30 protein-coding genes and 3 pseudogenes are annotated in these 40,812 nt (G+C 64.2%); 19 read left to right on the top strand and 14 right to left on the bottom strand.

All coding sequences use genetic code 11. The features are described from left to right. Positions 1 to 32: 32 nt before the first annotated feature. The 6 genes from IE243_RS11180 to IE243_RS11155 all read right to left on the bottom strand — a co-directional run bounded on the left by IE243_RS11180 (position 33) and on the right by IE243_RS11155 (position 9,406). Positions 33 to 1,841 (bottom strand): ABC transporter ATP-binding protein/permease, encoded by a 1,809-nt coding sequence (locus IE243_RS11180; protein WP_191319473.1) that lies wholly within the window; start codon positions 1,839 to 1,841, stop codon positions 33 to 35. Next, positions 1,838 to 2,728 (bottom strand): ChaN family lipoprotein, encoded by an 891-nt coding sequence (locus tag IE243_RS11175; RefSeq protein WP_191319472.1) that lies wholly within the window; start codon positions 2,726 to 2,728, stop codon positions 1,838 to 1,840. The genes IE243_RS11180 and IE243_RS11175 overlap by 4 nt, the downstream gene beginning before the upstream one ends. Before the next feature lie 129 nt (positions 2,729 to 2,857). Continuing rightward, entirely contained in the window at positions 2,858 to 3,565 is a 708-nt protein-coding gene (locus IE243_RS11170) for a hypothetical protein (protein WP_191319471.1), read from the bottom strand. A 181-nt stretch (positions 3,566 to 3,746) separates the two neighbouring features. After that, the gene (locus IE243_RS11165; RefSeq protein WP_191319470.1) at positions 3,747 to 6,113 is read right to left on the bottom strand and encodes a TonB-dependent hemoglobin/transferrin/lactoferrin family receptor; all 2,367 of its coding nucleotides are present in this window, start codon (positions 6,111 to 6,113) and stop codon (positions 3,747 to 3,749) included. Positions 6,114 to 6,533: 420 nt separating this feature from the next. After that, positions 6,534 to 8,123, bottom strand: coding sequence for a fatty acid--CoA ligase (locus IE243_RS11160; protein ID WP_191319469.1), 1,590 nt, complete (start codon positions 8,121 to 8,123; stop codon positions 6,534 to 6,536). Between the two features lie 74 nt (positions 8,124 to 8,197). Then, positions 8,198 to 9,406 (bottom strand): ABC transporter substrate-binding protein, encoded by a 1,209-nt coding sequence (locus IE243_RS11155; RefSeq protein WP_191319468.1) that lies wholly within the window; start codon positions 9,404 to 9,406, stop codon positions 8,198 to 8,200. A 263-nt stretch (positions 9,407 to 9,669) separates the two neighbouring features. Here IE243_RS11155 and IE243_RS11150 point away from each other — a divergent pair, with 263 nt between their 5' ends. After that, entirely contained in the window at positions 9,670 to 10,425 is a 756-nt protein-coding gene (locus tag IE243_RS11150; RefSeq protein ID WP_308432037.1) for a TetR/AcrR family transcriptional regulator, read from the top strand. Between the two features lie 181 nt (positions 10,426 to 10,606). Here the strand turns inward: IE243_RS11150 and katG are convergent, their stop codons facing one another. After that, on the bottom strand, positions 10,607 to 12,781 hold the full coding sequence (gene katG, locus IE243_RS11145) for a catalase/peroxidase HPI (RefSeq protein ID WP_191319466.1): 2,175 nt from the start codon (positions 12,779 to 12,781) through the stop codon (positions 10,607 to 10,609). 147 nt (positions 12,782 to 12,928) lie between these two features. On the opposite strand from katG, the gene IE243_RS11140 reads away from it, so the two are divergent. Together IE243_RS11140 and IE243_RS11135 are read left to right on the top strand one after the other, a co-directional pair. Further along, a complete protein-coding gene (locus IE243_RS11140) occupies positions 12,929 to 13,840 on the top strand; it encodes a LysR substrate-binding domain-containing protein (protein ID WP_191319465.1) in 912 nt (303 codons plus the stop codon). Positions 13,841 to 13,914: 74 nt separating this feature from the next. Further along, positions 13,915 to 15,141, top strand: coding sequence for an MFS transporter (locus tag IE243_RS11135; protein ID WP_191319464.1), 1,227 nt, complete (start codon positions 13,915 to 13,917; stop codon positions 15,139 to 15,141). 241 nt (positions 15,142 to 15,382) lie between these two features. Here IE243_RS11135 and IE243_RS11130 read toward each other — a convergent pair whose 3' ends face one another. Next, a complete protein-coding gene (locus tag IE243_RS11130) occupies positions 15,383 to 16,273 on the bottom strand; it encodes a LysR family transcriptional regulator (RefSeq protein ID WP_191319463.1) in 891 nt (296 codons plus the stop codon). A 152-nt stretch (positions 16,274 to 16,425) separates the two neighbouring features. Between IE243_RS11130 and atzF the strand changes: the two genes are divergently transcribed. The 5 genes from atzF to IE243_RS11105 all read left to right on the top strand — a co-directional run bounded on the left by atzF (position 16,426) and on the right by IE243_RS11105 (position 21,879). Further along, complete coding sequence (gene atzF / locus IE243_RS11125; RefSeq protein WP_191319462.1) at positions 16,426 to 18,261, top strand: allophanate hydrolase; 1,836 nt, start codon at positions 16,426 to 16,428, stop codon at positions 18,259 to 18,261. Between the two features lie 50 nt (positions 18,262 to 18,311). Further along, on the top strand, positions 18,312 to 19,274 hold the full coding sequence (locus IE243_RS11120; protein ID WP_191319461.1) for an ABC transporter substrate-binding protein: 963 nt from the start codon (positions 18,312 to 18,314) through the stop codon (positions 19,272 to 19,274). Continuing rightward, a complete protein-coding gene (locus tag IE243_RS11115; protein ID WP_191319460.1) occupies positions 19,271 to 20,128 on the top strand; it encodes an ABC transporter permease in 858 nt (285 codons plus the stop codon). Before IE243_RS11120 ends, IE243_RS11115 begins: the two co-directional genes overlap by 4 nt. After that, positions 20,121 to 20,900: an ABC transporter ATP-binding protein gene (locus IE243_RS11110; protein ID WP_191319459.1), complete on the top strand. Its 780-nt coding sequence runs from the start codon at positions 20,121 to 20,123 to the stop codon at positions 20,898 to 20,900. The genes IE243_RS11115 and IE243_RS11110 overlap by 8 nt, the downstream gene beginning before the upstream one ends. A 91-nt stretch (positions 20,901 to 20,991) precedes the next feature. Beyond that, complete coding sequence (locus tag IE243_RS11105) at positions 20,992 to 21,879, top strand: alpha/beta hydrolase (RefSeq protein ID WP_191319458.1); 888 nt, start codon at positions 20,992 to 20,994, stop codon at positions 21,877 to 21,879. 254 nt (positions 21,880 to 22,133) lie between these two features. Here the strand turns inward: IE243_RS11105 and IE243_RS11100 are convergent, their stop codons facing one another. Next, the gene (locus tag IE243_RS11100) at positions 22,134 to 23,012 is read right to left on the bottom strand and encodes a LysR family transcriptional regulator (RefSeq protein WP_191319457.1); all 879 of its coding nucleotides are present in this window, start codon (positions 23,010 to 23,012) and stop codon (positions 22,134 to 22,136) included. Between the two features lie 171 nt (positions 23,013 to 23,183). Between IE243_RS11100 and IE243_RS11095 the strand changes: the two genes are divergently transcribed. Further along, the gene (locus IE243_RS11095) at positions 23,184 to 24,707 is read left to right on the top strand and encodes an MFS transporter (RefSeq protein ID WP_191319505.1); all 1,524 of its coding nucleotides are present in this window, start codon (positions 23,184 to 23,186) and stop codon (positions 24,705 to 24,707) included. Positions 24,708 to 24,744: 37 nt separating this feature from the next. Here the strand turns inward: IE243_RS11095 and IE243_RS11090 are convergent. Beyond that, a pseudogene (locus tag IE243_RS11090) lies at positions 24,745 to 24,891 on the bottom strand (hypothetical protein); the annotation flags it as partial. 295 nt (positions 24,892 to 25,186) lie between these two features. On the opposite strand from IE243_RS11090, the gene IE243_RS11085 reads away from it, so the two are divergent. The 6 genes from IE243_RS11085 (at position 25,187) to IE243_RS11060 (ending at position 32,743) form a co-directional block, all read left to right on the top strand. After that, complete coding sequence (locus IE243_RS11085) at positions 25,187 to 26,644, top strand: flavin-containing monooxygenase (protein ID WP_191319456.1); 1,458 nt, start codon at positions 25,187 to 25,189, stop codon at positions 26,642 to 26,644. Positions 26,645 to 26,726: 82 nt separating this feature from the next. Beyond that, positions 26,727 to 28,352, top strand: coding sequence for an AMP-binding protein (locus tag IE243_RS11080; RefSeq protein ID WP_210319844.1), 1,626 nt, complete (start codon positions 26,727 to 26,729; stop codon positions 28,350 to 28,352). 61 nt (positions 28,353 to 28,413) lie between these two features. Next, positions 28,414 to 29,163 carry an SDR family NAD(P)-dependent oxidoreductase gene (locus IE243_RS11075; RefSeq protein ID WP_191319455.1) on the top strand — a complete coding sequence of 250 codons (750 nt, stop codon included), beginning with the start codon at positions 28,414 to 28,416 and terminating at the stop codon, positions 29,161 to 29,163. A gap of 155 nt (positions 29,164 to 29,318) precedes the next feature. Further along, positions 29,319 to 30,146 (top strand): SDR family NAD(P)-dependent oxidoreductase, encoded by an 828-nt coding sequence (locus IE243_RS11070; protein WP_191319454.1) that lies wholly within the window; start codon positions 29,319 to 29,321, stop codon positions 30,144 to 30,146. Between the two features lie 228 nt (positions 30,147 to 30,374). After that, on the top strand, positions 30,375 to 31,997 hold the full coding sequence (locus IE243_RS11065; RefSeq protein WP_191319453.1) for a class I adenylate-forming enzyme family protein: 1,623 nt from the start codon (positions 30,375 to 30,377) through the stop codon (positions 31,995 to 31,997). A gap of 131 nt (positions 31,998 to 32,128) precedes the next feature. Further along, positions 32,129 to 32,743 (top strand): TetR/AcrR family transcriptional regulator, encoded by a 615-nt coding sequence (locus IE243_RS11060; protein ID WP_191319452.1) that lies wholly within the window; start codon positions 32,129 to 32,131, stop codon positions 32,741 to 32,743. 333 nt (positions 32,744 to 33,076) lie between these two features. Here IE243_RS11060 and IE243_RS11055 read toward each other — a convergent pair whose 3' ends face one another. After that, positions 33,077 to 34,267, bottom strand: a complete 1,191-nt coding sequence (locus IE243_RS11055) for an ABC transporter substrate-binding protein (RefSeq protein WP_191319451.1) — start codon at positions 34,265 to 34,267, stop codon at positions 33,077 to 33,079. Positions 34,268 to 34,558: 291 nt separating this feature from the next. On the opposite strand from IE243_RS11055, the pseudogene IE243_RS11050 reads away from it, so the two are divergent. Beyond that, positions 34,559 to 34,700, top strand: a pseudogene (locus IE243_RS11050) (IS3 family transposase); the annotation flags it as partial. A 344-nt stretch (positions 34,701 to 35,044) separates the two neighbouring features. Here IE243_RS11050 and IE243_RS11045 read toward each other — a convergent pair. The 3 genes and pseudogenes from IE243_RS11045 to IE243_RS11035 all read right to left on the bottom strand — a co-directional run. Beyond that, positions 35,045 to 36,592 carry a long-chain-fatty-acid--CoA ligase gene (locus IE243_RS11045; RefSeq protein WP_191319450.1) on the bottom strand — a complete coding sequence of 516 codons (1,548 nt, stop codon included), beginning with the start codon at positions 36,590 to 36,592 and terminating at the stop codon, positions 35,045 to 35,047. Between the two features lie 50 nt (positions 36,593 to 36,642). After that, positions 36,643 to 36,918, bottom strand: coding sequence for a hypothetical protein (locus tag IE243_RS11040; protein ID WP_191319449.1), 276 nt, complete (start codon positions 36,916 to 36,918; stop codon positions 36,643 to 36,645). Between the two features lie 350 nt (positions 36,919 to 37,268). Continuing rightward, a pseudogene (locus IE243_RS11035) lies at positions 37,269 to 37,946 on the bottom strand (IS5 family transposase); the annotation flags it as partial. A 582-nt stretch (positions 37,947 to 38,528) separates the two neighbouring features. Here IE243_RS11035 and IE243_RS11030 point away from each other — a divergent pair. From IE243_RS11030 to IE243_RS11020, 3 genes are all read left to right on the top strand, one after another. Then, the gene (locus tag IE243_RS11030) at positions 38,529 to 39,023 is read left to right on the top strand and encodes a hypothetical protein (protein ID WP_244643073.1); all 495 of its coding nucleotides are present in this window, start codon (positions 38,529 to 38,531) and stop codon (positions 39,021 to 39,023) included. Between the two features lie 16 nt (positions 39,024 to 39,039). After that, positions 39,040 to 39,678, top strand: a complete 639-nt coding sequence (locus tag IE243_RS11025; RefSeq protein WP_244643072.1) for a L,D-transpeptidase — start codon at positions 39,040 to 39,042, stop codon at positions 39,676 to 39,678. A 126-nt stretch (positions 39,679 to 39,804) separates the two neighbouring features. Beyond that, positions 39,805 to 40,812 (top strand): amino acid ABC transporter substrate-binding protein (locus IE243_RS11020; RefSeq protein ID WP_191319448.1); only part of this gene is annotated, 1,008 nt, incomplete at its 3' end.

Genomic DNA, 40,812 nt, shown 5'->3' with positions numbered 1-40,812 from the left:
GCGTTCCATCGCAGTGGCCGCGCGTTCGCGCCTTACGCCGTGGCGACGCGGAACACGGCGACTTGCCCCGCCTCCTCCGGCTCCGGCCAGGTCAGGTCGATGGTTCGCACGGGGCCAGGCAAGGGCGGCGGCCGATGGGTGACGATGACCAGGGTCGCGCCTGGAAGCCGCTGTCGCAGCAACTGGAACAGCTCGCGTTCGGCCTGCTGGTCAAGCGCGCTGGTCGCTTCATCAAGAAACACCCAGTCCGCCGCCGCCGCCAGCACGCGCGCCAGCATCAGCCGCTGCTGCTCCCCCCCGGAAAGTCCCTGCGGACCGGCGTGCGCGATGCAGTGACCACGGGCGCAACCGGTTTCCGCCGCAGCCGGCGCCCAGGTCGCGGCGCGGCCACCAAGGCCAACGGCCTGCAATAAAGCCTCTGCCTGAGCGACGGTGAACGCCCGTTCGCCTGGCTTAGGCAGCTCGCCTTCCGCCAGCAGGCTGGCTGGATAGACCGCTGCCTGGTGCAGGTCCCCGAGCGGCAGATAGGGATGCTGGGGCAGGAACATCGCACGGCCAGAAGGACAGACGACCTTACCCTCGCCATAGCGCCACATGCCGGCCAGCGCCTTGAACAGGGTGGACTTGCCGCGGCCAGAAGCGCCGCGCAGCCACACCGTCTCGCCGCGCGAGATCGTAAAGTCGGGGATGCGCGCGATGACGCCGCCGTGGGGCGAGGTCAGGCTCAGGCCGCGCGTCTCCAGCTGGTCGACGTCGCCGTGGGTCAAGGCGATGCCGGACGACGCCCCCGCCGCCTCGCCAACGCGAACGCGAAAGCCGTTCAGACGGCGCGCCGCCGAGACGAATTCAGCCAGGTCATGATAGGAGAAGATGAACCATGACATGGTCTGGGTGACCTGCTGGAAGGCGACATTGAGCTGCATCAGCCCGCCGAGGGCCACGTTGCCGGCGAAATAGGCTGGCGCCGCCAGAAACAGCGGCAGGCGCATCGTCGACATCATGTAGGGGCGGATGAAACAGCCGACGATGAACTCGCGCCGGATCAGATAGCGCCAGTTATCGACGATGCGGCTGAAGCGCTGGTCGAGAATCCGCCGCTCGGCCGGTTCGCCCGCCTGCAGGCTGACGGCGCTGCTGGCTTCACGCAACCGGCTGAGCGCATAGCGAAAATCGGCCTCACGATGCTGCTGCTCCATGTTGAGCTTCATCAAGCGCGCGCCCAGCACATGGGTGACAAGGCTGGACAGCAGCACATAGATGGGCGCCGCCCACACCATGTAACGCGGGATTTCGACGTCGAGACCGATGAAGCCAAGCGGCAGCGAGAAGGTCGACAACGACCACAGCACGCTGAAATAGGTGAACAGGCCGACCACCATGGTGATGACGTCGAGCGCCTCGCTCAGCAGCCTGCGCACGAAAATCTCGCAATCCTCGGCAATGCGCTGGTCGGGGTTGTCGATGTGGTTGTCCGGTTGGCCGCCGTGGGCCAGGCGCCAGTGGGCGCGCGAGTTGAGCCAGGCGTCCAGCATCGCGCTGGTCAGGGCGCCCCGCCAGTGCATGATCCCGATCTTGCGCACCCAGATGGCAAGCAGCGCCAGAGCTGAGGCCAGCGCGATCAGGATGAGAAACACGCCGATCTGGGTGAGGGCCGCCGATGCGTCCATCTTCTGCAAGGCATTGTAGAATGCGGCGTACCACGCGATCAGACGCACGTTGACGTAGACGCCGGCGAGGTTCAGCGCCAGCACGCCGCCGAAGCAGACCAGACCCGCCTTGCCCCCCGGCCCTGACATGCACAGGCGAAACAGTCCCCAGATGCAGCTGGCGAGGGCTTTCATGATGCGGCCTGCCCGCTCGCCGCAGCGGATCGGGGCTTGCGTTGCGCCGGCGGCTCTGGCGGATCGAGCCGGAACAGGGCGTCGGCCATGCCCCGGGTTTTCTCCAGCTCAATCCCGTCTGCCCCACCAGGCAGCAGCACGCCGATGCTGTCGACGCCAAGATCCCTCAGCTGGAAGGGCGTTCCGTGGCCAAACTCCAGATGGCCACGACCGATGACGCCAATGATCAGCAGACCGGGGTCGGCCACAAGGGCGTTGGCGATGTTGCAGGCGAAGGCCCGGTCCCAACACTGCTGGGCGCGCCAGAAGCGCGCGAAGGCCGGGTCGTCCGGCCCGGTGACGGCGGAGCGGCGAACGCCCAGGCCCCACAGATAACGACGATATTCCGCCGTCGCCGGCGCGGCGGGGGTCAGACCATCGCGCTCCGCCTCTGGGATCGCGTCCCACCCCTCCACGCCGACGCGCGTGACCAGCGGGCGATGGCAGTTCAGCGCCAGCATGCGCACTTTCTGCTGCCGGCAGAAATGGAATAGCGGCAGATAGATCCCGGGCGGAAAGCCCCAAACCACGTCCCATTCGCTGGCGACGAGAAAATCCGCGGTGGTCAGTCCGCCGGCGACCCACGCGTCCAGCACCGGCTGCAGCCGGCGCGGAAACATCTCAAACCCCACCGCCATATGGGGGCGCAAGGTGTGCAGGAAAGCGCACATATGCGCCTGCCAGCGATGAATTTCCGCGATGTCGTGCGTTTCGCCCAGCAGGACGACGCTTTTGCTGGCCATCGCCCGCAGCACGGCGTCCTGTGGGATCTGGGCGCCTGTGTCGGGGGAGATCCAGGTGGCGGGCGCATGGGCGACGCGGGATTGGGAAGCGGCCTGGCTGGTCATGGCGACATCCTGTGCAATGGAGCGAACTGGCGGCCACGGGGCGAACATCGACCCCGCCCGGCCGTGGTTTGGGAAAAGCGTCGGTCTGGTGCGTCCGCCTCGCGGCAATCGCCCCGGGTCATGCAGGCCTCAAAGGCCGGGGACGCCGCGCACGGTCAGGCCGGTCGGCGCGCCGTGCGCGTCAAGGGCCGTCCAGATCGCCTCGCCGTCGCCGCCTTCGCGCCGCCAGTCCGCGACGGCCCCGCCCTTCAGGTGCAGATGGAAATCGGGGCGCATGACATTGATAAAGCCCATGCCCGGCCTGACGCTTTCCGCGACGCCGCTCCATGCCTGAGCGAAGCCCGGGCCCTGCACGGCGATGGTGACTGGCGTCGCCGCCTCTACAGCCCGGACGAAAGGCAGGAGACCTGGGTCGTTCTCATCCAGGTCCTTCTTCTCCGGCATTTCCCTGGGGGCAGCGGCCGGCGCCCCGGTTTCCGAAAGGCCCGCAAGCGCGGCGTTGAAGCTCTTCAGACCGCCGTCCATGACGATAATGCTGAAGATCACGCCATCGGCCGCATCGCGAAATTCGATGCGCGGCAATTCCATATCCTTCATCTTTCCGGAGCGGTCTGCGACGATGGAAGCAATCGCGCTGGCGCGAACGCGGGCGTCATGGCAGGCGCCGCCGCAGACGATGTCGTCGCCGTCCCTGACGACGGTTTCGAGGCGACCGATGCGCTCATGGGTAGCGCCGCCGAAGCGGAAAACCTGCATCACCCGTGGAATCGCCGGCACGCGGCGCAGCACGTCAAAGGCGGTTTCGTTGAGGAAGGTGCGTTCAGAAGTGGCTGTCATGTGAGCATGTCCGCAAACTGTGCGCGGCGCGGAGCATGGCGTCCGCGCCCCTGGAGGTTTTCAGAAAACGGGGGCGCCGGCGTCGCCAGGCCGGCCCGGGGGTTGACCGGCCCGATGCGGCGACGCCGGCGGCGGGAGCGTCTGTCGGGGGGACAAGCGCCCCGCCTCAGCCTGGCGTCGGTCAGAAGTTGGCGACGGCGCTGATACGGAAGGTGCGGCCCGGCGCGGTCTGCAGTTCCAGCGGGTTGGCGATGGCGACTGAGGTGAGCGGCGTGATCGCATAGGTGTTGGGGAACGGCCCCTTGAAGTACCGGGTGTCAAAGATGTTCAGGACGGCGGCCCGCAGGGTGAAGGTCTCGTTGATCTTCCAGTTGGCGTAGGCGTCGAACACCGCGTAGCCGCCGGGCTTGTAGAGGCTCTGATCGCTGACCCGGCTCACACCCCTGGCGAAGGTGCTGCGGAATTCCGTTTCCAGTCCCCATTCCGGCTTCATCCACTTGACGCCGATCGTGCCATTGAGAGGGCTGGCTCCGTCGAAGGGCACATAGCGGTCGCCAGCTTCATATTGCTGCTTGCCGTGCTGGTATGACATGGCCGCGCTGACCGCCCAGTTCTCGTTGAACATGTACTCGGCCGACGCTTCCACGCCCCAGATTTTCACGGAGCTCAGATTGCGATAAGTGTATGTATTGGGGAATATTTGGTAGAAACTCTGGATGAAGTCGGTGTAGTCGGCCTTGAACACGCCAATCGAGAACCAGCCCTTCCCGAACTTGCCGCGCAGGCCCGCCTCGTAGGAACGCACGCTCTCCGGCTTCAGATCGGGATTGGGAATGATCAGGGTGGTGGTGGATGGCAATGATGAGTACAGTTGCTGGGCTGTTGGCATCTTGAAGCCTTCAGCGTAACGGCCGTAAATCGAGAAGACATCCGTCAGCTTGAAGATGGCTCCGACCTGCGGAATGACCTTGCTCGAGTTCAGCTCACGCGGCTCACGACCAGCAGCCACCACATAATCGCTGTCCGGACGCGGGTTGATATTGTAGTTGGCCCAACGCACGCCAGGGGTGACGATCAGCCGGTCGCCGAACATCCTGATCTCGTCCTGGATGTAGAGATCGGCGCGCCAGGTGTCGGAATTGGCGAAGTTGAAGCCACCAGCGCGCGTCACGGCCGTGGTGTTGCGCGTGCGATTGTAGACCGTGCTCTGACGGAAATAATCCGTGGTGGTGGTGTCCCCCTGGAAGCCGTAGGTCAGGTTGTGGCGCGCGCCCAGCAGGTCGAAATGGGAAGAAAGCTGGACGTCAGCCTGCAGGAAATCTTCCTGATAATCCAGAATATCATTGGTGATGACGTATTGACGCGAGGTATTGATCTGGTGACGCCAGCTGTCAAGCGCCCGCTTCTGCGGCGAATATGAGACATTCCAGCGCACATTGTCGAGAAACGGCGCGTTCACCTTCCAGTCATGGCTGAAGGCGACGCGATAGCGGGTCTGCTCCTGGTTGCGGTTGTACTCGCCGTTATATGATCGATTGGTCTGCAGACCATAGTCATACATCTGGAATACGGTGTTGTCCGACGAGAACATCTCGCCGGTCAGCTTGAACTCGTGGTCAGCCGTTGGACGGAACACCAGCTTGGACAGCATGTTCCAGGTGGTTCCGTCCAGCGGGTTGAGTTCGTTGCAGCGGATGGCCTCAGCCACGCGCGGACACCCCCAGAGCCCGCCATCAGCGCGGGCCCTGCCCAGCTTGCCCTCATTGTAGGTCTTCTGGTTGACGACGACGATTCCCTGCCATTGCGGATTGAACTGGGCCGCGAACATTGCCGTCTTGCTGAAGGAATTGTCGAAGCTGTCGAACGACGCCTCGACTCGGCCGGCCCATGGCTTGCCCTTGTTGATCAGCAGGTCGTCAGGATCGAGCGTGCGGAAGGCAACGATGCCGCCCAGCGCGTCCGCGCCCCACAGCACCGAGCCAGGCCCACGCACGATCTCCACCGCCTTCAGCGTCGGCATGTCGGTGAAGCTGCGGTTGCCGTCGGTGATGCGTTCCTGAATGCGCGAACCGTCGACCTGCATCTGCACGCGATTGCCGCCCACGCCGCGAATGGTGAAGCCGCCCAGATTGCCCCAGGGATCAGTTCCGGTTGTCTGGCGGTCAACCGTGACGCCGGGCTGGTAACGCACCAGTTCCTGATTGTTGTTGATCTGGTGCTGGTCAATGGTCTCGCGGCTGATGACGTTGACCGTGCCGGGAATGTCCAGCAACTGCGTCGGCTGGCGCGTGGCGGTGACCGAGATCATGTCGAGCTGGATCTCGCCGCCAGCGGGCGCTTCCGCTGCCGGGGGCGCCTGGTCTGAGGCCGCCGCCTGTCCCTGCCGGGGTTTTTGCGGCTGCGCGGCGGGAGCCGCGCTCGCGGCCGCGCCGCCGGCCGGCCGGCTCCCTGATTCCTGTGCGATCGCCGGCGCCATGAAAGCGGCCATCAGCGCCGCCACGCTCGCGCCCCGCGACAGGTAGCCTGCCGCCCCATAAATCTGCGTCACCTGACGTCCCCTGCCAGTTTCCGTAATACCGGCAGCCTTAAAACGGGAGTCCGCAGCAGGAACAACGCTTATCTTTTAGAATAAAATGTATGTATATCTATTCTAAATTTAGATTTTTACCAGGACGTTGAATCTTTATGCATTTTTTCTTTGCTTTAATTGGAGTTATTCCAATGAAAATGCAAATTTTTTATCTTAGCTGTGGATAAATCATCAAATTTCGCTCATTTCAAAAGACACGACGGCCCGAATTTGCCGTTTCGCAATCCGGCGCCAGATCGACACGCCAGACTGCGCTGGCCCACAGCGCCCCATGATGCGTCACGACGACGTGGTAAACCGCTCTCCGACCCCACGCAAAAAGCAAACGCCGGCGCGAAACCCGCGCCGGCGTCCGATCCGTGACCTTTGTTCAGACGTTCAGTTCACCTGGCGTGAATAGCCCGCCCAGAAGGGCTCGCGCAGGGTGCGGCGCAGGATCTTGCCCGAGGCGTTGCGCGGCAGCAGATCAATGAAGTCGACTGACTTCGGCGCCTTGAACGCGGCGATGCGGGTGCGGACGAAGCTGATCAGCTCCTCCTCGGTCGCCTCCTTCCCCGGTCGCAAGGCGACGATGGCCTTCACTTCCTCGCCCCACTTCTGCGACGGGATGCCGATCACCGCCGCCTCGGCCACCGCCGGGTGGCTGCTGATGGCGTTCTCGACCTCGGCCGGATAGATATTCTCTCCGCCCGAGATGATCATGTCCTTCATCCGGTCGTGGACATAGAGATAGCCGTCTTCGTCCATGTAGCCGGCGTCGCCGGACTTGAACCAGCCGTCCGCGGTCATGGCCGCCGCCGTGGCGTCCGGCAGGTTATAATAGCCGACCATGTTGGACGGCGACCTGATGGCGATCTCGCCGATTTCACCCGCCGGCAACGGCGCGCCGTTGTCGTCGAGAATGGCGATCTCGACGCCCGGCAGCGGCTTGCCGGCGGAGCGCATGCGCGGCGTCTCTTCCATGGTGTGATCTTCCGGCGGCAGCACGGTCACCGTGCCGGTGGTTTCCGTCAGACCGTACGCCTGGATGAACCCGCACTTGAACACCTCCATGCACTCCATCAGCAGTGCATGCGGCATCGGACTGGCGCCGTAGGAGATGCTGCGCAGGCGGGAGTAGTCGATCTCCCGGGCCCGGGGCTGGCGCACGACGAACTGCAGCGCGGCCGGCACCATGAAGAACTTGTTGACCCCGTCCTTGTCGATCAGATCCAGCACCTGCATCGGATCGAACTCGCGCGTGATGATCGCCTTCACGCCGTAATACATCACCCAGATGCCGAAGCCGGTGCCGCCGATGTGGCCGTTGGGCATGGCGACGAGGCCGATATCGTCCTCATACCAGTGCATCCACTCGTCTTCAGCCTCATCCTGCAACCGCCGCATGCCGAGGAAGTTGTTGTGAGTGAGCAGCGCGCCCTTCGGACGTCCGGTGGTGCCGGAGGTGTAGAGCTGCAGGAAGGGCTCGCCGAGGGCGCATTCGCGGCGTGGATCCGTATCCGGCCGGGCATCGCGCCATTGCGTCAGGTCAGGCCACGCCGGCTCGCCGCCTTCCATGGCGATGACGCCTTGCAGACCGGGGCATTCGGCGGCGACCTGGCGGCCGAGTTCGATGAATTCGGGGCCGATGAACAGCAGCTTCGCGCCAGAGTCCTGCACGATGTAGGACACCTCTGGCGGGGCCAGACGCCAGACGACGGGAACAATGACGACGCCCGCCTTCATGCAGGCGAAAACCAGCTCGAAGTAGAGGTCCGAGTTCTTGCCGACATGCGCGATGCGGTCGCCCGGCTTCAGGCCGGCGGCGATCAGGGCGTTGGCGATCTGGTTGATATGCCGGTTGCGCTCCGCATGGGTCGTGAGCCGCCCCTCAAATTCGGTCGCGATCGCGTCGCCGCGTTCCTGCGCATGCACCCGGGGGATGTCCGCCAGCGTCGTCAGTTCGTCGTGAAGCTTGATGTTCTGCATGGATCTTCTCAACAAATGGCCTGGAAAGGCGGCCGGGGAATGCTCCGGACAGCGATGGTGTCCGGAGCATCAGATTAACGCGCGCTGATGACTTCGCCCACCGGAACCCAGTCATCCTTCTCGAAGCGCATCAGCTGCATCTCACGGATGGGCGCGAAGTTTTCCGGGTTGTTGGCGTATTTCACGCCTGGCCGCAGCCCGGGGACTTTGACATCCTTCAGGTTGGTGGCGATTTTCATGATGTTCTCGCGAGTCAGATTATCGCCCGCCTCGCGCAGGACATGGGCCATGACATGCGACAGCATGTACATGCTGAAGCCAATCTCATTGGAGATGTCTTCATTTGGCAGATACTTCTTCATGAACGCCAGATAGGTCTTGACGTCCGGATCATTCGCCCAGTTGGGGCTGGATATCTGCTTCATGGCGCTGGCCGTGAGCAGGCCCTGGACGTTCTCCAGCCCGGCGGCGTTCAGATAGACCCGGCCGGCGGACGGGCTGCAGATGAAGTGCATCGGCTTCCAGTTGATCTCGGCAAGCTTCTTGAGCGATTGCGAGGTCGCCTTGCCAAGCGTCACGTTGAAGAACACATCCGCGCCGGTGTCGCGGGCGGCGAGGATCTGGCTGTCGATCGTCGGGTCAGCCAGTTCGTAGGTCAGCTCCTTGACGATCATCTTGTCGGCCTTGTCGCCAAGACCACGTTTGATGCCAGCCAGGTAGTCCTTGCCAAAATCATCGTTCAGATACAGCACGACGATCTTTGAATTTGGCTTTTCTTTCGCCAGGTACTTGCCATAGATGACCGCCTCATCGACGTAGCTGATGCTGCTCGGCGTGGTCCATGGGAAAGCCTTCGGCTGGTTGAACTTCGACGCGCCGGTGCTGACCATCAGCTGCGGGATTTTTTTCTGGTTCAGATAACGCTGCACCGACGTCTGCGCCGCGGTGCCGACGCTGGCGAACGTCGCCAGCACTTCGTCCTGCTCCACCAGCTTGCGGGTCTGCTCAACCGTCTTCGGCGGCGAAAAGGCGTCGTCCAGTGAAATCAGCCGCACCTTGCGACCATTGATGCCGCCCTGCTCCTCGTTCAGCATGCGGAAATAGGCCTGCTCAACGCGCCCCTGGATGCCATGGGCGGAGAGCGGCCCGCTGTAGGGCACAGTGTTGCCGAGCCTGATCTCGGTGTCGCTGGCGCCCGTATCGTACTTCTTTTCAGCCTGCGCGGCGCTGGCCGCAAACATGAGTATGGCCGCCGCAGCCGTGGCGGTGCGCAGAAAGTTCATTGCCGGTCCTCCCAATCCCTGATTTTTCATTTTTCCGGTCTGTCGCCAGAGGTCGCATCACCGATGGAAGCAGCGCCAGAGCGCCACTGGCTTAAACCAATTCCAGAACGCGTTCCACTTTTCTGCCGCCTGGGGCGCCAAAAGAGCGTCACGCCGGTTCCCCTGACGAATCCAGACGCAAAAAGAAAGCGCATCAATATGCGACAACATATTGCAAATACGTCTCTTTTTTGATTGATCTTATCAATTGATATACAGACTATATGAAGAGAAGCCACCCGGCGCAAGCGCTGCCATATGGAAAGCCAATGACTGCAGATCGCCAGGCCGCCCAACGCCAGCGGCGCGGAACCGGGGCGGCGGCGCCCGCCAGACGCCCGGCCCCGAATGAAACGCGGCTCCGCATTCTGGAAGCGGCGATGAAATGTTTTGCGCAGCAGGGTTTTTCTGGCGCCACAACGCGCGAGATCGCGGCGGAAGCCAGCGTGACCCTGCCGGTGATCGCCTATCACTTCGGCAACAAGGAAGGACTTCATCACGCCTGCGCCCAGGTCATTCTCGGCCGTTACCGGGATCGCATGTTGCCGGTGGTCGTCTCCGGACGCGCCTCCGTCAGATCCGGCGCGCTCGCCGCAGCGGACGCACGGGACATTCTGAGCCAGATCATGGAAGGCCTGATCGAGGCGTTCACGCACGAGGCGGACGAGAAATACCGGAGCCATTTCGTGTTGCGGGAATTGAGCGACCGCGGCCCCGCCTATGCGTATCTGATGAAGGAGCTGTGGCGACCTGGCGTGCTGCTGGTGGCGGATCTGCTCGCCATCGCATCCGGTCGCGACGCCACGACGGACAGGGACAAGGCTGCGGCCCTCATGTTGCTGTCATCCCTCAGCGCCCTGTCGAACCAGTCGGCGATTTCGCTCTCCATTCTCGATCGGAGCCGGTTTACCGACGACGACAGGGTGCTCGCCGGCCAGCTCGCGGGCGGGATGATCGACAGTTTTCTCGAACGCAAATAGGACGCTTCACGGACGCCCCCCAGAGAACGCGCATTGCACTGCTCCGCGCATTTCCGGCAAAACCCCGTCAGGGCTGTCGGCAATGGGGGGCTGCGCCAGAACCACGGACCTGACAGGCCGTCACGCATAAAAAAAGCCCGCCGGAGATACCGGCGGGCCCATTCAGGCAACAGGCCGCGGATCAGGCGACGTCGAAACGGTCGGCGTCCATGACCTTGCCCCAGGCCGCGACGAAGTCGTCGACGAACTTCCTCGCGTTGTCGTCCTGGGCGTAGACTTCGGCGTAGGCGCGCAGCACCGAGTTCGAGCCGAAGACCAGATCGACGCGGCTCGCCGTCCACTTCACCGCGCCGCTCTTGCGGTCGCGAATGTCGTACCGGTTGGTTCCGGTCGGAACCCAGTTGTAAGCCATGTCGGTCAGATTGACGAAGAAGTCATTGGTCAGCGCGCCGACCCGATCGGTGAACACGCCCTCCTTCGCGCCGCCATGGTTGGCGCCGAGCACGCGCAGGCCGCCGATCAGCACCGTCATGTCCGCCGCCGTCAGGCCCAGAAGCTGGGCGCGGTCGAGCAGCATCTCTTCCGGCGTAACGGCGTAGTCTTCCTTCTGCCAGTTACGGAAGCCATCGGCGAGCGGCTCCAGCACGGCGAAGGACGCAACGTCAGTCTGCGCCGCCGTGGCGTCGCCGCGACCTGGCGTGAACGGAACGGCGACGTCAAAACCCGCGGCCTTCGCAGCCTGTTCGACCCCGACGTTGCCCGCCAGCACGATAACGTCCGCGATGCTGGCGCCGGTTTCGGCCGCGATCGGCTCCAGCACCGCCAGCACCCGCGCCAGACGCTCCGGCTCGTTGCCCGCCCAGTCCTTCTGCGGCGCCAGACGAATGCGCGCGCCATTGGCGCCGCCGCGCTTGTCCGATCCACGGAAGGTGCGGGCGCTGTCCCAGGCCGTGGCGACCATGTCGGCGGTCGAAAGCCCGCTGTTCATGATCCTGGCCTTGACGGCGACGACGTCATAGTCCGCCCGGCCAGCCGGCACGGGATCCTGCCAGATCAGTTCCTCGGCCGGGACGTCCGGTCCGAAATAACGCGAACGCGGCCCCAGATCACGGTGGGTGAGCTTGAACCATGCCCGGGCGAACGCATCCGTGAACGCCTCAAAGTCGTTCATGAAACGCAGCGAGATCTCGCGATAGATCGGGTCGACCTTCAGCGCCATATCCGCGTCGGTCATCATTGGCATGACGCGGATGGAGGGATCTTCAACGTCCGCCGGCTTGTCCGCGTCGGCGATGGTGATCGGCTCCCACTGGTTGGCGCCAGCCGGGCTGCGGGTCAGCGTCCACTCGTGCTTGAACAGCATCTCGAAGAAGCCGTTGTCCCACACCGTCGGATTGGTGGTCCAGGCGCCTTCGATGCCGCTGACGACCGCGTCGCGGCCAACGCCGCGGCGGCTGCGGTTCAGCCAGCCAAGGCCCTGATCTTCAATGGCGCCGCCTTCCGGCGCCGGGCTCAGAAGTCCCGCGTCGCCATTGCCGTGGCCCTTGCCGACCGTGTGGCCGCCGGCGGTCAGCGCGACGGTTTCCTCATCGTTCATCGCCATGCGGGCAAAGGTTTCCCGCATCATGTTGGCGGTCTTCTGCGGATCCGGCTGACCGTTGACGCCTTCCGGGTTCACGTAGATGAGGCCCATCTGCACGGCGGCCAGCGGATTGGCCAGCGTTTTGGCGTCGGCCAGATCGCCGTAGCGGCTGTCGCTCGGCGCCAGCCACTGCTTCTCGTCGCCCCAGTAGATGTCCTTCTCGGGGTGCCAGATATCCTCGCGGCCGAAAGCGAAGCCATAGGTCTTCAGGCCAGCGCTCTCATAGGCGATGGTGCCGGCGAGCGCGATCAGGTCAGCCCAGCTGATCCTGTTGCCGTATTTCTTCTTGATCGGCCACAGCAGACGACGCGGCTTGTCGGTGTTGGCGTTATCCGGCCAGGAGTTCAGCGGCGCGAACCGCTGGTTGCCGGTGCCGGCGCCGCCGCGACCGTCGGCGATGCGGTAGGTGCCGGCGGCATGCCACGTCATGCGCACAATGGTGCCGACATAGTTGCCCCAGTCAGCCGGCCACCAGTCCTGGCTGTCGGTCATCAGCGCGCGGATGTCGTTCTTCAGCGCCGCGACGTCAAGCTTCTTCAACTCCTCGCGGTAGTTGAAGTCCTTGCCCATCGGGTTCGTCTTGACGTCATGCTGGTGGAGAATGTCCAGGTTCAGCGCATTCGGCCACCAGCTGGTGACCGAGGCGCCGGTCACGGTCAGTCCGCCATGCATGACCGGACATTTCCCGGCCTTTTTCGCTTCAATGCCATCCATGACCATTCCTCTTCAGAACCTGCTGCGTTGCCGCTACGTCATGTCCGGTCGACCGGACCCGCTGGCGACGACTGCCTTGAATGGTTCTAGGCAAATGTGATCATAATGAGAACTTGAATTTTCAAATTGCATCGATAAATTTTTCAAATGATTTCGATCCGGCATCTCCGCTATTTCGCCGCCCTCGCCCAACATCGTCATTTCGGCCGCGCCGCCGACGCCTGCGCCATCAGCCAGCCGGCGCTCTCATTGCAGATCAAGGATCTGGAAGACCTGCTCGACGCCCCGCTGGTGGAGCGCGACCACCGCCAGATCCGCCTCACCAGCCTGGGCGAGGCCTTCGCCAGCCGCGCCCATGACATCCTGCGCGCTGTGGACGAACTGGCGGATCTCGCCCGCGCGTCCAGCCAGTCGCTGGCGGGCGACCTGCGCATTGGCATGATTCCCACGGTGGCGCCCTACCTGCTGCCGGCGGTCATCCGGCGGCTTGGCGAGCTGTTTCCGGCAGTGGACCTCCGGCCACGCGAGGCCGTGACCCAGAAGCTGATCGAGGACCTGACAAATGGCAGGCTGGACGTCGCCATCGTCGCCCTGCCGGTTCTGGAGCCGGTGCTGCAGGAATTGCCGCTGTTTGAGGAAGAGTTCGTCCTCGTCCGGCCGTCCGCCGACAGAATGAAGCCGCCGCCATGCCCGGACACGCTGCGGGAAATGCGCCTGCTGCTGCTGGAGGAAGGCCACTGCTTCCGGGATCAGGCGCTTGCATTCTGCAACATGGCCCCCGGCGCGCCGAAGGATCTGATGGAAGGCAGTTCGCTCTCCACGCTGGTGCGCATGGTAGGCGCCGGCATCGGCGTCACCCTGATTCCGGAAATGGCGGTCGCCCCGGAAACCGCCTCCGTCGATGTCAACGCTGTCCGGCTGGCGCTGCCGCGCCCGTCGCGCACCATCGGAATGGTCTGGCGCAAGACCAATCCGCTCGCTGGACGCTTCGCCCAGATCGGCGAGGTTGTCGCCCAGGAACACCGAAACCTGCTCGCATCCCGGCCAAGCGATCTTTGAAAGCAGAAAACGGATAGCGCCAGGCCCCAGGTCGGGATGAGCTGCCGCACGCACCGTTTTCGTGAGGCTTTCCCTTGATCCGTTCCAGCTCTCCGCTTCCCGCCGCGGTCCGGCGCATCGGCTGGTCAAATCTGTTCGCGCAGCTTTCCGAGCAGATCGGCCAGGCCGCCGCGCCCCTGGCCGCCGTACTGGTTCTGTCCGCCCGACCATCGGAGACGGCGTGGCTTCAGATGGCCCAGACGTTGCCGTTCCTGCTGCTGTCGATCCCCGCGGGCCTCATCGTTGATCGGGCTTCACGGCGTCTGCTGATGATTGGCGCCGAAGCGCTGCGCGCCGCTTCGCTCGCCGTGATTGCAGCGTTGCTGGCCTGCGGCGGCCTTGATCTGCCGCTGCTCGCGACCCTGGGATTTGCCGGCGCCGTCGGCACGGTCTGCTACAGCGTCGCCACGCCGGCGCTGTTGCCAGCCCTGACGCCACGCAGCCAGCTTGCCATGGCCAACCGCTGGCTTGAGTTGGCCCGCAGCGCCGCCAGCATGGCGGGCCCGGCGCTTGGCGGCCTGCTGGTGAGCTGGCTGGGCGCTTCGGCCGCGCATGTGCTGGCGACGGTGCTGTCGCTGCTGGCGATCCGCCTTCTGTCCGGACTTCCCCGGGAAAGGCGCGGTCCGGCGCCGCCGCGCAGCCTCATCCACGATCTGGCTGAGGGCGCGCAATTCATCTCCCGTCATGACCTCCTGCGGCCGATCCTGATCACCGCGGTGTTTTTCAATACCGGCTGGTTCATACTCCAGGCGATCTATGTGGCTTACGCCGTCCAGAACCTCGGCTTGAGCGCCGCCGAAGTCGGCCTGACGCTCGCAGTCCATGGCGCCGGCATGATCGCGGGGGCCCTGATCGCGCCGGCTCTATCAGACCGGATATCATTCGGAACCATGATCATTATTGGCCCGGTCAACGGCTTTTGCGCCGCCGTTCTGATGTTGCTGACGGCATGGACCCCATCGCTCTGGCTTGCATGCGTGGGTTTTTTTCTGTTTGGCGCCGGGCCAACCCTTTGGGCGATCGCCACGATGACGCTCAGGCAGGCCGTTACCCCGCAAGCGATGTTGGGGCGCGTCTCCGCCTTTATCATGACCGCAACATTCGGCGCCCGCCCCCTGGGCGCGGCGATTGGCGCCACTGTTGCGGCCAGATCCGGCGTAACAGCCTGCCTCCTGGCGGCGACCGTCTGCTTCGGCCTGCAACTGACCGTGATTGGCCTGTCGCGCGTTCCAAAACTGCAGCAATTGCCGAAACCGGTCTGATCTGGCCCCAACGCCAGGGCGCGATCAAATTCCGCGGCAACGATTGCATTGCCAGCGCACCTGCAGATGATGCCGCAAGGATGCCCGCTCGATGAATCGTGGCTCCAGATGATATCGCTCAAACCCGCTCAACGACGGGACAATCCGCCGCCGTCTGGCGTCGCCGGGACGGGCGCACTCCGATTGATGAGCCAGGGGCGGCTCCTTGCGCCGCGTTGATCGGTGACGCCCAACCGCCCCCTCAGCCAACCAGCGCCCGCACGACCTGTTCCGTAAACCGGGCTGCGGCGACCGGAAGGGTGCGTCCGCGCAACTGTCCGACGACGGTCTGCGCCGGCGCCATGTCGCGCGCGTCGATTTCCCGGGCGACCAGACGTTCGTTCTCATGGGGCACGCCGGCGCGTATCTGGAACGTCACCACATGCTCGCGAATGGCGTAACTGCGCATCACTTCGAACGAGCCAGTTTCCAGCGCTACCTGCGCCGGCAATGAAACGCGCACCCGCGCCGCATCCAGAAGATGCCGGATGGCGAGGCTGCGGTCGGGCATGATCACTGGCCAGCGCAGGCAGTCGCGCAACCGCACCGGCCCCTCCGTTGCAGCCAATGGATGGTCAGCCGCGACGATGGCGCAAACCGGCTGCTCCAGCACCAGCAGCGGCATGAATTCCGGCGCCGGCGGCGGCTGCAGCACGACAGCCAGATCGGCTTCGAACGCCGTCAGCGCCGAAACCACATGTGCGTGGTCGCGCACCATCAGATTGAACGAAACCAGCGGGTGCGCCGCGCGATAGGCCGCGATCTGCGCTGGCAGGAATTCGTGGGCGAAGGCCTGGCTGCAGGCCACCGATACGTGGCCGCGCCGCTCGCCCGACAGGTCGGCGATCTGCGAACGGATGCGTTCGAAGTCCGAAAGCTGGTCGCGAATATGACGCACCACAAGTTCGCCCGCCGGATTGAGACGCATGCCCTGGGGCAGGCGCTCGAACAGGGTCACGCCCATTTCCTGCTCGAAATCCTGGATCTTGCGGGTCAGGGCCGAAGGCGTCAGCGCCAGCCGTTCAGCGCTTTTGCGGATCGAGCCGCTCAGGGCCACGTCCAGGATGCACGCGAAGGTTCTGAGGTGTTTCATCGTCCCTGCTTCCTGTGAGGCGCCAACACGTTTCCAGCATCAGACCATATGGTGTTGCGATTTAGGAAACACATCGTTCGAAAACGAGCAATAGACTGCAACACACCAGGGGCTCAACCTGCTCCGGCGATCACATCACGCCGGAGTTTCCCATGCCCGCCGACCTGAACGACCTGTCGCTCGCCAACCTGCCGTTCGCCGATCTGTCGTCCCGGGTCGCCGCCTACCGGGCAGGTCGCGATCCAATGGCCGATCTGCGGGCGACGCACGCCGCCATCAGCGCCGCAACCGGTTCGCACGCCTGGATTTCCGTTATGCCGCTCGCGATGATCGAAGCGACGCTGGCCGCGGCGAGCCGCCGGCTGGAGGCCGGCGAGGATCTGCCGCTGTATGGCGCGCCCTTCGCGGTGAAGGACAATATCGACGTCGCGGGCCTGCCAACGACGGCCGCCTGCCCGGCGTTCGCCTTTACGCCGACGACCTCCGCGACCGCCGTTGACCGCCTTGTCGCGGCTGGGGCCATTCCCGTCGGCAAGACCAACCTCGACCAGTTCGCCACCGGGCTGAGCGGCGCCCGCTCCCCTTATGGCGTTCCGGCGTCGGCCCTCGACCCAACGCTGGTCTCCGGCGGATCCAGCTCCGGCTCGGCCATCGCCGTCGCCACCGGCCTCGCACCGTTCGCCCTCGGCACTGACACGGCCGGCTCGGGCCGGGTTCCCGCCGCCTTCAACAATGTGGTCGGGTTGAAGCCGACCAGGGGTCTGATCAGCGCCATCGGCGTGACGCCAGCTTGCCGCAGCCTCGACTGTGTCTCCGTGTTCGCGGCCACTGTCGCCGACGCCCTGCTGGTCACCCGCATCGCCGCCGGCTTCGACGCCGCCGACCCGTATTCGCGCCGCGCCCCGGCAGACGCCCTGGCGACGCCGGCCGTGGCTCCCTTCCGCTTCGGCGTGCTGGACGCGGCGACCCTGGCCTTGTGCGACGCTGTCGTCCAGGCGGCCTACCTCCGCTCCATCTCCCGGCTGGAAGCCATCGGCGGAACGGCGGTGGCCATCGACTGGACGCCCATGCGCCAGGCGGCCGCCCTGCTCTACGATGGCCCATGGATCGCCGAACGGCTGGCGGCGGTCGGTGATTTCCTGGGCGAGAACCCGGACAGGGTTCATCCTGCGGTGGGCGGCGTCATCGCCCAGGGCAAGAACTGGTCCGCCGTCGACGCCTTCCAGGGGCAGTATCGGCTGGCCGCGCTGGCCCGCCAGGCCGAAGCGATCTGGGACGCCGTCGACATCGTGTTGACGCCGACGGCGCCGGAACACCCGTCCATCGACGCCATGCTGGCCGACCCCATCGGTCGCAACGCCCGGCTGGGCCTGTTCACCAACTTCGTCAACCTGATGGATCTGGCCGCCCTGGCCGTTCCGTCAGACCTGACCTACGCCGGGCTTCCCACCGGCGTCACCCTGGTCGGACCCGCCTTCAGCGACGGCAGGCTTGCCGTCATCGGCGATCTGCTGCACCGCGCCACGCCGGCCGCCTCTCTCGGGGCGACGCGCACGGCGCTGGCGGCGACAGCGCCAGTGGCCGCATCGCCGCGCGACGGCGTCACGCTGGCGGTCGTCGGCGCCCATCTGCGCGGCGAGCCGCTCAACTGGCAATTGACCGATCGCAACGCCGAATTTCTGGGCGCCGCAAAAACAGGCGCCGGCTACAGCCTTTATGCACTTGCGGGAACCACGCCCCCCAAGCCCGGCCTGCTGCGCGACGGCGGCGACGGCGGCGTCGCCCTCGAACTCTGGCGTCTCACACCGGAAGCCTTTGGCACATTTGTTGCTGGGATACCGGCGCCGCTGGGCGTCGGCTCGGTGGAACTGGAGGACGGCTCCGTCGTGAAAGGCTTTCTCTGCGAACCCCACGCCGTCGCGGGCGCCCGCGACATCACCGTTTTTGGCGGCTGGCGCGCCTTTTTGACCGCCGCCCAGGCAGCCTGACCGGCGCCAGACCCGAAACCCGCCTGAATCCAGGCAAAGGAGCCCGCATCATGATCCAGCGCAGACAGTTCCTGATGGGCGCCGTGGCCGCTCTCGCCGCCCCCGCCGTCATCGGCGGCGCCCGCGCCCAGTCCGGCAAGCCGGTCGTCATCCGCATGGGCGCGCTCAAGCTCATCCACTCCATCGCGCCGTATTTCTACGAGCAGTTTACCCCCGCCGGTTACCGCATCGACGTCGTGCCGTTCGAAAGCCCGACGGAGGGCAAGAACGCCGTGGTCACGAAGTCCGTGGATTTCGGCATGTTCGGCATCGCCGCCGGCCTGCTTGGCGCCTCGGCCGGCGAACCGGTGGCGCTGATCGCCGGCGCCTGCAACAAGGGCGTTGGCGTCGTCGCCGGCAAGAACAGCGACATCAATTCCATCAAGGACCTGAAGGGCAGGCGCGTCGCCATCTGGCCGGGCTCCACCCAGGAGATGTTCATTCTCGAGCGCCTCTCCCAGGAAGGCATGTCGGTGAAGGACATCATACCGGTGCGTATCTCGTTCTCCGAAATGCACGCGGCGCTCGCCCGCGGCGACGTCGACGCCTATGTGGGCGCCGAACCGGGCCCCGGCGTCAGCCTCGCCACCGGCGTCGGCAAGATCGTCGAGTATCCCTATGGCACGCCGCTGGGCCCGCTGAACATGATCACCGCCGCCCACAAGGACACGCTGGCGGCGCGGCCTGACCAGGTGAAGGTGCTGCTGGAGGTGCATCGCAAGGCCTGCGAATTCGCCATGGCCAACCGCGATCGCATGGCCGCCATGGCCGTGGCGAAGCTGGGCCAGAAGCCCGAGGCCATCGCCCGCTCAGTGCCCAATGTCGATCTGGTGTGGGACTTCACGCCCGAGGATCGCAAGCGCGGCGAAACCTACGCCCAGCGCATGCTCGACCTGAAGCAGATTCGCCGGCTGCCGGATTTCGCCGCCTTCTTTCAGACCGCCGCTGTTGACCAGATTGGAGGACGCGCATGAGCATCGTCATGCAAGGGGCGCCGCCCGCAACGCGCAGTCGTGGCCGCGTCTCCGCCGCCCGGCTGCGGGAGCTGGGCGGCCGGGCCGGCCAGGTCGCCCTCGCCCTGGCCTTCCCCGCCGCCATTCTGACCGCCTGGCACTTCGCCACCGCCGGCGCGACCTACAGTCTGGTGCCGCCACCGGCGGAAGTCGCCCGCGCCTTCTGGGACCTCGCATTCGGCGGGATCAACGACGACGCCTTCAGCCAGACCCTGCTGACCCATGTGCTGGCGTCGGTGGGGCGGGTGCTCGGCGGCTTCGGCCTCGCCGTGCTCGTGGCGCTGCCGCTCGGCCTGTTGATTGGTCGCGTGCCATTCGTGCGGCAGATGCTGGACCCGACCCTGCAACTGCTGCGACCGATCCCGGTGACCGCCTGGCTGCCGCTGGCGATGATCCTGTTCGGCATCGGCCCGCGATCGGCTTTCTTCCTGGTGTTCCTCGGCGCCTTCTATCCCATCCTCATCAACACCGTGTTCGGCGTGCGCGCCGTCGAGACGCGGCTGTTCGAGGCGGCGAGCATGCTTGGCTGCAAGGGCCCGGCGCAGTTCAGCCGCGTGGTCTTGCCAGCTTCGCTGCCAGCCATCTTCACCGGCCTGCGTCTTGGCCTCGGCTTCGCCTGGGTGGTGATTGTCATCGGCGAGATGACCGGCGTCCAGACCGGGCTCGGCGCCATCATCATGGAAGCCCGCCAGCTGTCGCGCACGGAGATCGTCATCGCCGGCATGATCGCCATCGGCGCGCTCGGCTTCATCTCCGACCGTCTCGTCATGCTGCTCGGCCGTCGTCTGCTGTCCTGGAGTCCGAACCATGTCTGAGCCAACCATTCCGATCCTCGAGATGCGCAATGTCAGCAAGAATTTCGACTTCTCGGGGCAGCGCATCCAGGCGCTTGCCGGCGCCAACCTCACCGTGCGCAAGGGCGAATTCATCTGCCTCATCGGCGCCTCGGGCTGCGGCAAGTCCACCCTGCTGCGCATCGCCGCCGGCTTCGAGCAGCCAACCTCCGGCGAGGCGCTGATGTGGGGCAAGCCGATCAATGGCCCGGACCCGTCGCGCGGCATGGTGTTTCAGGATTATGGCCTGTTCCCGTGGCTGTCCGTGCGCGGCAATATTGGCTTCGGCCTCGCCGCCCGTGGCCGGCCGAAGGCCGAAATCCAGGACACGGTCAGCCGTTATGTCGACATGGTCGGCCTCGGCAAGTTCGCCGACGCCTACCCGCACCAGCTCTCCGGCGGCATGAAGCAGCGGGTCGCCATCGCCCGCGTGCTGGCCAACGACGCGGAAGTGGTGCTGATGGACGAACCGTTCGGTGCCCTTGACGCCATGACCCGCGACCGCCTGCAGGACGAACTGCTGGAGCTGTGGGCCAGCACCAGCCTGACCGTGCTGTTCGTCACCCACTCCATTGAAGAGGCGGTGTTCCTGTCCGACCGGGTTGTGGCCATGTCGCCGGGGCCAGGACGCATCGACAGCGAGCTGCTGCTGGATCTGCCGCGCCCCCGCGACGTGTCCTCGCCCACCTTCAACGCCATTCGCAGCGACCTGAACCAGCGCCTGCACAGCCACCACGCCCGCAAGGCGGCGTGATCCAGCAAACATCTCCGGAATGCCTTCATGCGGAGCGGCAGCCGCTTCGCATGATTTGAATGGCCGCATATCGGCCATCGCAGGAGCCCTCATGACCGATGCAGCGACCCTGGACGCCCCGCCGCCACAGGTAGACCCCTGGCGCAACTGGGGAAGGGCGGAGCTGGACGCCGCCTACAACAATTCGGCAGCGGTGGCGGACAGCGCCGCCTGGTTGGCGCAGTGGACGGCCCGAAGCGCGGCGCTGAGGGCGAGACAGCCGGAACTGCTCGACCTTCCCTATGGTCCCGGCGCCCGTAATCGCATCGACATTTTCCGCTCCGGCCAGACCGATGCGCCGCTGTTCGTCTTCATCCACGGCGGCTACTGGCAGCGGAACAGCAAGGAGATGTTCTCCTGCATGGCCGAGGGGCTTCTGGCTCACGGCGTCGACGTGGCCCTGCCCGGCTACACGCTGGCGCCGGAAGCCACCCTGTCGCAGATCGTCGGTGAAATCCGCGCCGCGATCCGCTGGCTGCGCAGCCAGGGACCAGCGCGTGGCGTCGCCCGCAACCGGCTGGCGATATCCGGCTGGTCAGCGGGAGGCCATCTGACGGCGTCCTGTCTGGATATGACGGAGGTGGACGCCGCGCTGGCGATTTCCGGAATTTATGACCTGGCGCCCATAGCCGCCTGCTATCTCAACGACGCGCTCCGGCTTTCGCCTGAGGACATCACCCATCTCAGTCCCCTCCGCCGCCATCCCTCCAGACGCTTTCCGCCGCTGGCGCTGGCCTGGGGGTTACATGAGCTGCCCGAACTGCAACGACAATCCCGTATGTTTGCCGAGACCCGCGCGGAGGCCGGCTACCTCCGCCAGGCCGCGCCCGTCCCAGGCGCCAATCACTTCACCATCCTTCAGGAGCTGACCCGGCCGGATGGCGCGCTGACCACGCTGGCGCGCGACCTGTTGAGCGTCCATCAAACCAGAAGCGGATGAGACGCCCGGTCGGGAGCGGCGCTGACGTTGCCCCCCTGATCCGGTTTCAAGTTCGATCTGGCCCTGCCTTGAACCTGCCCCCATTTCTAGCCCCGTTAAAACTGGAATTTTGGGGTCTACGGGCTCATGCCGGCTGGGCCGCCGATAGCGCTGTCCGGCCGCGAAGTCAGCGGCATCGTACAGGACGGATCGGTGTCGTGGCAGTTGGTGCGGCAGCGAGGTTTATCGGTCTGGAACGGCGGCGAGGCCGGAAGTTATGCCGGGACGAGGCTGATTTGCTTGTTGCTGTTTCTGCGGTGTTCGCGGAACGCCGCCGTGATGGCGCGAAGCGTGTCTCGCGTTTTGGGGTCGGTCAGGGACGAATGCAAAATAATGGACAATGAGGGAATGGCTGGCAGGTCAAGCATTTGACTCACCTCGATCATGTCGGAGGTCGCCAACCGGCAAGGGAACGCGGCAACCGCAAGACCTGCCGACAATGCCGCTGTCACGGCCGGGGTGCCTCCGACAAATACTTCACTCCACGGAATCGAAGCAGCATCGAGTAACCGTGTCGCCACTTCCCGAACCGTGCAGCACGAATGATGGCTTGCGATCCGCAACGGCTCGCCGGCGTGATGCTCGAAATCCGATGACGCGAACCAGCCGAAATGCTCCGGGCCGAGTACTTCGCCGTCACGCCGGTCGTCGTCGCTGCGCACGATCACCGCATCCAGCGTTCCGTCCTCATAGGCATCCAATAGTGCGCGCGAATTATCGACCAGCACCTCGACCGCCAAACAGGGATCAAGCGACTTGAGCTTTGCCAGCAAGGTCGGAACCTCCGGCCCCATGACGTGAGCCGCAATGCCCAGCCGGAAGCGGCGTCTTTCCACCGCGAGGGCCGCAAGCGCGCGTTCATGAGCTGCAAGGAATTCCCGGGCGGGCGGCAGAAAGGTTTCGCCCTGCGCAGAAAGACGCACCTGCCTTGGAGTGCGTTCGATCAGCTTCGTGCCGAGGCGATCTTCGAGCCGCTTCAGTCTCACGCTGACCGCACCCTGCGTAGAGCCAAGAGCCTCGGCAGCGCGGGTAAAGCTCTGAAGATCGGCGATCATCACGAAGGCCCGGACGGCATCAACCTCAAGCACGCCCATCTATCTATCCACTTTTGTCGTCACTGAAATACCCTGCGATACGATTGTTAAATGATCATGCCGGCCGCATTTCTGCAAGCGAACCGCATCGTCGCGTGCAGGGTGAGCCGAGCAACGTTATCGCCGCAGGCGATGTGGCGCCTTGTGCTGCATGCAATACAGGGCCCAGATATGAAACCTGCTTCCTCATCCAGGAATAGTTTTGCGCTTGTCGCCGTATGTCTTTCGGCGCTCATGCTCGGACTGGAAATAACCAGCATCCCCTCCATCCTGCCGACGCTCGAAAGCGTTCTCCCGGCCGATTTCCGGCAACTGCAATGGATCATGAACGCCTACACCATCGCCATGTGCGCGGTGCTGATGGCGATGGGCGCTCTGGGCGACCGCTTCGGCCGCAAGCGCATTTTCATATCCGGCGTCGTGGTCTTCGGGATCGCATCCCTTGTCTGCGGGCTGGCGACCAGCGCGCCGCTCCTGATCGCGGCGCGCTTTCTTCAGGGCCTGAGTGCAGCGGCCATGCTCGCCTGCCAGGTCGCGGTGCTGTCGCACCAGTTTCGCGACGGAGCGGAGCGCGGCAAGGCGTTCGGCTGGTGGGGCATCATCTTCGGGATCGGCCTTGGCTTCGGCCCGATCGTCGGCGGCGGCATCATCACGCTGGCAAGCTGGCAATGGGTGTTTCTGATCCACGTCGCAATCGCCGCGCTCACGATCCTCTTTGCTCACCAGGGCGTCGAGGAATCGTCCGATCCGCAAGCGACCCGGATCGACCACGCCGGCATGGTCACCCTGTCGATTGCAGTGTTCGGAAGCGTCTATCTGCTGACGCAAGGCCAGGAATTGGGCCTGACAAATCCGCTTGTGCTGGCGATCCTCACGGTCAGCATCGCGAGTTTCGTGTTGTTCGTCGCCGTCGAGAGCCGCATTGCGCGTCCGATGTTCGACTTCTCCGCCTTGCGTATTCGCAGGCTTTCGGGCGCGTTGGTCGGATCCAGCGGTATGAATTTCAGCTTCTGGCCTTTCGTGATCTATCTGCCGATCTATCTCCAGGCCGTGCTGGGCTATGACGTCATCGCGGCGGGCCTGACCGTGTTGGCCTATACCGTGCCGACGATCATGGTTCCGCCGCTTGCGGAGCGGCTGCTTCTGCGCCGCGGCCCCGGACTGGTCATCCCTCTCGGCCTATTCACCATTGGCGCAGGCTTCGTCCTTCTGCATCTTGCCATCGCGAGCGATCATGCGAACTGGATGACGCTGCTTCCCGGCTGTATCATCGCCGGGATCGGCCTTGGCTTCACCAACACGCCCGTCACCAACACCGCGACTGCTGCCGTTCCGCCGGAGCGGGCCGGCATGGCGTCGGGCATGGATATGAGCGCACGGTTCATTTCGCTGTCGGTCAATATTGCCATCATGGGTCTTGTTCTGTTGGGCGGCGTCTACGCTCACCTTGCCCAGGTGCTCCCGCACCCCCCGGCAGCAACCACGCTCCGGGCATTGGCGGACGCCATATCGGCGGGAAATCTTGCCGCCGCAGAGATCCACGGGTTTTCCATCGCCAATGCCCGCGACGCGCTGGCGAATGGCGTCAGCTGGGTCACGCTCTACGGCGCAGTCTCGGCGTTGACCCTCGCGCTGATAAGCTTCCTTGTCTTCGGAGGGATTAAGGCGATGCAGGCGGAAGCCCTGTCGCGCTGAACGCTGACAAGCGCCACAGACACGGAAGGAAACACAGCTTCAGGAGTTCGGTCAGGCGCGCGCCGCGGTTCAGCAGGCGCTGGGTGGTGGCGTCAAGGTCAGAACCAAACTGGGCGAAGGCCGTCATTTCGCGGTACTGGGCCAGCTCGCCCTTGATCTTGCCGGCGACCTTCTTCATCGCCTCCTTCAGGACGGCGATAACCTGCTCTTCCGGAACCGCCTGCGCTTCATGTCTGGTCCTCCCTACTGGGCCAGATCCAACTTCAAATCGGTTTGGAGCCGGTGGGCGATGTCAGGCCGCCGCCGGTCGTCAAGCGCGTCTTCGCTCCGAGGGCAGCAGCGGACCAGTCAGTTCCCTTCTTCATCTGGAAAACTGCATGCGAAGGGGGGGCTTGCGCTAGATATACTAATCGGTATATTTAAGTACCGATTAGTTATGTCGCCTCATTGAAATCTGTCAGGCAAGCGGGAAAACAGCCATGGGAAGCACTCCCTTCAGGGTCGCCGTCATTGGCGCAGGGGCGTCGGGCATTGCAGCGGGCGTCCGGCTCAGGCAAGCGGCCGTCGCATTCGACATCTTCGAGCGCGCCGACGATGTGGGCGGCACCTGGCGCGACAACCGTTATCCGGGCCTGGCCTGTGATGTGCCTTCGCATCTCTATCGTTATTCTTTCGCGCCCAACGCCGAATGGAGCCACGAGTACTCGCCGGCCGCCGAGATTCACGCCTATTTCCGCAAGGTCGCCGGGGATCTTGGCGTTCTCGACCATGTCCGCCTGTCGAATGAAATGGAGACGGCGGAGTATGTTGGCGACGGCCTGTGGCGCGTGGTGACCTCGCAAGGAGACCAGGGGCTGTACAACGCCGTGATCCTCGCCACTGGCATCCTGCACCAGATGGTGCTGCCGGATATTCCCGGCCGGGACAGCTTCGCCGGCGCGGCGTTCCACAGCTCGCGCTGGGACCAGGAGCTGGACATTGCCAGCAAGCGCGTCGGCGTCATCGGCACCGGCTCCACCGCGACCCAGATCGTGCCGGCCATCGTCGACCAGGTTGCCTCCGTGTCGCTGTTCCAGCGCACGCCACAGTGGATCAGCCCGGTGCCGAACAATGCTTTCTCCGAAGAGAAGAAGCAGCAGTTCCGCGACCATCCCCAAAAGATGGGCGAGCTTTACGCATTCCTCAACGACGTCTTCAACAACCGCTTCGCCTCGGCGCTGGTCGGCGCCAATGACGAAGCCCTCGCCGAAATGGCCCGCGCCTGCCGGGAAAACCTTGAGAACAACGTCCACGATCCGGATCTGCGCCGCCGTCTGACGCCGGACTACCAGACCGGCTGCAAGCGCCTGATTGTCTCGGACAAATTCTATCCGGCCATCCAGAAGGACAACGCCCATCTGGTCGATACGCCAATCGCCGGCATCGAGCCGGGCGGGGTGCGCACGAAGGATGGGGCGCTGCATGAACTGGATGTCATCGTCTACGCCACCGGCTTTGATCCCTTTGCCTTCTTTCGCCCGGCGGTAATCACCGGCCGCAATGGCGTCACGCTGAACGAGCGGTGGAAGGACAGCTGCCAGGCCTACCGCTCCGTGGCCGTGCCCGACTTTCCCAACCTGTTCTTCATTGGCGGCCCCAACAGCCCCATTGGCAACTTCTCCTATCTGCGGACCGCCGAGGTGCAGATCGGCTACGCCATGCAGCTGGTGCGGATGCTGGCGGATGGCAAAGGCCGCGAAATCGAACCGACCCGCGAGGCGACCGAGACGTTCAATGCCGAGGTGTCGGAGGCAATCAGACACACGGTCTGGGCCACCGGCGGCTGCACCAGCTGGTATTTCGACAAGCAGGGCAATGTGGTGTCGTGGCCGTGGACCTACGCCCGCTTCGAGGCGGACCTCGGCGCCCCCCGAATGGATGAGCTGAAGGTCGCCTGAACCGGCATGTCGGATTGGCGCCATGATCCGCCGGCGGGCCATGGCGCCAGGGTCAGAACCTGAACAGATAGGGATATCCGCATTGCAGACCGAGGCCGCAGATCACCCGGGCCGCGCGCCCGACCGCAACGAGGTGGTGTTGCGCTATGTGCTGGAGCGCCGCGCCGCACTGCATCCCGACCGGCCGTTTCTGCGGTTTCCGGATGGCTCGCTCATCACCTACCAGGCGTTTTGCCGCTCGGTTCAGGAATTGGCCGCCGGCCTCGCCGCGCTCGGGGTGAAGCAGGGCGACAATGTCAATGTGTGGCTGCCCAACACGATCGACATCGTCCGGGTGTGGTTCGCCATCAACTGGCTCGGCGCCGTTTACGTGCCGATCAACACCGCCTACCGGGGCGGCGTGCTCGCCCACGTGCTGGCCAATGGCGGCGCCTCGGTGCTGGTCGCCTCCGGCGAACTGCTGGGGCGGCTGCAGGACGTCGATCGCGGCGCCATCCGCACCATCGTCGCTCAGGGCGGGGCGGATACGGTCATCGACGGCGTCGAGCTGGTCCCGCTCGCCGCCGTGGCGCGCGACGCATCGGAGCTGCCGCCGCTGGCCCGGCCCATCGAGCCGTGGGACCCGCAGTCGATCATCTATACCTCTGGGACGACCGGGCGCTCGAAGGGGGTGGTCAGCTCCTACGCCCACATGTGGCGCATGGGCGGGCGGGCCTCTTATCCCATGCTCGACGAAACCGACAGCGTGCTGTGCTTCCTGCCGCTCTTCCACATCGGCGGCACGTTGCCAGTGTTGCTGATGCTTGACCGGGGCGGCACGGTCGGGCTCGGCGGCGATTTCAGCACCGAAGGGTTCTGGCCGGCGGTGCACGCCACCCAGGCGACCTACAGCATCCTGCTCGGGGTGATGTCGAGCTTCATCATGAAGCGCCCGCCATCGGAGGAAGATCGTCAGCATACCCTGCGCAAGGTCACCATGATCCCGCTTCCGGGCGATTCACAGGCGTTCGCCGAACGCTTCGGCGTCGACGTGTGGACCCTGTTCAACATGACCGAGCTGAACACGCCGATCGTCTCGGAGCGCAATCCGGCAACGCCGGGGAGCTGCGGCAAGGCGCGCCCTGGCAACGAGTTGCGCATTGTCGACGCCCATGACTGCGAGGTCGCGCCCGGAGAGATCGGCGAGCTGATCGTCCGCAGCAACGCGCCCTGGGCGCTCAACTCGGGCTATTTCGGCAATCCGGAGGCGACGGCGGCGGCCTGGCGCAATGGCTGGTTCCACACCGGCGACGCCTTCCGCGTCGACGCCGACGGCAACTACTTCTTCGTCGATCGCATGAAGGACGCCATCCGCCGGCGCGGCGAGAACATTTCCTCTTTCGAGGTGGAGGCGGAAATTCTCGCCCATCCTGCAGTGCGCGAATGCGCCGTGGTCGGCGTGCCCAGCGAACATTCCGAGGACGACGTGCTGGCCATCGTCGCCGCCGCGCCGGGCGCAACCATCGATCCGGCGGAGCTGCTGGCGTTCCTGCAGCCGCGCCTCGCCCACTTCATGGTCCCCCGTTACATCCGCGTCGTCGCCGACCTGCCGCGCACGCCGACACAGAAAATCGAGAAATACGTGCTGCGGGCAGAGGGCGTGACCGACGCCACCTGGGACCGCGAGCGCGCCGGCATCCGGGTTCGCCGCGAAAAGCTCTCCAACTGAAAAATGACAGTGGCAGGGCGCGCCAATGGGCGTCCGACGCCATGACAGGGAAGGAAACCGCATGAAGCGCATCGCACTAGTTACTGGCGCCTCGCAGGGCGTCGGCCTCGGCATCGTCCGGGTGTTTCTCAAGCACGGCTGGCGGGTGTTCGGCGTCGACCAGAAGCCGGCCGACGCCTCGCTCGCCGCCCATGAGGACTATGCCCACCAGGTCGGCGACCTGCGCGAGGCGGCGGACTGCGAGCAGGCGATCGCCGGCTGCCTCGCCAGCTTTGGCCGCCTAGACGCTCTGGTCAACAACGCCGGTCTCGGCAACGCCCGTCCGTTCCTCGAAACCACGGACGACGACTACGAGCGCTACTATGCCATCAATGTGCGGCCGGTGCTGCGGCTGTGCCGTTTCGCCCTGCCGGCGCTGAAGGAATCAAAAGGCTCCATCGTCAATATCGCCTCGGCCTTCGGTCTGGTGGGGGTTGGCGTCAGCGCCGCCTACGTGCCGACCAAATCCGCCGTCATCGGCATCACCACGATGCTGGCCACCGAGTTTGGCCGTGACGGCGTGCGCATCAACGCCGTGGCGCCTGGCCTGATCTGGAGCCCAGGCACTGACGAGCGCATCCGCAACAACAAATGGTGGCGTCGCATGATGGTCGAGGGCACGCCGCTCGGCCGCGTTGGCCAGCCGGAGGAGATTGGCGAGGCCTGCGCCTTCCTGGCGTCGGAAAACGCCGGCTTCATCCATGGCGTGGTGCTGCCAGTGGACGGCGGCTGGTCGATGGCGAAATTCCTGCCGGAACCGGCGCATTTCTGAACCAGACCTGGCCGTTACACCAGGCAATCTACCTAGTAGAATCGAACAGTACTGTTGGGTACATTCCAGCATTCCAGGCCCTGCGGTAGCTGTGTCCGTCGCTGGGCGACAACGCCTGGAGCCCGGGCCGGCATCGCAGAACCGGAGAAGGACGCATGCACGTACACGACCCCGTCGCACCCCGCCCGCGCGCATGGATGCGCCAGTCGCAGCTTGACGGGCTGGCGGCGCTTGTCGCTGGCGGCGGCAGCGGCATTGGCGAAGAGACGGCCCGCATCATCGCCGCCAATGGCGGCAAGGTGGTCGTGGCCGACATCCGCGGGGAGGCGGCGGATCGCGTCGCCGCGGCCATCGTGGCCGACGGCGGCGCAGCCATCGCCGTCGCCATGGACGTGGCGGAGCAGGCGGACATCGACGCCGCAGTCGCCGCCGGGGTGGCGGCGTGGGGCCGGCTGGACATCCTTGTCAACGCCGCCGCGCTGGTGAAGGCTGGGCGCGTGGAGGACAGCGACCTGGAGGTCTGGCGCCGCAGCTTCCGCGTCAATGTCGAGGGCGCCGTCATGCTGGCGCGCGCCTGCCTGCCGCATCTTCGTGAGAGTCCATGCGGTTCGGTGGTCAATATCGCCTCGCTGGCCGGCATTGGCGCCTATCCCAACGGCGGTCCCTATGGCGTCACCAAGGCCGCTCTGATCGCCCTGACCAAAACCATGGCGATGGAATGGGTCGACTACGGCGTGCGCGTCAATGTGGTCAGCCCTGGAACGGTAGAGACGCCGCTGATGCGCGCGGTGCTGTCGCCGGAAGACATCAGCCAGCGGGCAGCGCGCATTCCCATGGGGCGATTGGGGCGGCCGTCCGAACTGGCCGATGCAATTGTCTTCCTCGCCTCGCCGGTGGCGTCGTTCATCACTGGCCAGAACCTGAATTGCGACGGCGGACTGTCCCAGGCGCTGATGTCGCAGAAGTTCAACGCCGATCTGTAGGGGGAGCCGCATGGCGCCGGGCGTTTGCGCCCTCGCCAGAGCGAAAATTGTTGCTGCTGAACCATGCCCCCTGGTTCTCCGCCGGTGCGCCGGAAAGGCGCCCGTATGCCGTTGGCGACAATCCGGCGCGCAACGTAAACTGTCGCCATGGAACATGGGCCCGGACCGGAGACACCGGGTCAATGTGCAAAAAACTGTTATGAAGTGGTCCTGAGGGAGAAAACGTCCGTGTCAGAAACAGTCACACGCTTCGGCGACCTGTCCGGCCGCGCCGCCCGGCTCTGGCCTGATGGAACCGCGATCAGCTTCCGCGACCGACGGCTCACTTTCGGGGAACTGGACGGTCTGGTCGATCTGGCCGCCAGGGCGATGCTGGCGCATGGCGTGCGCAAGGGCGAGGTCGTCGGCGTCTGGATGACCAACCGGATCGAGTTTCCGGTTATCTTCCTCGCCGCCCAGCGCATCGGCGCCATCGTCGCGCCGCTCAATACCCGTTATCGCGAATACGACGTCTCCTATGCCCTGCAACTTGCCGAATGCAGGATGCTGTTCGTTGTGGAGCGCTCAGGCCCGGTGGAATATGCCGGCATGCTGAAGGGCGCGCTGCCGGGATTTGACGGCCAGCAATTCAACGGTGCAGAGAACTTTCCGCACCTCAAGGGCATTGTCATCGTTGGCGACGCGCCGGGCGATGCGGCAACATCCTGGGAGCGCTTCCTCGCCCGGGCCGACGAGGTTTCGCCGGACGAACTGGAGGCGGCCGCCGGGATGGTGTCGCCACAGGATATAGCGCTCATCATTTTCACGTCGGGTACGACGGGAAATCCCAAGGGCGTGATGCACGACCACAGCATCGTGCGCAATATTCTGGAGCGGCACCTGTTGTGGCCGGTTAAGGCGGGGGAGGCGGTTCTGGCCTTTCTGCCCGCCTTCCACACTTATGGGCTGTCCGACAACCTCGTCGCCGGACTGCTGATCGGCACGCATCAGGTGGTGATGGACGTCTGGGACCCGGCGGAAGTTCTGGATCTCATCGCCCGCGAGCGCGTGGTGGCGATGCATGGCTTCGAGACCCATTACGCCGACGTTCTCAGGGTGCAGGCCCGGCAGCCGCGCGATGTTTCCAGCCTCAGGTTCGGCACCCTGCCGGCGGGCATGGAGAATTCCAACGCTGTCGCCGCCGCGGCGCAGGGCGCGCTGTGCGCCACGGTATCCGGCTGGGGCATGTCGGAAGTCGGCTGCTACGTCTTTATGAGCACCCTGGACGACAGCCTGGAGCAGCGCACCACGACTTCTGGCCGGCCGATGCCGGGCCTCGAGGTGCGGATCGTCGATCCGGAAACTGGCGCCGACCGGCCAGCGGGCGTTGAGGGCGAGATCCTGGCGCGCGGCTACACGGTGATGCGCGGCTATTTCCGCGACCCGGAGGCGACGGCGAAGACAATCGACGCCGACGGCTGGCTGCATTCGGGTGATCGCGGTTTCCTGCGCCCGGACGGCTTCAGGCAGTTCCTCGGTCGCTACAAGGAGATGCTCAAGGTTGGCGGCGAGAACGTTTCGCCAGCGGCGCTGGAGCAGGAATTGCTTGCCCTTGTGCCGGCGATTGAACAGGTGGCCGTGGTAGGCGTGCCGGACGAACGTCTCGCCGAGGCCCCATGCGCCTACGTGGTCCTGAAACCAGGCATGGATTGCGCGCTGGAAGACGTTCAGAAGGCGTGCAAGGGCAAAATCGCCAGCTTCAAGATTCCGCGTCATCTCGTGGTTGTCGACAGCTTGCCGATGACGGCTTCCGGCAAGGTGCAGCGCGTGATGCTGGCCCGGCGCGCCCGTGATGAGATGAAATCCGCCTGACCGAAGCCCGTGAGCGCCGGGCCCGACGCCAGGGGGGGCGCCCGGAACCGGAGGTCAGGGCTGGCGCAAGGCCCGGGTTTGGCTGTATCTGATAGGCAATGCAGCGGCCGGGGCTGCTCTGAAGGGTTGATATGAGCGCCAAAACGCAGGTCAGGGAGTACAAGCGTGAGTTGATCCTGTCGGCTGCGACGAAGCTTTTTTATGAAAAAGGCTTTCAGAAGACGACGATCGATGATATCGGGGCCGAGCTTGGTGTCACCAAGCCGTTTATCTATACTTATTTCAAGAATAAATACGCCATCCTTGAAGCCTGGTTCGATCAGGCTTTTTTTGATCTTTATGAGGATATCGCCGATTCGCTCGGCAACAGCGATGGTTCGCCCGTCGAGCGGTTACATATGTTCGTGACCGTTTATGTGCGCAGCAATATCGAGCGCCAGCGGTTCACTGCGATCATGCTTGAGGAAGAGAAGAATCTCACCCCGGAAAAAATCGCTGACATCCGCGCCAAACAGCGGGAATTTGACGTGAAACTGGCCCGCCTGATTGCTGAAGGCGTGGCCAGCGGCGATTTCCACGTGGAAGACCCGCGCATCGCCTCACTGGCTGTCAGCGGCATGGTGCGATGGGTGCATCGCTGGTATTCGGACAAGGGGCGCATGTCGCCAGAAGATCTGGCGGCGTCGCTCGCCCAGTTGGCGCTCAATCTCGTAGGCTATCACCCTGCTGGCCGCGACCCCACATAACAGATAGGGCCCCACCGGCCCGGAAACGAGCCATGCGGGTCCGGGGCCTCCGTTCCGGTATTTGCGGGATTTGCTGGCGCGCCAAGAGCCTCCCCCGGGAAGCCCCTCAAGAATTACCTCCCGGAACCGGCGCATGGTGAACGCCCCCAGTTCCCAGACTTCCGGGGCGGCAATGCCCTGAAACATTCAGCATCGCCCTGACGTCCATGCGGGCACGCGACGATTGCCTGTCGGGTAAAAATGCCGGCCAGACGGGCGCTCGTCTGGCCGGCAGCGCGCCGTCGGGCCAACAGGGAGGATGGCAGGCCCGACGGAAACGGCTTGCTGCCCAGGTCATTTGCCCTGTTGTGCTCCGGTCTTCTGCACGAAGCTGCATTCGCTTTCTGACAGCGGGCGCGTCGCCTCTTCCGCAGACAGCTTCTGGATCGGTGTCATGACGTCCCATTCGCCTTTAGGCTCGCCAGGCTTTTTCACTTGGTACAAGTACATGGGGCGCGCGGCGCGGCCATCCTCGCGGACCTTGACATTGTCCGACATGAAATCGTTGACCGGCAGTTCCCTGATCTTGGAAACTACGGCTTTGGTGTCGGTGGTCCCGGCGGCCTGCACCGCCTTCAGGTAGTGGTTGACGGCGCTGTAGACGCCCGCCTGCATGCCGTTTGGCATCTTTTTGGCGCGCTCGTAGAAGCGCCTCGCGAAGGCGCGGCTCTTCTCATCCTGATCCCAATAGAACGCCTCGGAAAGCAGCAGGCCCTGCGCCGCGTCAATGCCAAGACCGCGCACATCATTGATGTAGGACAGAAACGACGCCATTTTCGTCTTGTCTTGGGAAACGCCGAATTCACGCGCCTGCTTGATGAAGTTCACCAGGTCAGCGCCGGCAATGCCAAGCAGGATGGCGTCGGCGCTGCTGCCTTGGGCCTGCAGGATGAACGAGGAATAATCCTTGTTGTTCAGCGGCACGCGAATGCTGCCGGCGGATTTGCCGCCAGCGGCGGTGGCGAACTGGGTTCCATCGCGCTGCAAGGCGTTGGCGACGCCATAGTCGACCAGGATCATATAGAAGCTTTTGGCGCCGCTGCGGATTGTGGCGGTGCCGATGGTTTTTGCCAGACCATAGGTGTCATACACCCAGTGAAACGAGGTGGGCGTGCAGAATTTGCCGCTGAAGTCGCTGCTGCCAGCGTTGACGACAATGTCGATCTTGCCGGCGTTGGCGGCGACGTTGCGCACGCCCAGGGCGACCGCCGAGTTGCCAAGGCCAGTCACCATGTCAACGCCGTCCACGTCGAACCAGCGCTTGGCGATCGGCGCGCCGACGTCAGCCTTGTTGGTGTGGTCGGCGAAAACGATCTCGACCTTGCGGCCAAGCACTTCCTTCATGTCTTCGGCCGCCAGTTGCGCCGCGATCACCGAGCCCTTGCCCGAAACATCTTCATACGGCCCGGACAGGTCGTCCAGAACGCCGATTTTCAACGGCGGTTTTGTCTCCGCGATCGCCGCCGCGCCGGACAGGAGCGCCATAGCGCACCCCGCCAGAAGTTTGCCCGCAAAACGCATGCTTCGTCCCTCGATCCAACCGGATTTATACTTTTCATTATATAAATGTACCAAACAGTATGATGCAAATGGCGTCAACCCTGAATCGTACGCAGTTGCGTGGGATGCCCGGAGCCAGCTCAAGGGTCATGTGGGCAAATGCGCGCCTTCGATCGGGCTTCTGGAATATTGTTCCAGCATAATTTCCTGCATCCAGAAGGTGAGAATTCGGCCCGCCACACTGCACGATGCGCCTTCTCATCCTTCTGCCGGGGCGCCCGTACCGCCACAACCGACGCGGTCGAGGATTTGCGTCGTGAGGCCCGCGCGCTGAAGGAATGCGTCGCGGATCTGACCCTCGAGAACCATCTGCTCAAAAAAGCATGATCGCGGATGGGGGCGACGACTGATGAGGTATTCCCCATACGAGCATCAGCGACACGACCAACGGCCGAGGGGCCCACTTCTTGAGAGCGACTGATAGCCAAGACCGATCATGCTCAGAAGCGAAGCCCGACCTGATCGAAGGTAGAGAGGCCTGAAACCGGGAACCGGTTCGGCGCAAGCGCCTGGAACACCTGGTTGACGTGATCCAGCGAGCTCGGCGCGATTATGTTCTTGGGGGCATGCCCTGTCCGTGATCGCCCGGCGTCCCAATCAACCTCACGCACCGGGAATGCGGTCGAAGCGCTATGTGATCGAAATGGTGAGCCAGGTTTACCCCCCGGAAATTGAGCGGACTGATTTCCTGTCGGCTCGCATTCATTCGGGCGCCTTAACGCTTTGCCCGTAGGCGTCGCGCAGGACTCGCTTCAGGATCTTGCCGGTCGGATTGCGTGGGATCACGTCGATAAACACTGCGACCTTGGGCCTCTTGAACGGTGCGAGCTTGCCCTTGCACCATTCGAGCACATTGGCTTCGCTGAGGTCCGCATCTTTCCTGACAACCACGGCCAGCGGCACTTCGCCCCATTTTGGTGACGGCAGACCGATCACGGCGGCGTCGCTGACGCCTGGATGGCCGAGCAGCACATTCTCGACCTCCGCAGGATAGACGTTCTCGCCGCCGGAAATCAGCATGTCCTTCATGCGATCGCGGATTGTAAGGAAGCCCTCCTCGTCCAGCGAGCCCACATCCCCCGTATGCAGCCATCCGTCGCGCATGGCCTGCGCTGTGGCGTCGGGGCGGTTCCAGTAGCCCACCATCATATGTCGCCCGCGAAGCACCACCTCGCCGTTTTCACCGGCCGCGCATTCCTGCCCATTGCCGTCGATGACACGCATGTCGGTGTGGAAAAAGGCGCGGCCGGTTGAGCCTGCGCGCGTCACCGCGTCCTCTCCGACAATCATGCAGCCGGGTCCGCAACTCTCGGTCAGGCCATATACCTGCAGGACCTCGATGCCCATCGCGACGTACGTTTCGATAAGCGTCACCGGCACCGGCGCCGCGCCGCTGACGCACCAGCGCAACGAACTGTGATCGTGCGTCGCCCTGTCGTAGGCGGCAAGCATGAACTGCAGCATCGCCGGCACCATCAGCGTGCAGGTGATCTTCTCGTCGCGGATCAATTCCCATGACTGCCCCGGATCGAAACTCTTCAACACGACCGAGGTGACGCCGAGATAGAGGTTACCCATGACCGGGTTGAGCGCACCAACATGGAACATCGGCAGGGACAGCAGATAGCGGTCGCCGTAGCGAACATCGGCGGTGGCCGCCACGGTCAGGATCGACCACATCACGGAGTTGTGGGAATGCATCACGCCCTTGGGCAGGCCGGTCGTGCCCGACGTGTACATGATGAACAGCAGGTCGTCTTCGAAGCCGGCGAGCTCAGGCTCGACGCCCGGCGCACCTCCCATCCAGACGTCGTAAGACGTCGCAAAAGCCGCCGGCTGGCCACCGACCTGAACCCAGAAACGGATGTCGGTCTTTGCTCCCCGCCCGTGTAATTCCGCCGCGATCGCTGCGAATTCCTCAGAATAGATCAGTACGGCGGCGCCGGAATCCTTGAGAATGAATTCGAGTTCGTCCGCCACCAGACGCCAGTTCAGCGGCACATTCACCGCGCCTGTCTTCGCGACAGCATAGAACGACTCGATGAATTCCAGGCCGTTCATCATCAACAGCCCGACCCGTTCACCAGGAGCCACGCCGGACGCGCGCAGGGCGTTCGCGACCTGATTGCAGCGTGCGTTGAGCTGCCGGAACGTCTGGCGCCGTCCACCCGCGGACGGCTCCACGATTGCCTCCAGTTGCGGGCTCAACAGGGCGCGCTTCGCAAGAAAATGACCAATGTTGATCGTCATGACAGCCCCTCCAGGAATTGCATGGTCGTGATTGCCTGCTTCGAGGGAATTTATGGCGATGCGCCGGTCAACAACGACGCTCCGCGACATGTCGGACAGCTGTCAGCCAGCGCGCGGCGCGTCATGCCAACCAGAGCGGAGACACCGGGAAGACCAGCGGAGCCGGGATTTATCTTCATCTGGGAAATAGTTGGTGGTAGCGCAGCGCCGATACTGGTGAAATCATAGCGGTCGATCGCCATAAGCGCGGCGCACAGGGTCAGAACCACAATCGGAAGCTTGCCGTATCTGGCGTCGTCCGCCACGGCCAGGATGTTGATGCGCATAACCCACCCGAACAGTTTTTATTCCAGATAGATTGATGATCGGCCATCGGATGAAAAACGGCGCCCCTGCTTCAACGATGGCGATCCCGAATATGTAGAGAAACAATATTTTCTCCACTTCACATCGTCGGAATCGACGATTCCGGCTAATCCTGTCGAGATGCGCGTGGTGGTCCCGTCAGGCCCACGCTTTTTCGATGGGGCGATGATGACGTCGCCACACGTATGGAGTGTTCAAACCGCGGGGACGGTCGTTTCCCACTGCAACAGGCCGGGATCATTGTGGTCTGCCGGGATGGAGGCGCCTGTAGCGCTGATACGCGGCATTGGTTCTCGGGGCGCTTGTCTTAGCGTGTGGCTGTGCCCCTGAACTGCTTGGGTTAAAGAACCGCTCGTCATGGTTGCGTTGGCGGTACACCCACCGGGAGAATGCGAAGCTGCCCTTGCGATTGGACCTGGGCGGAATATTGGTCCAGGCGTTTCGCTCCGCCATGGCCGCTCGCAGATCATTGGCATCGTAACCACGGTCTGCCAGCAGTACATGGCCGCCTTGTACGTCGATGGTCAGTGCTTCCGCCTGCGTGCAGTCCGCAACCTGTTCGCCTGTCAGGCGGAGTTTGACCGGTCGGCCTTCGGCACCGACGAGTGCGTGGATCTTGCTCGTGAGGCCGCCGCGGGAACGTCCCGTGCCGCCATCGTCTCCAGCCCCTTTTTTCCCGTCGCCCCGTGCTGGTGGACGCGGACGCAGGTGGAGCCGATCATGACGATATCGTTCTCGTAAGCGTCTGAGACCGCTTCGGGAAGCCGACCCCATACTCCGGCTTTTCGCCACCGGACAAAGCGGTTGTAGCAGGTCGTGCAGGGGCCGTAGCGCTCAGGTGTCTCCGCCCGGCGAGCCAATGCGAAACCGCCACAGGATGCCGTTGAGCACGCGCCTGTCGTCAACGCGCGGAACACTACGCGGCTTGTTGGGCAAAAGTGGCTCTCGTCCATTCATGGTCGGTCAGTTCGTAGTGACGACAGCTCATCAAGGCTCCCCACAATCAGGGGCCTTGAATCATTAAGCGGCTAAAACGCCAACAATTTCATGAGTATACGCCTTAGTGCGGCCAGTTGGTTCTCGTGGGTTCTTATGTCCTGTCCACGAGCCTCGGGCGTCCTCAGAGACGCCCATGGCGCATCGTCCTGAGCTGCGATGGCCTGAGCCTTCCGTGCGGCTGCCACAAGGTCCCTGGTTCCCAACGAGACACGCCTGAACACCTGGTTCCCGTAGTGCTTCCTGAGTTAGGCTGGGATGCGCCGCTGGTATCTGAAGGCGCCGCTTGTGAGCCTTTGAAGGTGCTTCGCCGTCACAACGACAATGCCTTTTTGCCATACAATCACGGCCATGCAACACCTCGTGCAACCACGAAGGAGGCCCTCCAGTCGACAATTCCCAGTGATTATCAAAGAGATAAATCGCTAAGGTGAATACCGCAAGGAGATGTCCATTTTTTGGGATCATGCTCTGGCGCTCCGCATCCTGGACGTCCAGGATGCGGAGCAAGACCGGCGCGCCGCATTCCCCCGGGATCCGGCGCCAGATGAGCATCATGTGGGAGAGGGAACGTATGACACAGACATGCGACGGCGATGCGCGGATGAAGCGCCCGGGACTCGCTGCTTGCGCCTGCGCTGTCGCGCTGCCGCTTGTGCTGGCCGCCTGCAGCCTCGGCGAAGGACTGTCGCCGACGGCGCGGGCGCCCAGTCCAACCGGCGTCTCGCGCGACGCGCTGGTCGGCAGCTGGGGCATCGCCTCTTTTCACACCGACAAGGACCGCAAGCGCACTGAAGCCCAGGCGAAAGCCCAGTGCAGCCAGCCATACAAGATCGTTCGCGGCCCCAATGACGGCGTGATGATGCACGTGGCCGACGACGCCAAGCTCTATGAGCTGCGCCTGAAGGCGGGAGCGGACGGCCGGACCTACATCGGCTTCGAGTCACCCGCCGGCGATCCGCAGGACCGCGAGCTGCTGTCAGTGTCGCCCAACGTGCTGACCATGCGGTTTGTCGATCCCGACGCGCACCGGCGCTATGGCACTTTTGTCTTCGTCCGTTGCAGTTGACGGGAGCCGGCGCGTCATGAAATCTGATCGAAACACATTCCGCCGTCTTTTGATATCCGGCCTTGGGCTGGTCTGCCTCGTCGCGACGCCAGCCCTGGCGGCGCCACAGCCGCCGCGCCCGCCGGCTGATATCCGCGAAACCATGGATATCGGCGACGAGCCGGGCCGCATCTCCACGGAAGAGGTGCGCATCACCGACGGTCCGTTCGCCCGCCAGATGGTGCTATACCGCACCACCGAGGCGCCCGGCACGGTCATCATCCATTCCGATGAGCGCTTCCTTTATGTCGTACAGGGCAATGGGCGGGCGCTACGTTATGGCATTGGCGTCGGCCGCGAAGGCTTCACCTGGTCCGGAAAGGTTCAGGTGACGCGCAAGGCCGAGTGGCCCGACTGGCGGCCGCCGCCAGACATGCTGAAGCGCCAGCCCTACCTGCCGCGCTTCATGGCCGGCGGTCCAGGCAACCCCATGGGCGCCCGCGCGCTCTATCTGGGCTCCACGGTGTTCCGCATTCACGGCACCAACCAGCCGGAAACCATTGGACAAGCCATTTCATCCGGCTGCTTCCGTCTGGCCAATGGCGACATCATCGACCTGTTTGAACGGGTGCCCGTCGGCACGAAGGTGATCATCCGCCACAAGGCGACGTTGTAAGCAACGCGTGACGGGCGGCGCAAACGTCCGCCCCTGCAAGCTTCTCTCAACATTGGGAAGGGACCCGGCTCCAGCAGACCGGCGTCCACTTCAGCGACCGCAAATATGCGAAAGGGAAAGGGAGCCATGTCCAAGTCCCCATGGACCAGCCTGCGCCGTTTCGGCGGCGCCGCCATCGGCGTGATGGCCGGCGTCTTTGTCATGTCGGCGCAAGCGGGAACGCTTGATACGGTCAAACAGCGTGGAACGCTCAACTGCGGCGTCAGCGAAGGCGTCACGGGCTTCTCGGAAAAGGATGACAACGGCGCGTGGCGCGGCTTCGACGTCGACTTCTGCCGCGCCGTCGCCGCCGCAACGCTGGGCGACGCCAGCAAGGTTACCTTTACGCCCCTGTCTGCCAGCCAGCGCTTCGACGCCCTCAAAAACGGCAAGGTTGACCTGCTGGCCCGCAACACCTCGTGGACCCTGGGCCGTGAGGCGGAGCTTGGGCTGGCTTTCGCGGGCGTCGCCTATCACGACGGCCAGGGCTTCCTCGTGAAGCGGGCGCTCGGGGTCGACAGCGCCCTGTCGCTCGACAAGGCAAAGGTGTGCGTCGAAGCCGGCACCACCAGCCAGCTCAATCTCGCCGATTTCTTCAAGGCCAATTCCATGACCTATGAAGAGAAGGTGTTCCCGACCGCCGCCGAGGCGATCGCCGCCTTCGCCGACGGCAAATGCGACGTGCTGACCCGCGACCAGTCGGCCCTGCATGGCGAGCGCCTCAAACTGGCAAAACCGGCCGAGGCCGCGGTGTTGCCGGACGTGATTTCCAGGGAGCCTCTGGGCCCGGTTGTCCGCAGCGATGACTTTCCCTGGTTCAATATCGTGAAGTGGGTCAATTTCGCCCTCGTCAACGCCGAGGAACTGGGCATCGCCTCCACCGACGTGGAAAAGGCGCTGCAGTCGCAGAAGCCGGAAGTGCGCCGTTTTACCGGCGCTGAAGGCAATTTCGGCAAGGCGATGGGTCTCGACCCCGACTGGGCGATCCGCGCCGTGAAAGCCACCGGCAACTACGCAGAAATCTACGAGCGCAATCTGGGCTCCAGCTCGAAACTCGGCGTGCCGCGTGGGCTGAACCAGCTCTGGAACATGGGC

The sequence above is a fragment of the Camelimonas fluminis genome, assembly GCF_014656355.1.
In the GTDB taxonomy this organism is placed as follows: domain Bacteria; phylum Pseudomonadota; class Alphaproteobacteria; order Rhizobiales; family Beijerinckiaceae; genus Camelimonas; species Camelimonas fluminis.
Note: the sequence above shows the minus strand (reverse complement) of the source record. Positions and strands in the feature narration are given on the sequence as shown.

Bases quoted from the DNA above. Each gene is read 5' to 3' on its own strand.
- IE243_RS11180 (WP_191319473.1), bottom strand. From the start codon at position 1,841: ATGAAAGCCCTCGCCAGCTGCATCTGGGGACTGTTTCGCCTGTGCATG.
- IE243_RS11175 (WP_191319472.1), bottom strand. From the start codon at position 2,728: ATGACCAGCCAGGCCGCTTCCCAATCCCGCGTCGCCCATGCGCCCGCC.
- IE243_RS11170 (WP_191319471.1), bottom strand. From the start codon at position 3,565: ATGACAGCCACTTCTGAACGCACCTTCCTCAACGAAACCGCCTTTGAC.
- IE243_RS11160 (WP_191319469.1), bottom strand. From the start codon at position 8,123: ATGCAGAACATCAAGCTTCACGACGAACTGACGACGCTGGCGGACATC.
- IE243_RS11155 (WP_191319468.1), bottom strand. From the start codon at position 9,406: ATGAACTTTCTGCGCACCGCCACGGCTGCGGCGGCCATACTCATGTTT.
- IE243_RS11150 (WP_308432037.1), top strand. From the start codon at position 9,670: ATGAAGAGAAGCCACCCGGCGCAAGCGCTGCCATATGGAAAGCCAATG.
- katG (WP_191319466.1), bottom strand. From the start codon at position 12,781: ATGGATGGCATTGAAGCGAAAAAGGCCGGGAAATGTCCGGTCATGCAT.
- IE243_RS11140 (WP_191319465.1), top strand. From the start codon at position 12,929: ATGATTTCGATCCGGCATCTCCGCTATTTCGCCGCCCTCGCCCAACAT.
- IE243_RS11130 (WP_191319463.1), bottom strand. From the start codon at position 16,273: ATGAAACACCTCAGAACCTTCGCGTGCATCCTGGACGTGGCCCTGAGC.
- atzF (WP_191319462.1), top strand. From the start codon at position 16,426: ATGCCCGCCGACCTGAACGACCTGTCGCTCGCCAACCTGCCGTTCGCC.
- IE243_RS11120 (WP_191319461.1), top strand. From the start codon at position 18,312: ATGATCCAGCGCAGACAGTTCCTGATGGGCGCCGTGGCCGCTCTCGCC.
- IE243_RS11115 (WP_191319460.1), top strand. From the start codon at position 19,271: ATGAGCATCGTCATGCAAGGGGCGCCGCCCGCAACGCGCAGTCGTGGC.
- IE243_RS11110 (WP_191319459.1), top strand. From the start codon at position 20,121: ATGTCTGAGCCAACCATTCCGATCCTCGAGATGCGCAATGTCAGCAAG.
- IE243_RS11105 (WP_191319458.1), top strand. From the start codon at position 20,992: ATGACCGATGCAGCGACCCTGGACGCCCCGCCGCCACAGGTAGACCCC.
- IE243_RS11100 (WP_191319457.1), bottom strand. From the start codon at position 23,012: ATGGGCGTGCTTGAGGTTGATGCCGTCCGGGCCTTCGTGATGATCGCC.
- IE243_RS11095 (WP_191319505.1), top strand. From the start codon at position 23,184: ATGAAACCTGCTTCCTCATCCAGGAATAGTTTTGCGCTTGTCGCCGTA.
- IE243_RS11085 (WP_191319456.1), top strand. From the start codon at position 25,187: ATGGGAAGCACTCCCTTCAGGGTCGCCGTCATTGGCGCAGGGGCGTCG.
- IE243_RS11075 (WP_191319455.1), top strand. From the start codon at position 28,414: ATGAAGCGCATCGCACTAGTTACTGGCGCCTCGCAGGGCGTCGGCCTC.
- IE243_RS11070 (WP_191319454.1), top strand. From the start codon at position 29,319: ATGCACGTACACGACCCCGTCGCACCCCGCCCGCGCGCATGGATGCGC.
- IE243_RS11060 (WP_191319452.1), top strand. From the start codon at position 32,129: ATGAGCGCCAAAACGCAGGTCAGGGAGTACAAGCGTGAGTTGATCCTG.
- IE243_RS11055 (WP_191319451.1), bottom strand. From the start codon at position 34,267: ATGGCGCTCCTGTCCGGCGCGGCGGCGATCGCGGAGACAAAACCGCCG.
- IE243_RS11045 (WP_191319450.1), bottom strand. From the start codon at position 36,592: ATGACGATCAACATTGGTCATTTTCTTGCGAAGCGCGCCCTGTTGAGC.
- IE243_RS11040 (WP_191319449.1), bottom strand. From the start codon at position 36,918: ATGCGCATCAACATCCTGGCCGTGGCGGACGACGCCAGATACGGCAAG.
- IE243_RS11030 (WP_244643073.1), top strand. From the start codon at position 38,529: ATGACACAGACATGCGACGGCGATGCGCGGATGAAGCGCCCGGGACTC.
- IE243_RS11025 (WP_244643072.1), top strand. From the start codon at position 39,040: ATGAAATCTGATCGAAACACATTCCGCCGTCTTTTGATATCCGGCCTT.